Annotated in this window: 53 protein-coding genes and 1 riboswitch (1 of these 54 cut by a window edge); of the genes, 30 read left to right on the forward strand and 23 right to left on the reverse strand. The window is 71.1% G+C overall.

Annotation, left to right across the window (positions count from 1 at the left end; translation table 11 throughout):
- The first annotated feature begins 507 nt into the window (after positions 1-507).
- Positions 508-2,154, forward strand: a complete 1,647-nt coding sequence (locus HEB94_RS19430; RefSeq protein WP_192751210.1) for a GAF domain-containing protein — start codon at positions 508-510, stop codon at positions 2,152-2,154.
- A gap of 39 nt (positions 2,155-2,193) precedes the next feature.
- Here the strand turns inward: HEB94_RS19430 and HEB94_RS19435 are convergent, their stop codons facing one another.
- Complete coding sequence (locus HEB94_RS19435; RefSeq protein WP_192751211.1) at positions 2,194-2,550, reverse strand: hypothetical protein; 357 nt, start codon at positions 2,548-2,550, stop codon at positions 2,194-2,196.
- A 161-nt stretch (positions 2,551-2,711) separates the two neighbouring features.
- Here HEB94_RS19435 and HEB94_RS19440 point away from each other — a divergent pair, with 161 nt between their 5' ends.
- The 11 genes from HEB94_RS19440 to cobM all read left to right on the forward strand — a co-directional run bounded on the left by HEB94_RS19440 (position 2,712) and on the right by cobM (position 14,279).
- Positions 2,712-4,376, forward strand: coding sequence for a GAF domain-containing protein (locus HEB94_RS19440; protein WP_192751212.1), 1,665 nt, complete (start codon positions 2,712-2,714; stop codon positions 4,374-4,376).
- A 523-nt stretch (positions 4,377-4,899) separates the two neighbouring features.
- The gene (locus HEB94_RS19445; RefSeq protein WP_192751213.1) at positions 4,900-5,310 is read left to right on the forward strand and encodes a hypothetical protein; all 411 of its coding nucleotides are present in this window, start codon (positions 4,900-4,902) and stop codon (positions 5,308-5,310) included.
- A 229-nt stretch (positions 5,311-5,539) separates the two neighbouring features.
- Positions 5,540-5,986, forward strand: coding sequence for a CBS domain-containing protein (locus HEB94_RS19450; protein ID WP_192751214.1), 447 nt, complete (start codon positions 5,540-5,542; stop codon positions 5,984-5,986).
- Positions 5,983-7,275, forward strand: a complete 1,293-nt coding sequence (locus tag HEB94_RS19455) for an SLC13 family permease (protein WP_192751215.1) — start codon at positions 5,983-5,985, stop codon at positions 7,273-7,275. Before HEB94_RS19450 ends, HEB94_RS19455 begins: the two co-directional genes overlap by 4 nt.
- Before the next feature lie 46 nt (positions 7,276-7,321).
- Positions 7,322-8,194, forward strand: a complete 873-nt coding sequence (locus HEB94_RS19460) for an SAM-dependent methyltransferase (RefSeq protein ID WP_192751216.1) — start codon at positions 7,322-7,324, stop codon at positions 8,192-8,194.
- Between the two features lie 38 nt (positions 8,195-8,232).
- Complete coding sequence (locus HEB94_RS19465; protein WP_192751217.1) at positions 8,233-9,099, forward strand: alpha/beta fold hydrolase; 867 nt, start codon at positions 8,233-8,235, stop codon at positions 9,097-9,099.
- A 166-nt stretch (positions 9,100-9,265) separates the two neighbouring features.
- Positions 9,266-10,357 (forward strand): cobalt transporter CbiM, encoded by a 1,092-nt coding sequence (gene cbiM / locus HEB94_RS19470; protein ID WP_192751218.1) that lies wholly within the window; start codon positions 9,266-9,268, stop codon positions 10,355-10,357.
- Positions 10,354-11,298, forward strand: coding sequence for a cobalt ECF transporter T component CbiQ (cbiQ, locus tag HEB94_RS19475; RefSeq protein ID WP_192751219.1), 945 nt, complete (start codon positions 10,354-10,356; stop codon positions 11,296-11,298). The genes cbiM and cbiQ overlap by 4 nt, the downstream gene beginning before the upstream one ends.
- A 4-nt stretch (positions 11,299-11,302) precedes the next feature.
- Positions 11,303-12,133: an ATP-binding cassette domain-containing protein gene (locus HEB94_RS19480; protein ID WP_192751220.1), complete on the forward strand. Its 831-nt coding sequence runs from the start codon at positions 11,303-11,305 to the stop codon at positions 12,131-12,133.
- 80 nt (positions 12,134-12,213) lie between these two features.
- Positions 12,214-13,533, forward strand: a complete 1,320-nt coding sequence (cbiE, locus tag HEB94_RS53625) for a precorrin-6y C5,15-methyltransferase (decarboxylating) subunit CbiE (RefSeq protein ID WP_337917808.1) — start codon at positions 12,214-12,216, stop codon at positions 13,531-13,533.
- The gene (gene cobM, locus HEB94_RS19490; protein ID WP_192751221.1) at positions 13,530-14,279 is read left to right on the forward strand and encodes a precorrin-4 C(11)-methyltransferase; all 750 of its coding nucleotides are present in this window, start codon (positions 13,530-13,532) and stop codon (positions 14,277-14,279) included. The genes cbiE and cobM overlap by 4 nt, the downstream gene beginning before the upstream one ends.
- Positions 14,280-14,290: 11 nt before the next feature.
- Here cobM and HEB94_RS19495 read toward each other — a convergent pair whose 3' ends face one another.
- On the reverse strand, positions 14,291-15,442 hold the full coding sequence (locus HEB94_RS19495; protein ID WP_337917809.1) for a cobalt-precorrin-5B (C(1))-methyltransferase: 1,152 nt from the start codon (positions 15,440-15,442) through the stop codon (positions 14,291-14,293).
- Between the two features lie 23 nt (positions 15,443-15,465).
- On the opposite strand from HEB94_RS19495, the gene HEB94_RS19500 reads away from it, so the two are divergent.
- The gene (locus HEB94_RS19500) at positions 15,466-16,269 is read left to right on the forward strand and encodes a cobalt-precorrin-6A reductase (protein WP_238361573.1); all 804 of its coding nucleotides are present in this window, start codon (positions 15,466-15,468) and stop codon (positions 16,267-16,269) included.
- On the opposite strand, the gene HEB94_RS53630 is transcribed toward HEB94_RS19500, so the two are convergent.
- Genes HEB94_RS53630 through HEB94_RS19515 form a run of 3 tightly spaced genes read right to left on the reverse strand, consistent with a single transcriptional unit; the run spans position 16,254 to position 19,887 of the window.
- A complete protein-coding gene (locus HEB94_RS53630) occupies positions 16,254-17,804 on the reverse strand; it encodes a precorrin-2 C(20)-methyltransferase (RefSeq protein ID WP_192751222.1) in 1,551 nt (516 codons plus the stop codon). The two genes, HEB94_RS19500 and HEB94_RS53630, sit on opposite strands and share 16 nt — an antisense overlap.
- Positions 17,801-18,451 carry a precorrin-8X methylmutase gene (locus HEB94_RS19510; RefSeq protein ID WP_202897943.1) on the reverse strand — a complete coding sequence of 217 codons (651 nt, stop codon included), beginning with the start codon at positions 18,449-18,451 and terminating at the stop codon, positions 17,801-17,803. The genes HEB94_RS53630 and HEB94_RS19510 overlap by 4 nt, the downstream gene beginning before the upstream one ends.
- Positions 18,448-19,887, reverse strand: coding sequence for a nitrite/sulfite reductase (locus HEB94_RS19515; protein WP_192751223.1), 1,440 nt, complete (start codon positions 19,885-19,887; stop codon positions 18,448-18,450). Before HEB94_RS19515 ends, HEB94_RS19510 begins: the two co-directional genes overlap by 4 nt.
- A gap of 89 nt (positions 19,888-19,976) precedes the next feature.
- Positions 19,977-20,070: riboswitch (cobalamin riboswitch) on the forward strand.
- A 55-nt stretch (positions 20,071-20,125) separates the two neighbouring features.
- On the opposite strand from HEB94_RS19515, the gene cobN reads away from it, so the two are divergent.
- The 7 genes from cobN to alaS all read left to right on the forward strand — a co-directional run bounded on the left by cobN (position 20,126) and on the right by alaS (position 30,651).
- A complete protein-coding gene (cobN, locus tag HEB94_RS19520; protein ID WP_192751224.1) occupies positions 20,126-23,722 on the forward strand; it encodes a cobaltochelatase subunit CobN in 3,597 nt (1,198 codons plus the stop codon).
- 46 nt (positions 23,723-23,768) lie between these two features.
- Positions 23,769-24,863, forward strand: coding sequence for a sensor histidine kinase (locus HEB94_RS19525; protein WP_192751225.1), 1,095 nt, complete (start codon positions 23,769-23,771; stop codon positions 24,861-24,863).
- A 2-nt stretch (positions 24,864-24,865) separates the two neighbouring features.
- A complete protein-coding gene (locus tag HEB94_RS19530) occupies positions 24,866-25,519 on the forward strand; it encodes a response regulator (protein WP_192751226.1) in 654 nt (217 codons plus the stop codon).
- A 59-nt stretch (positions 25,520-25,578) separates the two neighbouring features.
- A complete protein-coding gene (locus HEB94_RS19535) occupies positions 25,579-26,289 on the forward strand; it encodes an ATP-binding cassette domain-containing protein (protein ID WP_192751227.1) in 711 nt (236 codons plus the stop codon).
- A gap of 5 nt (positions 26,290-26,294) precedes the next feature.
- A complete protein-coding gene (locus HEB94_RS19540) occupies positions 26,295-27,086 on the forward strand; it encodes an ABC transporter permease (RefSeq protein ID WP_192751228.1) in 792 nt (263 codons plus the stop codon).
- A complete protein-coding gene (locus HEB94_RS19545; RefSeq protein ID WP_192751229.1) occupies positions 27,083-27,805 on the forward strand; it encodes an ABC transporter in 723 nt (240 codons plus the stop codon). The genes HEB94_RS19540 and HEB94_RS19545 overlap by 4 nt, the downstream gene beginning before the upstream one ends.
- Positions 27,806-27,975: 170 nt before the next feature.
- On the forward strand, positions 27,976-30,651 hold the full coding sequence (gene alaS, locus HEB94_RS19550) for an alanine--tRNA ligase (protein WP_192751230.1): 2,676 nt from the start codon (positions 27,976-27,978) through the stop codon (positions 30,649-30,651).
- Positions 30,652-30,670: 19 nt separating this feature from the next.
- On the opposite strand, the gene HEB94_RS19555 is transcribed toward alaS, so the two are convergent.
- From HEB94_RS19555 to HEB94_RS19615, 13 genes are all read right to left on the reverse strand, one after another.
- Positions 30,671-31,894, reverse strand: coding sequence for a sigma-70 family RNA polymerase sigma factor (locus tag HEB94_RS19555; RefSeq protein WP_192751231.1), 1,224 nt, complete (start codon positions 31,892-31,894; stop codon positions 30,671-30,673).
- A gap of 20 nt (positions 31,895-31,914) precedes the next feature.
- Positions 31,915-32,292 (reverse strand): YciI family protein, encoded by a 378-nt coding sequence (locus tag HEB94_RS19560; RefSeq protein WP_238361574.1) that lies wholly within the window; start codon positions 32,290-32,292, stop codon positions 31,915-31,917.
- 220 nt (positions 32,293-32,512) lie between these two features.
- Complete coding sequence (locus HEB94_RS19565; RefSeq protein WP_192751232.1) at positions 32,513-33,343, reverse strand: inositol monophosphatase family protein; 831 nt, start codon at positions 33,341-33,343, stop codon at positions 32,513-32,515.
- The gene (locus HEB94_RS19570) at positions 33,340-34,503 is read right to left on the reverse strand and encodes an alpha-D-ribose 1-methylphosphonate 5-triphosphate diphosphatase (protein WP_192751233.1); all 1,164 of its coding nucleotides are present in this window, start codon (positions 34,501-34,503) and stop codon (positions 33,340-33,342) included. Before HEB94_RS19570 ends, HEB94_RS19565 begins: the two co-directional genes overlap by 4 nt.
- Positions 34,500-35,339: a phosphonate C-P lyase system protein PhnL gene (locus tag HEB94_RS19575; RefSeq protein ID WP_192751234.1), complete on the reverse strand. Its 840-nt coding sequence runs from the start codon at positions 35,337-35,339 to the stop codon at positions 34,500-34,502. The genes HEB94_RS19570 and HEB94_RS19575 overlap by 4 nt, the downstream gene beginning before the upstream one ends.
- Positions 35,340-35,353: 14 nt before the next feature.
- Positions 35,354-36,241: an ATP-binding cassette domain-containing protein gene (locus tag HEB94_RS19580; protein WP_202896443.1), complete on the reverse strand. Its 888-nt coding sequence runs from the start codon at positions 36,239-36,241 to the stop codon at positions 35,354-35,356.
- Positions 36,238-37,158 (reverse strand): alpha-D-ribose 1-methylphosphonate 5-phosphate C-P-lyase PhnJ, encoded by a 921-nt coding sequence (locus tag HEB94_RS19585; RefSeq protein ID WP_192751235.1) that lies wholly within the window; start codon positions 37,156-37,158, stop codon positions 36,238-36,240. Before HEB94_RS19585 ends, HEB94_RS19580 begins: the two co-directional genes overlap by 4 nt.
- Complete coding sequence (locus tag HEB94_RS19590; protein ID WP_192751236.1) at positions 37,155-38,426, reverse strand: carbon-phosphorus lyase complex subunit PhnI; 1,272 nt, start codon at positions 38,424-38,426, stop codon at positions 37,155-37,157. Before HEB94_RS19590 ends, HEB94_RS19585 begins: the two co-directional genes overlap by 4 nt.
- Positions 38,426-39,094: a phosphonate C-P lyase system protein PhnH gene (gene phnH / locus HEB94_RS19595; RefSeq protein WP_192751237.1), complete on the reverse strand. Its 669-nt coding sequence runs from the start codon at positions 39,092-39,094 to the stop codon at positions 38,426-38,428. The genes HEB94_RS19590 and phnH overlap by 1 nt, the downstream gene beginning before the upstream one ends.
- Positions 39,091-39,546, reverse strand: coding sequence for a phosphonate C-P lyase system protein PhnG (gene phnG / locus HEB94_RS19600; protein WP_192751238.1), 456 nt, complete (start codon positions 39,544-39,546; stop codon positions 39,091-39,093). The genes phnH and phnG overlap by 4 nt, the downstream gene beginning before the upstream one ends.
- Positions 39,543-40,262, reverse strand: coding sequence for a GntR family transcriptional regulator (locus HEB94_RS19605; protein WP_192751239.1), 720 nt, complete (start codon positions 40,260-40,262; stop codon positions 39,543-39,545). The genes phnG and HEB94_RS19605 overlap by 4 nt, the downstream gene beginning before the upstream one ends.
- Before the next feature lie 163 nt (positions 40,263-40,425).
- Positions 40,426-41,307: a phosphonate ABC transporter ATP-binding protein gene (phnC, locus tag HEB94_RS19610; RefSeq protein WP_202896444.1), complete on the reverse strand. Its 882-nt coding sequence runs from the start codon at positions 41,305-41,307 to the stop codon at positions 40,426-40,428.
- On the reverse strand, positions 41,304-41,921 hold the full coding sequence (locus HEB94_RS19615) for a PhnD/SsuA/transferrin family substrate-binding protein (protein WP_192751240.1): 618 nt from the start codon (positions 41,919-41,921) through the stop codon (positions 41,304-41,306). Before HEB94_RS19615 ends, phnC begins: the two co-directional genes overlap by 4 nt.
- A 274-nt stretch (positions 41,922-42,195) precedes the next feature.
- Here HEB94_RS19615 and HEB94_RS19620 point away from each other — a divergent pair, with 274 nt between their 5' ends.
- The 4 genes from HEB94_RS19620 (at position 42,196) to HEB94_RS19635 (ending at position 44,962) form a co-directional block, all read left to right on the forward strand.
- The gene (locus HEB94_RS19620; RefSeq protein WP_192751241.1) at positions 42,196-42,855 is read left to right on the forward strand and encodes a DapH/DapD/GlmU-related protein; all 660 of its coding nucleotides are present in this window, start codon (positions 42,196-42,198) and stop codon (positions 42,853-42,855) included.
- Positions 42,856-42,951: 96 nt separating this feature from the next.
- Positions 42,952-43,326: a hypothetical protein gene (locus HEB94_RS19625; RefSeq protein WP_192751242.1), complete on the forward strand. Its 375-nt coding sequence runs from the start codon at positions 42,952-42,954 to the stop codon at positions 43,324-43,326.
- A gap of 174 nt (positions 43,327-43,500) precedes the next feature.
- Positions 43,501-43,977 (forward strand): hypothetical protein, encoded by a 477-nt coding sequence (locus HEB94_RS19630; RefSeq protein ID WP_192751243.1) that lies wholly within the window; start codon positions 43,501-43,503, stop codon positions 43,975-43,977.
- A gap of 43 nt (positions 43,978-44,020) precedes the next feature.
- Positions 44,021-44,962, forward strand: a complete 942-nt coding sequence (locus HEB94_RS19635; protein ID WP_192751244.1) for a cyclase family protein — start codon at positions 44,021-44,023, stop codon at positions 44,960-44,962.
- 32 nt (positions 44,963-44,994) lie between these two features.
- On the opposite strand, the gene HEB94_RS19640 is transcribed toward HEB94_RS19635, so the two are convergent.
- Positions 44,995-45,756 (reverse strand): DeoR family transcriptional regulator, encoded by a 762-nt coding sequence (locus tag HEB94_RS19640; protein ID WP_192751245.1) that lies wholly within the window; start codon positions 45,754-45,756, stop codon positions 44,995-44,997.
- A 142-nt stretch (positions 45,757-45,898) separates the two neighbouring features.
- Here HEB94_RS19640 and HEB94_RS19645 point away from each other — a divergent pair, with 142 nt between their 5' ends.
- The 5 genes from HEB94_RS19645 to HEB94_RS19665 all read left to right on the forward strand — a co-directional run bounded on the left by HEB94_RS19645 (position 45,899) and on the right by HEB94_RS19665 (position 51,441).
- Positions 45,899-46,777 (forward strand): SIS domain-containing protein, encoded by an 879-nt coding sequence (locus tag HEB94_RS19645; protein ID WP_192751246.1) that lies wholly within the window; start codon positions 45,899-45,901, stop codon positions 46,775-46,777.
- 88 nt (positions 46,778-46,865) lie between these two features.
- Positions 46,866-48,197 (forward strand): extracellular solute-binding protein, encoded by a 1,332-nt coding sequence (locus tag HEB94_RS19650; protein ID WP_192751247.1) that lies wholly within the window; start codon positions 46,866-46,868, stop codon positions 48,195-48,197.
- 34 nt (positions 48,198-48,231) lie between these two features.
- Positions 48,232-49,194 carry an ABC transporter permease subunit gene (locus HEB94_RS52570; protein WP_192751248.1) on the forward strand — a complete coding sequence of 321 codons (963 nt, stop codon included), beginning with the start codon at positions 48,232-48,234 and terminating at the stop codon, positions 49,192-49,194.
- Entirely contained in the window at positions 49,194-50,030 is an 837-nt protein-coding gene (locus HEB94_RS19660; protein WP_192751249.1) for a carbohydrate ABC transporter permease, read from the forward strand. The genes HEB94_RS52570 and HEB94_RS19660 overlap by 1 nt, the downstream gene beginning before the upstream one ends.
- 55 nt (positions 50,031-50,085) lie before the next feature.
- A complete protein-coding gene (locus HEB94_RS19665; RefSeq protein WP_192751250.1) occupies positions 50,086-51,441 on the forward strand; it encodes a family 4 glycosyl hydrolase in 1,356 nt (451 codons plus the stop codon).
- A gap of 241 nt (positions 51,442-51,682) precedes the next feature.
- Here HEB94_RS19665 and HEB94_RS19670 read toward each other — a convergent pair whose 3' ends face one another.
- The 3 genes from HEB94_RS19670 to HEB94_RS19680 are packed head-to-tail and all read right to left on the reverse strand — an operon-like array spanning position 51,683 to position 55,625.
- A complete protein-coding gene (locus HEB94_RS19670) occupies positions 51,683-54,250 on the reverse strand; it encodes an FtsX-like permease family protein (protein ID WP_192751251.1) in 2,568 nt (855 codons plus the stop codon).
- Complete coding sequence (locus HEB94_RS19675; RefSeq protein WP_192751252.1) at positions 54,247-55,011, reverse strand: ABC transporter ATP-binding protein; 765 nt, start codon at positions 55,009-55,011, stop codon at positions 54,247-54,249. The genes HEB94_RS19670 and HEB94_RS19675 overlap by 4 nt, the downstream gene beginning before the upstream one ends.
- On the reverse strand, positions 55,008-55,625 hold the full coding sequence (locus HEB94_RS19680) for a PadR family transcriptional regulator (protein ID WP_192751253.1): 618 nt from the start codon (positions 55,623-55,625) through the stop codon (positions 55,008-55,010). The genes HEB94_RS19675 and HEB94_RS19680 overlap by 4 nt, the downstream gene beginning before the upstream one ends.
- 176 nt (positions 55,626-55,801) lie before the next feature.
- On the opposite strand from HEB94_RS19680, the gene HEB94_RS19685 reads away from it, so the two are divergent.
- Entirely contained in the window at positions 55,802-57,007 is a 1,206-nt protein-coding gene (locus HEB94_RS19685) for an acetamidase/formamidase family protein (protein WP_192751254.1), read from the forward strand.
- Between the two features lie 115 nt (positions 57,008-57,122).
- Here HEB94_RS19685 and HEB94_RS19690 read toward each other — a convergent pair whose 3' ends face one another.
- On the reverse strand, positions 57,123-57,671 hold the 3' portion of the coding sequence (locus HEB94_RS19690) for a TetR/AcrR family transcriptional regulator (protein ID WP_192751255.1). 72 nt of this gene lie beyond the right edge of the window; only the last 549 of its 621 coding nucleotides appear in the window; its start codon lies off the right edge, out of view — the gene reads right to left on this strand; the stop codon is at positions 57,123-57,125.

Consider the following 57,671-nt stretch of genomic DNA (forward strand, 5'->3'; position numbering starts at 1 on the left):
CGGCGACCGGCATGAACCACCCCCGCGAGGAGATGGCTTGCGGCGCACGTCATGCCCTAAGCCGCTTCGGCGGGGCTTCGGCAAGGACGCGTTGCGGATGCGGCCAACTCTGGCCGCCCTTTCGCATAGGTGAATCCCATCCACCCATGCGAATCGTTTGGAGCTTAACCAGACCCGTCGGAGGGCAGCAAGTTTCGGATGCGAGGGTGGCCGAACCCGGGCACGCCGTGCGAGCGAGGCAGGAGCTGGTCCAGGAGTCAGGCGGGAGCGGGTGTCCTCGATCGGCCGCGGGGCAGACGGACCGACACGACCTGCGGCCCAGGTGGCCGATGTCGGTCGGGTTCGCGGTCTCGGGCAGGAGAAACCCGCATCGCGCAAGCGCTGCTCCCCCATCGGTCGTCCACGCCTCGACCACCTTCGGATTGGCAACGTCGCGCGCGTCTCGACGAGCGATGAGCCGCCGTCGGCGCTGCGACCACCATGAAGCGCTGCGACTACGATGAAGCGGTGCCCGGCGCCGGAGAATCCGGCGGGAGCCGCTCCACGGTCGCCCCACTCACCGATGGGCTCGCTCCCGACCTGGCCCTGACCCTGCGTTCGATCGTCGAGTCGGCGGCCGAGCAGGTGTCTGCCCAGTTCGCCATCCTGATCGCGAGCATTCCCGGCGAACACGTCTCGACGTTCGTCACCTTCGGCTTTCCGGAGGAGCCTGACAGAACACGCGAACTCCGCGCGCTCGACAGCATCGACGATCTCCCTGAGTTGACCGGCCTGTCGTGCATCGAGGACATCGACCGGTATCGCGCCGCCCACGCTCTTCCACCGCGTTCGTCGGTACTCACCAACCTGATCGGTGCGCCGATCTATCTGGACGAACAGCCCCTTGGCTGTCTCTATCTTGCGAACAAACGCGGACCGCGTGCCTTCACGGGTGAGGACGAGGAGCCGGTGCTCGCGATGGCGACCGCCGCGGCCGCCGCGATCGAGAACGCCCGGCTGTTCCGCGTCGAGCAGCGCCGCCAGCAGTGGTTGGAGGCGGCGCTGGAGATGACGCGGGTCCTGCTCAGCGACGTGGGACGCATCCAGGCCGCGCGGGTCGCGGTCCGGCTGCTACGAGGGGTCGCCGCCGCCGACTACGCCGCCTTCGTGCTCCTCGACGACGCCTACCAGGGGGGCGCGATCGCGTTCGAGGCGGTGGACGGTCTCGACATGGGTCACCTCGCCGGAACGCCCGGACGGCTCCAGGGCATAACCGCCCGGGTCGCGGCGACCGGCGAGGGTGTGGTCAGTCCCCGGATCACCGAGGAGCCGGACTTCGACCCGCCGGCGCCGGTGGCCAAGGCGCTGTCGGTGCTGGGGCCGGGCATGTATCTCCCGCTCGCCGCGGCGGGGAGGGTGTTCGGTGTCCTCATCATCGGATGGCGGCGTGGCGCGTCCGACGACCACGTCGCTCCCACCGAGGTTCGGATGGTGGAGATGATCGCCGGCCAGGTGGCCCTGGCCCTGCAGGAGGTTCAGGCGCGAAGCCTGGTGATGGAGGACCGGGACCGGATCGCCCATGACCTCCGCGAGGTCACGGTCGGTCGGCTCTTCGCCGTCGACGCCCATCTTCTCGGCACCGTCGCGATGATCTCCGAGCGTGACGCCCGGGATCGGGTCAACGACGCGATCGACGAACTGCGCGACACCAACCAGCAACTGCGTTCGGCGATCTCCACCCTGGACCAGGCAGAGACGTCGGAGCCGCGTCCGGCCAGCGATCTGATGATCGACGAGATCGACGCGGCCCGCACCACCTTCGGTTTCACTCCACGCCTGATCATCCACGGATCGCTGGACCGCGACCTTCCGCCCTACCTGGGACGTGAGCTCGCGGGAGGTCTCCGCGAGGCGCTGGTCAACGCTGCGAGCCACGAGGCGCCGAGCAGCGTCGAGGTCGACGTGACGGTGACCGCCAGCCAGGTCAGCGTCCTGGTGAGCGACGACGGTCGGCAGCGGGAACAGCAGCCAACCCCCGGGGCGCTGGGCCAGCTCCGGGCGAGATCGGAACGACTCGGCGGGTCCTGTGGCGTACGGCAGGGCGCGACTCCCGGCACCACGGTCGTGGAGTGGAAGGTACCGCTGACCATCCCGCGGGCGTCCGGCCCCCGGTAGTGGTGGGGGAGCTGCTCCGGAGCTGGAGCGCGTCAGGGGTCAGGGCGGGTCCGGATGTGCGTCCAGGCCCGAGACCTCGGCGTAACCCACCCGCGGCGGACTGGCGGATTGGGCGAGGCGGGCTACGAAGGTGGGCTCGTCCACGACCTCGACGCCAACGGGATGGAAAGGACGTCCGGCGTCAAGAACCGCGCCGCGGACGATTCGCAGGGCGTCAACCGCGGCTTGCCTGAGGGTGCTCGCCTCGAGGGAGAGTGACGCCGAGACCCTTCCGATCTCATGCTCTCGACCTACGGAGGTGTTGTAGGAGGACAGTGCCGCGGCGATGGAGAGCAGATCGATGTCCGACATGGCGCTTCCGTCGCGCCACTCGACCCGAGCTACCCAACTGGTCATCAGTCTCTTCCCCTCCTCCCACGCTACGGCGCGGTGGTGACCGGCACCTACGACGGGCACCCCTACGCCGCAGGTGAAACCGGACATCGCTCGCCGATGCCGCGGCTGGTGCGATAACGGCCGAACGTCGATGACCGCATGGACCTATTACGCTGAAACACGTGGCCGGAGCTGAAGAGTCCGGAAGGGGGCCGAACGCGGGTGCGGCGGAATCGACCGTCGCGCAGGACCGCGTCGGCGTCGATTTCCCCTCGGCCGCCACCCGCTATCTCGAACAGCTGCTGGAATCCGCCGCGCATCTGGTCCGGGCCCGCTTCGGGCTGTTGGCGCTCACGGCGGAGGACGGAGCGGTGAACGGTCTGTTCACCTGCGGACTCCTCTGTTCCGACGGTGGCTTCTCCGAACGGTTTCCGGAGCTTCGTGAGATCCATGACGTACTGGCCAAGTCGCCTCGGCCGCAACGCATCGCCGATCTCGCGGAGCACAGGGAGAGCCGCCAGCTGCCGACGTATGAGTCGTCGATCACCAGCGTGCTCGCGGTTCCTGTCAATCTGCGCGAGCGGGCGTACGGCCAGCTCTATCTGATGAACAAACAGGGCGTCCGCGAGTTCACCGAGAGCGATGTGGCGGCCGTGTCGGCGCTGGCCACGGCCGCCGCGGCGGCGGTGGAGAACGCCCAGCTGCTCAGCAGCCACACCCGCCGTCAACAGTGGCTGTCGGCGAGCCTGGAGAGCACCCGCCTGTTGCTGGGTGAGATGGACCGGCACGAGGCCCTTCGCATGATGGCGAGGAAGGTACGCCAGGTCTCCGGAGCCGACTACGTCGCGATCACGGCGGCCCATCCCGCCTATCCGGAGGACCTGCTCGTGTTCGAGGCGGTCGAGGGCCTCGGCCTGGACTACCTCGTCGGACATCCGGTACCACGGGTGGGCTACGCCGCCGCCGTCATCGAGACCGGCGTCAGTGTGGTGAGCCCGAACATCACCCTCGAGGACGGCTTCGGCCCGCCACCCGTCGTCTCCGAGGCGATGTCCGTTCTGGGGCCCGGGATGTATCTGCCGCTCACGGCCGGTGGCGAGGTCCTCGGCACGCTGATCGTCGCGTGGCGCCACGGCTCCCCCTACGAGCGGACGGCGATCGCCGAGGCGCAGGCCGTGGAGGTCTTCGCCAACCACGCGGCACTCGCGCTCCGCCAACTCCAGGAGCGGGAGCAGGTACTCGACGACAGAGAGCGGGTGGCAGGCGACCTGCGCGACGGTGTGCTGGAGCGGCTGTTCGCGATCGGCACACACCTGCACGGTGCCGCGGGCATCCTCGCCCAGCCCGACGTCCAACATCGACTCAACGAGGCGATCGACCATCTCGATGAGACCACCCGCCAGATCCGCTCCTCGATCTTCCCGCATCACCTGGAGGAACCGACAGAACAGCGTCTGGCGAGCGTGCAGGTCCTGGAGGAGATCGATGCCGCGCGGGTCATCCTCGGATTCACGCCACGGCTCGTCGTCCATGGCGCCGTCGACCGTAGCCTGCGTCCCAGCATCGCGCACGAACTCGTCATGGCGGTGCGAGAGGCGCTGCACAACGCGGCCGCCCACCAGGGTTCGCAGCTTGTCGAGGTCGCGGTGGAGGTCGCGGAGAACCAGCTCAACGTGACGGTGACCGACGACGGCACGGTGGACGAACCCGCGATGCCCTCCAACGCGTTGCACCAGCTACGGGACAGGGCGCGACGCCTGGGAGGTTCCTGCTCGTCCAGGCCTCGCCCCGCGGGTGGGACAACCGTCCGGTGGAGCATCCCGTTGCCGGCGCACACCGGACCCTAGGAGCGATCTCGTCGGTTTCCCAGCGACGACGGTCGTGACGACAACGCCGTCGGTCCGTCGAGGCTCGCGCCCCTTTGATGGGAAGATGCTCACGCTCGTGTGGGTGACAGCGACGCGGCGCGGTGAGACTGTGGACGTGGGCTCGCCGGCGGGGCCAGTGCCATCTACCGGCGGCGGGCCCACCATCTGGTAGCGGGTAGTCGTCGTCCCGCCCGGCCGCCGATGGTGTCACTGAGGTGAGTGGCCTCACCCGCGGGTTGCCGCGCCATGGCGGCCAAGCGCCGGACGCGGCAACCCGCGCCCCGCCACCGGGTGACGCCCGGCTCGGTGAGGAAACCGCACTTTGCCGTCAGGGATCCATCAGGGATCCGTCAAGGCCGTCGCTCCTCGGGCGTGGTGTGAGTTGGATGAAGGCCTGCTGCTTGTCCTACCGGCATGCCGCCGGAGTTTCGCGGGAGGTCACGATGATCGCGATCCCGGTCGCGTCGTTCCCAGCCTTTACCCCCGGCCGTCGGAGACGGTGATGCGTGGGGGAGCCGTGGAGCCGCGTCGCGTCTTCCGGACGGGTGGTTGGCAGCCGCCACGTCCGGCGCGCAGATACCAGCCGTGGCCGGTCATTCTCGTCCACGGACTCCTCGCCGGAGCCCTGGTCAGCGTCCTGGTCGCGGTCGCGGCGATGCCCTTCGTCGGTGCGTACCTTCTTCTCGCGGTCGCCTTGATGGTCGTCGGCTCGGCTCTGCCCCGTCTCCCCGCCGCGGTGGTGGCGTTGCTGGACGGGTTGCTCATCGAGTTGGTGGTGCAGTGGGGAGAGGCGTCGCCGGGTTCGGTCGCGCTCGGCGGTCTGCGGATCGCGGCGCTGGTGGGGGCGACGGTCGGCCTCTCCGAACTGGTCAGGTACCGGCTGCGCCGGCGAGCGGACCTGGACGCGGACTGATGGGCAGGTTCGTCCTCGTGGTCGCGGTCCTGGCGGTGTGGGCAGCCATGGTGTGGGGATCGGAGTGGCTCTACTCCCGCCATGGATCCCGCCGCGGGAGATGATCGAACTCACCTGATCGCCCCCTCGGGCAGCGCCTGCCGCGAGAGTTCTGGGATAAACTCCGTCACTGGTGTGCCGGGAAGCCTGGTCGGCGTCGTTCAGCGACGCCGAGTGAGAGGAGCTTCCCGTGAGGGCACGAGATCTGGCTGCCGACTACCCGACCGTAAGAGTGGACAGTGCGGCGATCGAGGCGGCACGGCTGTTGGCGGGGGAGAACCTGCCGGGTCTGGTGGTGGTGGATCACAGGGGCAGGCCGGTCACGGTGCTGCCGGGGACGCAGGTGCTGCGGCTCGGCGTCCCGGCCTACTGCCAGGAGGATCCGGCGCTCGCGCGGGTGGTCGACGAGGCGCACGCCGACGTCTTTCTGCGGGAGTTGGCTGACCGAACGGTGGCGGAGTGTCTGCCTGAACGGCCGCGTGAGCTTCCGGTGGTCGACTCCGACGCGACGGTCCTGGAGATCGCCGCGTTGATGGCACGCACCCGTAGTCCGTTGGTGGCCGTCGTCGACGTCAGCGGTTCCCTGTCCGGGGTGGTCACCCTGGACGCGCTGCTGGACCGGATGCTGGCGACGTGAGCGCCACCGCCTGGATCGCGATCGCGGTCTTCGCCCTGGCCTATGTGCTGATCGCGACTGAGTGGGTGCACCGGCTGGCCGCCGCCATCGGCGGCGCCTGCGTCATGCTCGTGCTCGGCATCACCGACCCCGATCACGCTTTCTTCTCCCCACACTCGGGTATCGACTGGAACGTCATCTTCCTGCTGATCGGGATGATGCTGATCGTCGCGGTTCTCAAACGGACGGGGCTGTTCGAGTTCCTCGCGATCTGGGCGGTCAAACGTGCCCGCGGTCAGCCGTTCCGGGTCATGGTCATCCTCGTCCTGGTCACCGGCCTGGCCTCGGCGGCCCTGGACAACGTCACCACCGTGCTGCTGATCGCGCCGGTGACGTTTCTGGTCTGTGGTCGGCTCGGTGTGCCGGTGGCGCCGTACCTCATCGCGGAGGTGATGGCCTCCAACATCGGGGGTACGGCGACGCTGATCGGTGATCCGCCCAACATCATCATCGCCTCGCGCGCCGGGCTCACCTTCAACGACTTTCTGATTCACCTGGCACCGTTCGTCGTTGTGGTGCTGGTGGTCTTCATCGGCCTGTGCCGCGTGCTGTTCCGTTCGGCGTTCCAGGTGGACGCGGAGCGGGCGGCGTCGGTGATGGAGCTTCGCGAACGCGACGCCATCCGCGACGCACGTCTGCTCATGGTTTCGCTGGCCGTGCTGGGAGTGGTGCTGCTGGCGTTCGTGACCCACACGATCCTGCACCTGGAGCCCTCGGTGGTGGCTCTGGTTGGTGGACTGGCGTTGTTGGCGCTGTCGCGACTCGACGCCGCCGAGGTGGTCCGCGACGTCGAGTGGCCCACGCTGGCGTTCTTCGCCGCACTGTTCGTCATGGTGGGTGGCCTGTCGGCGACCGGTGTGATCGACACGGTCGCCAAGGCGGCCACCGACGCCATGGCCGACCGGCTCGGCGTGGCGACCATGGTGCTGCTCTGGGGGTCGGCGGGCCTGTCGGCCATCGTCGACAACATCCCCTACGTCGCCACCATGTCGCCGATCGTCGCGGACCTCGTCTCGGCCAGTGACGCCGGAGCACGTGGGCAGGTGCTGTGGTGGGCGCTCGCCCTCGGTGCCGACCTGGGCGGCAACGCCACCGCCATCGGTGCCTCGGCCAACGTCGTGATGCTCGGTCTCGCCGAGAAGGCGGGCCGTCCCATCTCCTTCTGGGAGTTCACCCGCTACGGCCTGGTCGTCACGGCGGTCACCATCGCGCTGGCCGTGCCGTACCTCTGGTTCCGCTACCTCCTCTGACACCGGCCGGGAAGTATCGACACACTGCAACGGAAGGAAGGAAGCCGTGCGAAGGCAGGCCGCGCGAACTGCGATCGGGCCGATGGCCCTGGTGGCGGCGGAACAGTACCGACCCGTGCCCGAACGCCTGGTCCAGGACGGGTTGGCCCGCAGGCTGCTCCCCGGCGCGGCCCGGTGGCTCGCGGCATCGACGCGGTGGCGTCCGATCGGCGACTTGCTGATCAGGGTGACCGAAGGGAAGGGGCGCGGACTGACCGCCAGCCTGCTGTGCCGGAAGCGCTATGTCGACGACACCCTCCAGGAGGCGCTGGTGGCCGGGATCGAGGCCGTCGTCGTCCTCGGCGCCGGCCTGGACACGCTGGCGTACCGGCACCCGGAGTTGCAGCGCTGTCGGGTCTTCGAGGTGGACCTGCCCGAGAACATCGCGTACAAGCGGGCCAGGCTCACCGCCGTGTTCGGTCGCGTGCCCCACCACGTCAGTCTGGTGCCGATCGACCTCGACTCCGCGGACCTCATGGAGGTCCTCGCAGCCCACGGTTACGAGCCGGCGTGGAAGGCGTTCTTCTCGTGGGAGGGCGTGACCCAGTACCTCAGCGAGGATGGCGTTCGAAGGACACTGTCGGCACTCGCGAGTGCCGCCGCCGGAAGCCGGCTCGTATTCACCTTCGTCCGCAGGGACTTCCTGGACGGCTTGCACTTCTACGCCGCGGAGCCGGCGTACCAGGAGTTCTGCGTCAGGAGGCGGTTGTGGCGGTTCGGCCTCGCCCCGGAGGGGGTCGGCGCCTTCCTCGCGGAGTACGGCTGGCGGGAGGTCGAACAGCTCTCCGGGATGTGCCTACGCGCCCGCTACGTCGAGCCGACCGGACGCGCGCTGCCGGTCTCGGAGATCGAGCGATCCGTGCACGCCGAGAAGCTGTGACGTCGTCGGGACCCGGATCCTTTGGGAGAGGAAGGCCTATGGAAGGTCTCGACGGCGGGGTGGAACGCGAGACGGCGGTGGCGCGACTCGACGCGGGGGTGGTGGAGTACCGGCTGGAGCGACGTGGCGAGACGTCCGTGCTGGTGTTCCACGGTGGTCACATGCGGGCCGGGCTCCCCTTGGGCGAGGAGGTCTTCGCGGAACTCGGGTGCACGGTGCTGGTGCCGTCCCGCCCCGGATACGGGCGGACGCCCGTCGGCACCGGCAGATCTCCGGCCGGGTTCGCCGATGCCAGCCGGGAGTTGTGCCGCCACCTCGGCATCGAAGGCGTGGACGCCGTGGTGGGCGTCTCGGCGGGAGGACGGACCGCGATGGCGATGGCCGCGCGGCACCCGGAGCTTGTCCGACGGCTGATCCTGCAGAGTTCGGTGGGTTTCCTGCCCTGGCCGGACCCGCGTACTCGGCTGATGGCTTCCGTCGCCTTCAACCCGGTGACCGAACGCGCGACGTGGGCGGCCGTGGCAGCCATGATGCGCCACGTGCCCGCGCTCGGCCTCCGGACGCTGGTGGGTGACCTGTCCAGCGAACCGGTGAACGTCGCTTTCGCGAGTCTCGGCACCGAGCATCGGGACCTGCTGCGTTGGCTGTTCTCCCGGATGCGGTCGGGGCGGGGTTTCCTGAACGACCTTCGCCAGGTCGGTGCTGACGGGCTGGAGATCAGCCAGCCGACGCTGGTCGTCGCGAGTCGCAAGGACGGCTCCGTGCCGTTCGCGCACGCCGAGTCGCTCGTCGGACGGATTCCGAACGCCGTGCTGGTGGCGAGTGAGGCAGCGAGCCACTTCATCTGGCTGGGCAGCGACTATCCCGCCATCGCCGAGCGGATCTCGCGCTTCGTAGCGTCGTGACGGTTGGACGCGGCGAGGAATTTACCTGGTTGGGAGTTTCTTGGGATTCCCTCCGTGCCCGCCCGATCACAAGATGCGGCGGGTTTGTAATTGCAAACATATTGCGACAAGAATGGGCCCTCGACATCTCGCGGTCGCCCGGCCGCGGCGTCGAGGAGGGATCTTCGTGCACATCCCGGACGGCTACCTGAGCCCGCAGACCAGTGCGGTGTTCACCGTGGCGATGGTCCCGATGTGGTGGCAGTCCGCGCGCCGGGTGCGCCGGGTGGTCAAGAGCCGTTACGTCCCGCTCCTCGCCCTGGGCGCGGCGTTCTCGTTCGTGATCATGATGTTCAACGTCCCGATCCCGGACGGCACGACGGCCCACGCCGTCGGGGGCGGGTTGATCGCGATCTTGCTGGGGCCCTGGGCGGGCTGCGTCGCGGTGTCGATCGCCCTGCTGATCCAGGCGCTGTTCTTCGGCGACGGGGGAGTGCTGGTCTTTCCCGCCAACGCGTTCAACATGGCCGTGGTGTTGCCGTTCGTGGCGTACGGCGTCTACCGCCTGCTGTCGCGCAACGCCGCCTTGACGTCGCGGCGGCGGATCGTGGCGGGCGCGGTCGGCGCCTACGTCGGTCTCAACGCCGCCGCGCTGGCGGCCGCGGTGGAGTTCGGGCTCCAGCCCGACCTGTTCCACCGTGCTGACGGGATGCCGTTGTACGCGCCGTTCCACCTGGCGCAGACGATCCCCGCGATGATGCTCGCGCACCTCGTCGTGGCCGGGGTGGTGGAGGCGATCCTCACCGCCGGCGTCGTCGCCTACCTCCAACGCGCCAACGTCCCGTTGCTACGGATCAACGCGCCGGACGTCCCGCTGACCGACGCGGAGGTCCGGCGTCGCCCGGTCAGTCCGGTGAAGGCCGGTCTCGCGACCCTGGTGATCTTCGCGGTCGTGAGCCCGCTGGGGCTGCTCGCGCCGGGCGGTGCCTTCGGTGAGGACGCGCCCGAAGATCTGGACCTCGCGAAGTACCACCTGTCCGCGGTGCCCACCGGCCTCGCGAAGTACACCGACTTCTGGGGCCACACGCTGCTGCCCGGTTACGGGAACGGCGGCGCGTGGCAGTACATCCTGTCCGCCGTCGTGGGCATGGCGGTGATCGCGGCCCTGGTCGCCGCCCTCGCGTGGGGCCTGCGCAGGCTGCGCGGTGGCGAGGTGGAGGCACGTGACCTCGACGAGCCGGAGCGGGTGGCGGACGGCCAGGAGACGTTGTCGAAGTGAGTGCCGTGACCGAGGCCAGGTCGCCTGGGACCACACCACAGTGGTTGCTGCGAGGAGAGCTCGCGCTGTGCCCGTGTGGCTGCATCGGCAAACGTCGCAAGGGCAGCTTCGTGGCCAAGACGCTCACCGGCCTGGCAGGAGTCGTCGGCCAGGCGATCTTCAGCGAGGACGTGGCGGGCCGCAAGGGCCTGTTGCAGCGGATCGACCCGCGCGTCAAGCTCGTCACGACGCTGGTGCTTCTCGTCGCGGTGGCGTTCCTGCGCCAGCTTCCGCTGCTCGCGCTCGCCTACGTGGGCACCGTCGCCCTCGCCGCGGGGTCAGGGCTGTCGGTCGGCTTCTTTCTCAAGCGGGTCTGGCTGTTCGTCCCGATCTTCACCGGCATCGTGGTGGCGCCGGCCACCCTGTCGATCGTCACCCATGGCGAGGTGATTCTCCCGCTGTGGCACTGGCACGGCCACGTCGAGGGCATCACCGCGCAGGGCCTGCACGGAGCCGCTCTGATCATCCTCCGGGTGGCGACGTCGGTGTCGCTGGTCGTCCTGTTGACGTTGACGACGCCGTGGGTGCGGCTGCTGGCCGGGCTCCGCGCGCTCGGTGTACCCCGGATGTTCGTCCTCACCATCGGCATTGCCTACCGCTACCTGTTCCTGCTCCTCGACTCGGTGGACGACATGTACACCGCCCGCAAGGCACGCACGCTCGGTCCGGAGACCGACGTCCGGGAAGGGCGGCGCTTCGTGGCCGCCGGCGCGGGAGCGTTGTTCGGTCGCGCCCACCAACTGTCCGTCGAGGTCCACCAGGCGATGACCGCCCGCGGGTACGTCGGAAACGCCCGCACCCTGGAACGCTTCCAGGTCGCCGGAGTCGACCTGGCCTGGTCGGTCGTCGTGGTGGCGGTCGCGGCCGCCCTGCTGCTCGTCGACCACGGAATGGGAGCCTGACCCGGTGCCGCACGACCGTCACCCCGCCGATCACCCCGCCGACCAGGCCGCCGAGCACGGCGAGCCGCTCTTTCACTGCCGCGATCTGCGGCACGCCTACCTCGGCCGGTTCACCGCGCTGGACGGCGTCGACCTGCGGGTACGCCGCGGTGAGACGGTCGCTCTCCTGGGTGCCAACGGGTGTGGCAAGTCCACCTTGCTCAAGGTCCTGGACGGGCTGCTCTTCCCCGACTCGGGGACGTTCACGGCGTTCGGTGAGACGGTGACCGAGGACAAGCTGGAGGACGAGCAGTTCAACCGGGGCTTCCGGTCGCGGGTGGGTTTCGTCTTCCAACACTCCGACGCGCAGGTGTTCTCGCCCAGCGTCCGGGAGGAGATCGCCTTCGGCTGTCTCCAGCTCGGGCTGAGCACCGAGGAGACGCGGGCGCGCGTCGACGACGTGCTGGCGATGCTCGACATCGAGGATCTGGCCGACCGGGCACCCTTCCAGCTCTCCGGCGGGCAGAAGAAGCGCGTGGCGCTCGGCTCGGTGTTGGTGATGAACCCCGAGGTGCTGCTCTTCGACGAGCCGACGGCGGCGCTCGACCCGAGGACGCAGTTCTGGCTGATCGAGCTGATCGGTGAGTTGCACGCGGTGGGCAAGACGATCGTCCTCGCCACCCACGACCTGGACGCGCTGCGGGAAACGGCCGACCGTTGCGTCGTCTTCTCCGAGGAACACCAAGTGGTCGCCGACGGCCCCACCGACGAGATCCTGCTCGACCGGCAGCTGCTGCTGGATGTCAACCTCGTCCACCCACGCAGCCACCTCGACGTCGGCGCCCAGGGCGGCTGAGGTCGCGTGACCGCCAAGCCTGTCCACGTGACCGGTAGAGTGCGCGTCCGTCCCCTCCCGCGCGCCCGAGGTGTCCCGCAGTGAGCTCCGCACCACCCGCACCCACACCGGTGCCGCCCACGGTGCCGCCCACGGTGACGGTCGTCGGGATCGGGGCTGACGGCTGGGACGGACTCGCGGCGACCTCGCGGGCGGCGCTCCACGACGCGGAGGTGCTGGTCGGTGGCGCTCGGCAGCTCGCCCTGCTTCCCGCGTCGTGTCCCGGCGAGCGGGTGACCTGGCCGACTCCGCTGCGACCCGCCGTACCCAGGATCCTCACCGCGCACGCCGGACGCCGGATCGCCGTCCTGGCCAGCGGCGACCCCATGTTCTACGGCATCGGGCGGGCTCTGTGCGACGTGGCCGGGGCCGACGCGGTGCGCGTCCTGCCCCATCCGTCCTCGGTGTCCTACGCCTGCGCGCGGCTCGGCTGGGCGGTCGAGGACATCGAGGTCGTCACCCTCGTCGGCCGACCGATCGCGGGTCTCGCCGCCGGCCTACACGAGGGGCGGCGGCTCCTGGTGCTCAGTGCCGGCGCGGCCACCCCGGCGCAGGTCGCGGCCCTGTTGTGCGAGCACGGCTTCGGGCCGAGCCGGATGCGGGTCCTCGAACAGCTCGGCGGCGCGCGGGAACGCCACGTCGACGCGACGGCGCAGGACTGGGCAACGCCACCCGATGATCTGCCGCACGTCGTCGATCCGCTGAACGTCGTCGCGGTCGAGTGTCGACGCGCACCCGGTGCCCGCCGACTGGGCGCCGTACCCGGCCTGCCCGACGACGCGTACGAGCACGACGGCCAGCTCACCAAGCGGCACGTCCGCGCGGCGACCCTCGCGGCGCTCGCGCCCGCACCCGGTGAGCTCCTGTGGGACGTCGGCGGGGGCGCCGGATCCATCGCGATCGAGTGGATGCGCACCCACCGGTCCTGTCGCGCCGTCACCGTCGAACGCGATTCGAGCCGCTCCGAACGCATCGTCCGCAACGCCGTACGGCTCGGCGTTCCGACCCTGCAGGTGGTCACCGGGTCGGCGCCGGACGCGCTCGCGGACCTTGCGGCGCCGGACGCCGTGTTCGTCGGCGGAGGACTGACCGTCCCCGGTGTGCTGGAGGCCTGCTGGGACGCCCTGCCCGCCGGCGGACGGCTGGTGGCCAACACCGTGACGCTGGAGTCCGAGGCGCTGCTCGCGCGGTGGTACCACCGCCACGGTGGGGAGCTGGTACGCCTCGCGGTCGCGCATGCCGCACCGGTCGGCGGGTTCACCGGCTGGCGGCAGGCCATGCCGGTCACCCAGTGGGCCGTCCGCAAGGACCCGGACCGCGCGGCCCACCCGGACCACACCCCCGCGGGAGTCGACGGATGACTGTGTACTTCATCGGCGCCGGTCCCGGCGCCGCGGACCTGATCACGGTGCGCGGCGCGCGGACGCTCGCCAGGTGCCAGGTGTGCCTGTACGCCGGCAGCCTTGTCCCCGTGGAGCTGCTCGCGGAGTGTCCACCGGGCGCGCACCTGGTCGACACCGCCCAGCTCGACCTCGACCAGATCACCGCGGAGCTCGTCCGGGCGCACGAGGAGGGCCACGACGTGGCCCGGCTGCACTCCGGCGACCCGTCGGTCTTCAGCGCCGTCGCCGAACAGATGCGCCGGTTGGACGCGGCAGGGGTGCCGTACGAGGTGGTGCCGGGGGTGCCGGCGTTCGCCGCCGCCGCGGCCGCCCTGAAGCGGGAGCTGACCGTCCCGACGGTCGGTCAGACGGTCATCCTCACCCGCGTCGCGGCCCGCGCCACCCCGATGCCGGACGGCGAGGACCTCGCCACCCTCGGCCGGAGCGGGGCACTGCTGGTCCTGCATCTGGCCGCGAGGTACGTCGACCGGGTGGTGGAGGAGTTGGTGCCCCACTACGGAGCCGACTGCCCGGCCGCCGTGGTCGCCTACGCGAGCCGCCCCGAGGAGGTCGTCCTGCGCGGTCCGCTCGGTCACATCGCGGAGCAGACGAAGGCCGCGGGCATCCTCCGCACCGCGGTCATCATGGTCGGCCGGTCACTCGGGGCGGAACAGTTCCGCGACAGCCACCTCTACTCACCGCAGCGGGAGCGGTCAGCTCCTTGAGGGATCGCGTCTCACCGTGCCCGCGGGGGAGGAGTGGCCCGGCTGGGTTCGCTGCGACCGACGATGCCGCCGGCGCGGTCGACGCAGATCACGTCGACGGTGACCGGCGCGCCGCGAAGCACCCGAAGGGCCTCGTCCCGCGCGGCCACGGCCACGACGTCGCCGAGCGGCACGCCACGCGCGACGCAGAGCTGGAGCGCGGCGAGCCCGGTGTTGGCGTCGGCGACCTCCGCCGCCAGCGCCTCCTCGGCGCCGGCCTCCCGCGCGAGCCTCGCCAGGAAGCCCTTGTCGACCTGGGAACGCGCGGAGTGCAGGTCGAGGTGGCCGGCGGCGAGTTTGGACAGCTTCGCGAACCCGCCACAGATGGTCAACCGGTCGACCGGGTGCCGGCGGACGTACTTGAGCACCGCACCGGCGAAATCACCCATGTCGAGAAGGGCGTCCTCGGGCAGGTCGTACTCCGCGACGGCGGTCCGCTCCGAGGTCGAGCCGGTACAGCCCGCCACATGGGTGCGCCCGGCCGCGCGCGCGACGTCGACGCCGCGGCGGATCGAGTCGATCCAGGCCGAGCAGGAGTACGGCACCACGACGCCCGTCGTGCCCAGGATGGACAGCCCGCCGAGGATGCCGAGCCGGGGGTTCCAGGTGGACCGGGCGATCTCCTCGCCGTTGTCGACCGAGATGGTGATCTCGACGTCGCCACCGCCGTCGTGGCGCTTGGCCACCGCCGCCACGTGGTCGCGCATCAGCTGCCGGGGAACGGGGTTGATGGCGGGCTCTCCGACGTCCAGAGGCAGGCCCGGTTTGGTGACGGTGCCGACCCCTGGTCCGGCGCGGAAGACGACACCCGCGCCGGGCGGCAGTAGGCGGACCGTGGCCCGGACCAGCGCGCCGTGGGTGACGTCCGGATCGTCACCGGCGTCCTTGACGACGCCCGCTGTCGCCTGCCCGTCGAGGAGTTCCTCCACCGCCAGCGCGAACGCGGGGGTCTGGCCCTGCGGCAGGGTGATGCTGACCGGGTCGGGGAACTCACCGGTCAGCAGCGCGGTGTAGGCCGCCGTGGTGGCCGCGGTCGCGCAGGCACCGGTGGTCCAGCCCGGTCGCAGCCCGGTGTGCTTGAGTTGGGCGCTGCGCCCACCGGCCTCACTCACGGCCTCACCCACGGCCTCACCCACGGAAGGCTCGCATGTCCATGCCGTCGCCTCGCCATGTGCTGATCCTCGGCGGGACGACCGAGGCGCGCCGGCTCGCGGAGATCCTGCACCCCGCGCGTGCCGGGGATGCGGGGTGCGAGCGCCCGCTGCCCGGCGTACGGGTCACGACGTCGCTCGCGGGACGCGTCTCCCGGCCGACCCTGCCCCCGGGGGACGTCCGGGTCGGAGGGTTCGGCGGCGCGGACGGCCTGGCCCAGTGGCTGCGCGAGCACCACGTGGACGCGCTCATCGACGCCACTCATCCTTTCGCGGGGACGATCAGTTTCAACGCGGTCTCGGCCGCCGACTCCGCCCATGTTCCCCTGTTGGCTCTGCGTCGACCCGGCTGGGTCCCGGTCGCCGGCGACGACTGGCACGGTGTCGCGTCCCTGGAGGAGGCGGCCGGCGTCCTTCCCGATCTCGGCTCCCGCGTGTTCCTCACCACCGGCCGGACGGGGCTCGCCGCCTTCGCCCACCTCACCCGGCAGTGGTTCCTGGTGCGGTCGGTGGAGGCCCCTGGGGGGCCGCGGCCACCGCGCACGGAGGTGCTGCTCACGCGCGGACCGTTCACCCTGGCCGGCGAACGCGAGGTGCTGCGGACGTACGGCATCGACGTCCTGGTCACCAAGGACAGCGGCGGAGCGGCCACCGCACCCAAGCTGGCCGCGGCCCGAGAGGCTGGGATCCCGGTCGTCGTCGTACGCCGGCCGGCCACGCCCGAGGGTGTGGCGGTGGTGGCCGACCCGGACGAGGCGGTGGCCTGGCTGGTCCGGCGCCTTTCTCAGGCCTGCGGATAGCGGCGCGGAGTCCAGACGATCTCCGCGCCGTCGCCCCGGCGTACGGTCCGGGTCTTCGACGAGCCGACGATCAGGATCGTGCGCATGTCGATCTCCGCCGGGTCGAGGTCGGCGAGCCGGACGACGCGGACGCTCTCCTCCGCGCCGCCGACGTCGCGACCCACCACGACCGGTGTGTCCGGCGCCCGGTGTTCGAGCAGCAGTTCGCGGGTCTTGCCGACCTGCCAGGTGCGGCTTCGCGACCCCGGGTTGTAGAGCGCGAGGACCAGGTCGGCCGCCGCGGCGGCGTGCAGCCGCTCCGCGATGACCTCCCAGGGCTTGAGCCGGTCGGAGAGGGAGATCGCGGCGTAGTCGTGGCCGAGCGGCGCGCCCGCGCGGGCGGCCGCGGCATTGGCGGCGGTGACGCCGGGAAGGACCCGCACCGGTACGTCGAGGTACGGCTCCCGGGAGGCGGCCTCGAGCACCGCCGTCGCCATCGCGAACACACCCGGGTCCCCGCCGGACACGACGGCCACCCGGCGCCCGCGTCGAGCCAGGTCGAGCGCGAACTCCGCGCGCTCCGCCTCCACCCGGTTGTCCGAGCCGTGGCGCCCCTGGCCCGGGCGGACGGGCACGCGGTCGAGGTAGGTCTGGTAGCCCACGAGGTCGTCGGCGGCGGCCAGGGCGCCTCGCGTCTCCGGGGTGAGCCAGCGCGGACCCGCCGGGCCGGTACCGACCACGACGACCTCGCCGCGAGTGCCGTTCGCCGTCCCGGCCCGGGTCACCTGAATCTCGTCCGTGGCGCCCGGACGCGAGGAGTCCCGGTCACCGGTCCGACTGGGCAGCACCGCCACCGAGAAGTACGGCACGGTCTCGGCGTCGGTCTCGGCCAACGGACCCGTCCGCTCGCCCGCCATCGTCGCGCGCTCGACGTAGTGGGCCTCGTCGAGCCGACCGGCCCGTTCGACCGCCCGGCGTACGGCGGGGAAGGTGCGGCCGAGCTTCATCACCACGGCGGCGTCGGTCCCGTCCAGCCGGGCGAGGAGTTCCTCCTCGGGCAGCGTCCCCGGGAGGATCGTCAGCACCTCCTCGCCCTCGGCCAGCGGCGTTCCGAGCCGGGCCGCGGCGGCGCTCACGGACGTGACGCCCGGGATCACCTCGGTCGGGTAGCGGTCGGCCAGTCGTTTGTGCATGTGCATGTACGAGCCGTAGAAGAGCGGGTCACCCTCGGCGATCACCGCGACGGTGCGGCCGGCGTCGAGATGGGCCGCGAGTCGCGCCGCGGCCTCGGCGTAGAACTCCTCGATCGCTCCCCGGTAACCGCCGGGATGGTCGGTGGCCTCCGTCGTGACGGGATAGACCAGCGCCTCCTCGAGGTGGTCGGGGCGGATGTGCTTCGCCGCGATCGAGCGCGCGATGGACCGGCCGTGCCGGGCGCTGTGGTAGGCGATCACGTCCGCCGCGGCGATGACCTCGACCGCGCGGAGGGTCATCAGGGCGGGGTCGCCCGGCCCCAGACCGACGCCGTACAGCCGGCCCGGCTGCCGTTCGCTCACTCTTCCTCGCTCGCGATCGCGTTGATCGCCGCCACCGCGATGGCACTGCCACCCCGGCGGCCGCGCACGACCAGGTGGTCCAGCCTCGACGGGTGCGCGACGAGGGCGTCCTTGGACTCGGCGGCTCCGACGAAGCCCACGGGTACGCCGATCACGGCCGCGGGCCGCGGCGCCCCGTCCTCGATGAGTTCGAGGAGCCGGAACAGTGCGGTGGGCGCGTTGCCGACGGCGACGACCGCGCCGTCGAGGTGTTCGCGCCACAGTTCCAGCGCCGCCGCGGTGCGGGTGGTGCCGAGCTTCGCCGCGAGTGCGGGTACGGCGGGATCGGCGAGCGTACACACGACGTCGTTGCCGGCGGGCAGCCGTCGGCGGGTCACCCCGCTGGCCACCATGGAGACGTCGCACAGGATGGGCGCGCCGGACCGCAGCGCCTCGCGGGCGCGCGTCACGACGTTCGGCGTCCAGGCGAGATCCTGGACCAGGTCGACCATGCCACAGGCGTGGATCATCCGGACCGCGACCTGGCTGACGTCGGGTGGCAGCGTCGCGAGGTCGGCCTCGGCACGGATGGTGGCGAAGGACTGGCGGTAGATCGCCGCACCGTCCTTCTCGTACTCGAACACTCTGCTCACACTCTTCCCACTCACCGTGGTGACCTCATCGACACGTCCGGACGCACGGCCGTCCGCGCTGCCGCCACCGTAGCCGCGAGGTCGGCGGGCGCGACGAGGGCCGTGCCCAGGCGTTCGCCGTGAACGGTCACGTCGTAGCCCGCTCCGGTCGCGACCACATCGACCCATTCGCCGCGCGGATGCCCGCAGCGGCGTTCGCAGCCGGACCAGTACACGGGCAGCCCACCCCCGGTGCCGTCTGCGCCTGCGCCGCTGGTGCCCCCGGTGACACCGGTGCCGTCTGCGCCGCCGATGCCACCGAGTGTCGCGGCGACGTCGGAGCGTACGTCCGCCAGCGACCTGGCGCAGCCCGGTCGGCCGATGCACGCGCCGACGCCGGTCCAGGGGGACTCCGGGATCGTGACGAGTCCGTCGTCAGAACGTCCCGACGGTCCGGCGAGTTCGGCCATCCGCTCCCGGGCGGTGGCGGGAGACAGGCCGGGAACGAGGACGCCCCGCCAGGGCGTGAGGCGTACCTCGCCGGCTCCGTCGTCGGCGGCGACAGACGCGAGCCGGAGCCACCGTGACGCGCTGAGCCGGCCGAGGGGCGCCAGGACCGACAGGGTGGCGGTCCCGTCGGGGGCGGGGACGATGCCGGGCGCCGGCCCAGCCGACCCGTTCGACCCAGCCGGTTCGGCCACCTCGGGGAGGTCCGCGGCGACCGCGGTGGCGACGTGCGCGTCGACGCCGTGGGTCCGGAGAGCCCGCCGCACCTCGGCCGCCAGCGGTGCCGGGTCCGGGACCTCGTGCCAACGCCAGACCCTGGTCCCACTCGCACTGGCGGCGGCGAGGAAGGCCTCGGCTGCCAGCAGGGCGGCCAGGGGCGCCGCGTCGCCAGGCACCGCGATCGCCGCCGGGTTCGACCCGAGGCGGAGCAGCGCCACTCCGGCGTCGGACGCGAGGAGAGTCACGTCGGGGTCGAGTGCGGCGACGTCGCCACGCCCGTCGTCCACGGCGAAGAGGAAGCGCCCCGACAGGCGCGTCGCCGGCGCGCTGGCGCACACCAGACGGTCGAGTTCGCGGACCCAGGGCCGGACGTCGCCGCGTCCCCGGCCGTCCAGGCCGGACAGCGGGCTCGCGACGATGTTGCGGGCGCGGTCGTGCTGGGGCGAGGGGAGCAGGTCGGAGGTGCTCAGCAGGTCGGCGAGTTCGGCGCCGCACCCCTCCGCCAGCCCGCGTACCTGCACGTTGCCACGCGAGGTGAGGTGCAGTTCACCGTCACCGAGTCGTCGCGCGAGATCGGCCAGCGTCCGCGCCTGCCGCACGGTGAGGATGCCCCCGGGAACACGGATCCGGGCGAGCGCTCCGTCGTCGGCGGAGTGCAGCCGCAGGGAGCCCGGACACGCGTCACCACGGTCCCGGACGGGAGCGTCCCGGCCGGCGGGAGTGGTGGAGCCGGGATCGGAGGACACGACCGGCGAGCATACCGAGCCACACCGGCGACGGCGTGGCGTCCGGTCTCGCCCCTACTATGTTCCTGCGCGGGCCAGTTGGCCCGCCATCGCCAGCGACGGCGACATGGGAGGAAGCCCGGTGCGAATCCGGCGCGGTCCCGCCACTGTGAGCCCGGCAGCAGCCGGGTGAGTCAGGAACTCCCGCCGTCCTCCACCGCCCGGGGCGTGGACACCCCGAGGAAGGCCAGAAGTTCGCATGATCCTGCTCCTGTCGACGTCCGACACCGACCTCCTCAGCGCCCGCGCCGCCCAGGGCCCGGTGACCTACCGCTTCGCCAATCCCGCCCGCCTCGCACTCGCGGACCTGCCGGCCCTCCTGGACGGCGCGCACCTGGTCGTCGTACGACTGCTCGGCGGGATCCGCGCCTGGCAGGAAGGGCTCGACGTCCTGCTCGCGGACGGCCGCCCGGTCGTCGTCCTCACCGGTGAACAGGCGCCCGACGCCCAGTTGATGGAGGCGTCGACGGTTCCGATCGGCATCGCCGCCGAGGCGCACGCCTACCTCGCCCACGGCGGGCCGGCCAACCTGGAGCAGCTCGCGAGGTTCCTCTCCGACACCGTCCTGCTCACCGGCCACGGCTTCGAGCCGCCGACACCCGCCCCGACCTGGGGCCGGCTGGAGCGTCCGGAGCCCGACGTCGACGGGCCGACCGTCGCGGTCCTGTACTACCGCGCGCATCACATGAGCGGGAACACCGCGTTCGTCGACGCGTTGTGCGCCGCGATCGAGGACGCCGGTGGGCGTGCGCTGCCGCTGTACGTCGCGTCGCTGCGGACGCCGGAGCCCGCGCTCGTCGAGGCGCTCGGTGCCGCCGACGCCATCGTCACGACGGTGCTCGCGGCGGGTGGTACCCGGCCGGCCGAGGCGTCCGCGGGTGGTGACGACGAGTCGTGGGACGCCGGCGCGCTCACCGGCCTGGACGTACCGATCCTGCAGGCCCTGTGTCTCACCGGCTCGCGCGCCGCGTGGGAGGCCAGTGACGAGGGCGTCTCACCGCTCGACGCCGCGAGCCAGATCGCGGTGCCGGAGTTCGACGGCCGGCTGATCACCGTGCCGTTCTCGTTCAAGGAGATCGACGAGGACGGGCTCCCGTCCTACGTCGCCGACCCGGAGCGCACGGCCCGCGTCGCCGGGATCGCCGTCCGCCACGCGCGCCTGCGGCACGTCCCGGCTGCGCGGAAGCGGCTGGCGCTGGTCCTCTCGGCGTACCCGACCAAGCACTCCCGGATCGGCAACGCGGTCGGCCTGGACACCCCGGCGAGCGCCGTCGCGCTGCTGCGCAGGCTCGTGAAGGAGGGCTACGACTTCGGTACGGAGGAGGTCCCGGGCCTCGACTCCGGCGACGGCGACGAACTCGTTCGCGCGCTGATCGAGGCGGGCGGCCACGACCAGGCCTGGCTCACCGAGGAGCAACTGGCTCGCAACCCCGTCCGGATCGCGGCGGCCGACTACCGGCGGTGGTACGCCACCCTGCCCGCGCAGCTACGCGCGGCGGTGGAGGAGCACTGGGGTCCGGCACCGGGGGAGATGTTCGTCGACCGCAGTGCCAATCCCGACGGCGACATCGTGCTCGCCGCCCTGCGCCGCGGAAACCTGCTCGTTGTCATCCAGCCACCGCGGGGCTTCGGCGAGAACCCGATCGCGATCTACCACGATCCCGACCTCCCGCCCTCGCACCACTACCTCGCCGCCTACCGCTGGATCGCCGCGCCCGAGTCGGACGGCGGCTTCGGCGCGGACGCCATGGTGCACCTGGGCAAGCACGGCAACCTCGAGTGGCTGCCCGGCAAGAACGCCGGCCTGTCCGCCGCCTGCGGGCCGGACGCCGCCCTCGGTGACCTGCCCCTCGTCTATCCCTTCCTCGTCAACGACCCGGGTGAGGGAACCCAGGCCAAGCGACGCGCGCACGCCACCCTCGTCGACCACCTCGTCCCACCGATGGCCCGCGCGGAGTCCTACGGCGACATCGCCCGGCTGGAACAACTCCTGGACGAGCACGCCCAGATCGCCGCCATGGACCCGGGGAAGCTCCCCGCGATCCGGGCCCAGATCTGGACCCTGATCCAGGCGGCCCGCCTCGACCACGACCTGGGACTCGCGGAGCGCCCGGGCGACGACGGGTTCGACGACTTCCTCCTGCACGTCGACGGCTGGCTCTGCGAGGTCAAGGACGCGCAGATCCGCGACGGCCTGCACGTGCTCGGCAACCCGCCGACCGGTGCCGATCGCGTCAACCTCGTGTTGGCGATCCTGCGCGCCCGCCAGATCTGGGGCGGCACGACCGCGCTGCCCGGCCTGCGGGAGGCACTCGGCCTGGACGAGTCCGAGGCCAGCCGCGTCTGCGTCGACGAGGCGGAGGAGCGTGCCCGAGCGCTGGTCCAGGCGATGGAGGACGCCGACTGGGACCCGGCCGCGGTCGCCTCCGTCAGCGCGGACCAACCCGCGGGGGTGGCCGACATCCTCGACTTCGCCGCCCGCGAGGTCGTCCCGCGGCTCGCCGCCACGGTCGACGAACTCGACCACACCGTGCACGCCTTGGACGGCGGTTTCGTCCCGGCCGGCCCGTCCGGTTCGCCCCTGCGCGGCCTGGTCAACGTGCTGCCGACCGGCCGCAACTTCTACTCCGTCGACCCCAAGGCCGTCCCGTCCCGGCTCGCCTGGGAGACCGGCCAGGCGCTCGCCGACTCCCTCCTCGAGCGGTACCGCGCCGACCACGGCGACTGGCCCACCTCCGTCGGGCTGTCGTTGTGGGGGACGAGTGCGATGCGGACCTCCGGGGACGACGTGGCGGAGGCCCTCGCGCTGCTCGGGATCCGCCCGGTCTGGGACGACGCCTCCCGGCGCGTCACCGGCCTCGAACCCGTCCCGTTCGAGGAGTTGGGCCGGCCCCGGATCGACGTCACGCTGCGCGTCTCCGGCTTCTTCCGCGACGCGTTCCCGCACACCATCGGCCTGCTCGACGACGCCGTACGCCTCGCCGCGGCGCTGGACGAACCCGCCGACCACAACCACGTACGCGCCCACACCCAGGCCGACCTCGCCCAGCACGGTGACGAACGCTGGGCCACCACCCGCATCTTCGGCTCCCGCCCCGGCACCTACGGCGCGGGCCTGCTGCAGCTCATCGACTCCCGCGACTGGCGTACCGACGCCGACCTCGCCGAGGTCTACACGGTGTGGGGCGGCTACGCCTACGGCCGCGACCTCGACGGCAGGCCGGCCCGGGAGGAGATGGAGACGGCGTACCGCCGGATCGCCGTCGCGGCCAAGAACACCGACACCCGCGAGCACGACATCGCCGACTCCGACGACTACTTCCAGTACCACGGCGGCATGGTGGCCACCGTCCGCGCGCTGCGTGGCAGCGCTCCCGAGGCCTACATCGGCGACTCGACCCGGCCGGAGACGGTCCGCACCCGCACGCTCGTCGAGGAGACCTCCCGGGTCTTCCGGGCCCGAGTCGTGAACCCGCGCTGGATCGAGGCGATGCGCCGGCACGGGTACAAGGGCGCGTTCGAACTCGCCGCGACCGTCGACTACCTGTTCGGCTACGACGCCACCACGGGCGTGATCGCGGACTGGATGTACGACAAGCTCACCCAGACCTACGTCCTCGACCCGCAGAACCGCGCGTTCCTCGAGCAGGCGAACCCCTGGGCCCTGCACGGCATCGCCGAACGCCTGCTCGAGGCCGAGTCGCGCGGCATGTGGGCCGAGCCCGACCCGAAGGTGATCGACGCGCTCCGGCAGGTGTTCCTGGAGACCGAGGGCGACCTGGAGGGCGGTGACTGACCGGCGGGTCGACGGGCGACCGAGGCCGGCGACCGGGTGGCGGCGTATGGGGGCTGGAGACCGCTGGGAACACCTGGCCGCCCAGATGAGCAGGGTGACGGTGCCGCGCAGGGACCTCCTCATCGCGGCACTGGTGCTCGCCGTGCTGTGGGTGCCGCCCATCATCGCGGCCGGTGGCTGGGTCCGGGCCTGCACCGGGATCGTGCTGGCCGCCCTGACCGGCGCCGCGCTCGTGCTCACCAGGCGAGCACCCGTCGTGACGACCGCGGTGGTCGCGGCCACGACCCTGGTGGGTACGGCCGCCGGTGTCTGCCAGGACCCGATGCTCGCCACCGCCTGGTGTCTCTACCTGGTGGCCGTGGAACGCGGCCCGCACGCGCGGGCCCTGGTCATCACGCTGGTCGGCGTACTCGCGGGACTCGCCGCGGCGACCGCGGTCTCGCCCGGCCTCGGCACGCGGGTGGTCATGGCCACGGCCGCGTTGTGTCTGGCGTGGCTGGTCGGTACCGCCGTCGGTCGCCAGGTAGCTTCCGCGCGGGAGGCGGAGCGGATGCGGGTGCAGTTGAACATGGCTCGTGACATGCACGACGTCGTGGGGCACGCGCTCGGGGTGATCGCCGCCGAGGCCGGCGTGACCCGGGGACTGCCGGACGCGCCCGAGGCCGAGCTGCGCGGGGCCCTCGCCGACATCGAGTCGCACGCCCGGGACGCCCTCGAGGAGGTGCAGGGTCTGGTGCGTACTCTGCGAGATCCCGGACCCGGGCTGAGCGGGCTGCCCGCGATCATCGCGACCACCCGCGCCGCCGGGGTCGCCGTGCACGCCCGGCTGGAACCGCACGGCCCGGTCGACGCCGAGGTCGGCGCGGCGGTGGTGCGGATCGCGCAGGAGGCGCTGAGCAACGTGGTGCGGCACGCCCCGGAGGCGCGCTGCACGGTCGAGTTGTGGGAGAGCGAGGACACCATCGCTCTGCGGGTACGCGACAGCGGCGCGCCGGGGACGGCGCCGGTCGCCCCCGGTACGGGGTACGGCCTGCGCGGCATGCGGGAACGCGCCGCGGCCCTGGGCGGCACGGTGGCGTGGGGCGGCACCGCGGCGGGCGGCTTCGAGGTCGAGGCGCGGCTACCGATGCGAAGGAGCTGACGATGGCGATCTCGGTCCTGCTCGCGGACGACGACGCGCGCTTCCGCGGGATCTACCGCAAGCTCTTCGACCGCACCGAGGGCTTCCGCACCGCCGGGGAGGCGGCCGACGGCGCGGAGGCCGCCCGGCTGTGCGTCGCGCTGAAGCCGGACATCGCGCTGCTGGACGTCCAGATGCCCGGCGCCGACGGCTTGGAGGCGGTGCGGCGGATCCTGCCAGCCACCGACACCCGCGTGGTCATGCTGACCACGTTCGACCTGGACGAGTACGTGCACGAAGCGCTGACGCTGGGCGCCTCGGGGTTCCTGCTCAAGAACGCCGCCCCGCAGGAGGTGCTGCAGGCGGTCCGGACCGTGTACGACGGGCACGCGATGCTCGCGCCAGAGGTCACCACCCGGCTGCTGCACGCCTTCGCACCACGCCGGCCGCAGCGCAGGCACCAGTTCGCCGCGCAGGTGCTCTCCGAGCGGGAGGTGCAGGTCATCCGGTACGTCGCGCGCGGCTACTCGAACCAGCAGATCGCCGACGAGCTGTTCCTGAGCCTGGAGACCTTTCGGACCTACCTGCGCCGTACCTTCGCCAAGCTCGACGTGCGGGACCGCACCCAGCTGGCCGTGCTGGCCTACGAGGCGGGGCTGCTGCACGAGCAGCGCTGAACCACGTTGTCTACTTCCGGGGGACGCGAGGCTCCGGCCGCGGACGGGACGCTGGGCGGGTGATCGAGGTAGCTCATCTCACCAAGCGCTACGGGGCCAAGGCCGCCGTGGACGACATCAGCTTCACCGTCCCGCCGGGACGGGTGACCGGCTTCCTGGGGCCGAACGGTGCGGGCAAGTCGACCACCCTGCGCATCCTGCTGGGCCTGGACCGGGCCGATGCCGGGACCGCGCTGATCGACGGCAAGGCGTACCGCGATCTGCGCAACCCGCTGCACAGGGTGGGTGCCCTGCTGGACGGCGCCGGTCCGGTGCCCGAACGGCGGGCTGTCGACCACCTGACCTGGATCGCCCAGTCCAACCGCATCCCGCGCCGGCGCGTGCACGAGGTGCTCGACGTCGTCGGACTCGGCGGTGTCGCCAGGCAGCAGGTCAGGAAGTACTCGCTGGGTATGGGCCAGCGGCTCGGGCTGGCCGCGGCGCTGCTCGGTGATCCGGAGATCCTCGTGCTCGACGAGCCGGTCAACGGCCTGGACCCCGACGGGATCCGCTGGGTGCGGACCTTCCTGCGCGACCACGCCGCCCGCGGCCGTACGGTGCTGCTGTCCAGCCACCTGATGACCGAGATGGCCGACACCGCCGACGAGGTGGTCGTGATCGCCCGGGGACGCATCGCCGCGCACGGTCCGCTCGACGAGATCACCGCGGGACACGCGTCGCTGGAGAGCGCCTTCTTCGCTCTCACCGGCGATCGGGGCCCGGGGTGGTGACCGCCGTGCTCGCCGCCACCCGCGCCGAACTCACCAAGATCCTCACCCTGCGCGGCACGTGGATCGGCACCGGCGTCATCCTCGCCCTGCACGTGCTGATCGCGGCGGCGAACCTGCGACTGAACACCGAGGCGGTCGCCGCCATCACCCCGGACGGCCGCATCGAACGGTTCACCGGCCAGCCGCGCCCGGCGCACCAGGCGATCGTCGACCTGCTGGTCGCCTCGTCGTTCCAGATGAGCCTGTTCCTGCCCAGCCTGGCGGCGGTGCTGGCGGGACAGGAGTTCCGGGCACACCAGCTCGGGCAGTCGGTGCTGGCGGTGCCGCGCCGGGTGGTGCTGGTCACCGCGAAGACCGTCGCCGTCGCCGCGTACCTGCTGGTCGTGTCGATGGTGATCGCCGGCATCAGCACCGTCTTCATGTACGCCGCTGTCAGGGGCTGGGATGCGGGAGTCGTCACCAGTGGCGACGCCCTGCGCGGCCAGGGCCGGTTCCTGGTCTTCGCCGTGCTGTCGGCCCTGGTCGGGTCCGCCGTCACGGTCATCGCGCGCAGCGCGCTGATCGGCATCGTCGTCGCCGTGGCGCTCATCGTGGTCACCATGACCCAGGTGCTCGCGGTGTCCGTGCCCGCGCTGGACGCGCTGTTCCCGTTCAGCGCCGGGCGCAACCTGCTGCTCGACCCCGAGGACACCAAGCTCACCGCCGGCCCGGCGCACGCCCTGGTTGTGCTGGTGTTGTGGCCGGCCCTCACCACCGCGGTCGCCGGGCTGGCGCTGAGCCGCAGGGACGCCCGGTGAGCGCGCTGCTGACCGCGGAGCTGACCAAGGTCCGTACGCTGCCGTCCACCTGGATCGCGCTGGCGCTCACAGTGGTCGCGAACACGGTGCTCGGCGTCCTCGCCGCCACCGATACCGTCCGGATCGCCTCCGCGGCCGGCGACGTCGCCGTCGGCCAGCTCGGCACCCTGATGCTCGCCCCGGTGTACGTGTTCGTCGCGATCGCGGTCTTCGCGGCCGGCACGGAGTACCGCGGCGGCCAGCTTCGCGTCAGCCTGGCCGCCGCGCCGGACCGGACCCGATGGTTCGGGGCGAAGCTGGCCGTGAGCGCCGCGGTCGCGCTGGTCGCCGCGATCCCCGCCGTACTGCCCGGCCTGCTCGTCGAGAACGGCGCCGCGGGTGATCTCACCTCCGAACGCACCGCCAGGGACCTGCTCGCGCTGCTGACCGGCTATCTGCTGCTGAGCCTGGTCGGCTTCGGCTTCGCGTTCCTCGCTCGCGGCTTCGTCACGCCCCTGGCCGTCCTGGTCGTCCTGCCGGTGCTGGTCTCGACGACGATCGGCGGCCTGTTCCCCCAGGTCGTCAGGTTTCTGCCGCACGAGGCGACGCTCAGCTTCCTCGGCCGGGCCGCCGACCCGGCGACGACACTGGGCCGGGGCGCCGGCCTGCTCGTGCTCACCGGCTGGGCGCTGCTGTTCGTGGGCGCCGCCTGGGCCCTGGTCGTGCGCCGCGACACCTGACCCGCTGTCGTCGTCGCTGTCGTCCTCGCGGGAATCTTCACCCGGTATGCGTGTCTTGTCGCAGGTCTGGTCCGTCCGGGCTCGGCACTGGCGCGGTAAGGAATACTTGGCCGGTACGGTAATTACCCTGCCTGAGCCGGCGCGCTGGTCGCCGGTGGAGATCGAAGAGAATGCAGACCGCCGAGATCACCCGTAGGTTCCTCGCGCACTTCGCCGCGTCCGGGCACACCGTGGTGCCGAGCGCACCCCTGCCGGCGGTGAACGACCCGAACCTGCTCTTCGTCAACGCCGGCATGGTGCAGTTCGTGCCGTACTTCCTCGGTCAGGTCACGCCGCCCTACGCCCGGGCGACGAGTGTGCAGAAGTGCCTGCGTACGCCCGACATCGACGAGGTGGGACGGACGAGCCGGCACGGGACGTTCTTCCAGATGACCGGCAACTTCTCCTTCGGCGACTACTTCAAGGCGCAGGCGATCCCGATGGCGTGGGACCTCCTCACCCAGCCGGTCGCGGCCGGCGGATTCGGGCTGGACCCGGACCGGTTGTGGGTCACCGTCTACCTCGAGGACGACGAGGCCGCCGACATCTGGAACCGCACGGTGGGCGTGCCGGTCGAGCGGATCGTCCGCCGGGGCATGGCCGACAACTTCTGGTCGATGGGGATCCCGGGGCCCTGCGGACCCTCCTCGGAGATCTACGTCGACCGCGGACCCGACTACGGCCGCGAAGGAGGTCCGGCCGTCGACGAGGACCGCTACCTCGAACTCTGGAACCTCGTCTTCATGCAGTACGAACGTGGTCCGGGCGAGGGCAAGGAGGGCTACCCGATCCTCGGCGACCTGCCGGCCCGCAACATCGACACCGGCATGGGACTGGAACGCGTCGCCGCTTACCTGCAGGGCGTGGACAACCTGTACGAGATCGACGAGGTGCGGCCGATCCTCACCCGGGCAGCGGAGCTGACCGGCAAGCGGTACGGCGCCCACTCCGGGCACGCGGCGACCAGTTCCCATCCCGACGACGTCCGGCTCCGCGTGATCGCCGACCACGTGCGGACGGCGCTGATGCTCGTCTCCGACGGCGTCACCCCTTCCAACGAGGGACGCGGCTACGTCCTGCGCCGGATCCTGCGGCGGGCGATCCGGGCGGTCCGGCTCAGCGGCTTCGAGGACCCGGCGCTGCCCGAACTCCTCCCCGTCGCCCGGGACGCGATGGCGGGCTCCTATCCCGAGGTGGCACAGCGCTTCGAGCGGATCGCGGACGTCACCTATGCCGAGGAGGAGACGTTCCGCTCCACCCTGAAGCAGGGCGCGACGATCCTCGACACCGCGTTGAGCGACACCCGACGCGAAGGCGGCGTCCAGTTGGCCGCCCGCGAGGCGTTCCTGCTGCACGACACCTACGGCTTCCCGATCGACCTCACCCTCGAGATCGCCGCCGAGCAGGGCCTCACCGTCGACGAGCCCGGCTTCCGGGCGCTGATGGCCGAGCAGCGGCGGCGTACCCGGGCCGACGCGCAGGCCCGCAAGACCGGGCACGCCGACCGGGCGGTGTTCCGTGGCGTTCTCGACCAGCACGGCCCGACCGACTGGCTCGCCTACACCACGCTCGAGACCGACAGCAGCGTCCTGGCGCTGGTTCGGGAGGGGCAGCCGACGGCGTACGCGGGTGTCGGCGACCTCATCACGGTGGTGCTGGACCGGACGCCGTTCTATGCCGAGTCCGGCGGCCAGGAGGCGGACGCCGGCGTCCTCACCGCCAGCGACGTCGCGGCCGAGGTCGTCGACGTCCAGCGGCTGTTCGGCCGGCTCGTCGTCCATCAGGTCCGGGTGCTGGACGGTGACCTGCACGTCGGCCAGGCCGTCCACGCCGCCGTCGACGCGGAGTGGCGGCTCGGTGCCCGGCAGGCGCATTCGGGCACGCACGTCCTGCACGCGGCGCTGCGGCAGGTGCTCGGCCCGACCGCGCTGCAGAGTGGGTCGTACAACCGGCCCGGCTACCTCCGGCTCGACTTCGGCTGGCGTGGTGCCCTCGCGCCGGAGACGCGCGGTGAGGTAGAGGACGTCGCCAACCTCGCCGTCCGCGCCGATCTGCACGTCACCGCCGAGGTGATGCCGCTCGTGCGGGCCAAGGAGATCGGCGCGCTCGCGCTCTTCGGCGAGGCCTACGGCGAGGACGTACGGGTCGTCGAGATCGGTGGCGAGTGGTCGCGGGAGCTGTGCGGCGGCACCCACGTCGAGGGGTCCGCCCAGATCGGTCCGCTCGCGGTCGTCGGCGAGTCGTCGGTGGGTGCGGGCCTACGCCGGATCGAGGCGCACGTCGGCGTCGAGGCCTTCCGTTACCTCGCCCGTGAACGGGACCTGGTCCACCGGCTGGCGGGCCTCTTCCACGCCCGGCCGGACGAGGTCGGCGACCGCGTCGAAGCGACCGTCGCCCAACTCCGGCAGGCCGAGAAGGAGGTGGCGGCCCTTCGCGCCAACCTGCTCGCCACGCGGGCCGGCGCCGCCACTCCCACAGACGTCGACGGGACGGCCTACCTCGGCCTGCGAGCGCCTGAGGGCACGTCGACCGCGGAGGTCCGCGCGTTGGCCCAGCGGCTCCGGGACCAGCTCGCGCCGGAGCGGCCGGGCGTGGTCGCGGTCACCGCGTCGAGTCAGGGCAGGGGATCCCTCGTGGTCGCCGTCAACGCGGCGGCCCGCGCGGGCGGCGTCGCCGCGGACGACCTCGTCCGTCGCGTGCTCGCCGGCAAGGGTGGTGGCGGCCCCGACCTCGCCCAGGGCGGCGGTGTGCCGGGCGACCGGGTGGCCGACCTGTTGACCGCAGTGGAGCACCAGTTGGCGTCCTGACGCGAGGCCGCGGTACGCCTCAGGTCAGGGACTGGCTCGCCCGGCGGAGGAGGGCACGCTCGGCGGTGTTGTCCGTCCGGTCGATCGCGGCGTCGTACGCCCGCGCGGCCTCGCCGTCCCGGCCGAGCCGCCGGAGCAGGTCGGCGCGGATGGCGTGGAAGAGGTGGTAGGCGTCGAGGTCGAGGTCGTCGACCAGGGCGAGCGCCGCCTCCGGCCCGTCGACCTCGGCGACCGCGACCGCTCGGTTGAGCGCCACGACCGGGCTCGGCCCGAGCGCCAGCAACTGGTCGTACAACCGCACCACCTGGCGCCAGTCGGTGTCCCGCGCGGTGGCCGCGTCGGCGTGCACGGCGTTGATCGCCGCCTGGATCTGGTACGGCCCGGGCTGGTCGCGGCGTAGGCACGCCCGGACGAGGGCATGCCCCTCGGCGATGAGGTCGCGGTCCCAGCGGCCGCGGTCCTGGTCGGCCAGCCGGACGAAGGTGCCGTCCGGGCCGGTGCGCGCGGCCCGCCGCGACTCGAGGAGGAGCATCAGCGCGAGCAGCCCGACGGCCTCGGGTTCGTCGGGCATCAGTTCGACGAGGAGCCGGCCGAGCCGGATCGCCTCCAGGCACAGGTCGGCGCGGACGAGCTGGTCACCGGAGCTCGCCGTGTGTCCCTCGTTGAAGATGAGGTAGACGACGGCGAGGACGGCGCGGAGACGATCCGGCAGGTCGGCCTCGCGCGGGACGCGGTAGGGGATGCGCGCGTCGCGGATCTTGCCCTTGGCCCGGACCAGCCGCTGGGCCATCGTCGACTCGGGTACCAGGAAGGCGCGGGCGATCTCCGCTGTCGTGAGCCCGCCGAGCAGCCGCAGTGTCAAGGCGACCTGGACACCCGGAGCGAGCGCGGGATGGGCGCAGGTGAAGAGCAGCCGGAGCCGGTCGTCGCGCACAGCACCCTCCTCGGGCGGTTCGTCGCGAGCCTGGAGCAGGGCGGCCTGGGCATGCCGGTCGTCGCGGGAGGCCTCCCGGCGGAGCCGGTCGATCGCGCGGTTGCGAGCGGTGGTGATGATCCACCCCGCCGGGCTCGGGGGCACGCCGTCGTCCGGCCACCGTTGGACCGCGGCGGCGAACGCGTCCTGGACCGCTTCCTCGGCGAGGTCGATGTCGCCGAAGACGCGGACCAGGACCGCGACCGCCCGGCCGTACTCCGCGCGGAAGACGCGTTCGACTCCCGTCCCCTCGGGCTGGTTCTCGGACACGACCTAGAGTTCCCGGCGGCTCATCCGCAGTGCCCGAACTCCATCGGCCGGACCTCGATCGGCAGGGTGGTCGCCCGTGCGAGCTTGCGACCCCATTCGAGTGCCGCGTCGAGGTCGGGGGCCTGGATCACGGTGAAACCACCGATGTGCTCCTTGCCCTCGACGAACGGGCCATCGGTCGTCAGGACGTCCTTGCCCCTGTCGTTTCGGTCGACCCGCACCACCGTCGCCGTGCTCGGTGCACACAGGCCGCCGGAGAACACCCAGGCACCTGCCTCCCGCAGCTCCGCGTTCAGCTTCTCCAGGTCGCGCATGATCGGCTCGAGGACCTCCGGCGGCGGCGGGTCGCCGTCGGGCTGGTAGATGCTGAGCAGGTACTGCCTCATGTCGGTTGTCATGGTCGTTCCTCCGGACGTCGGCGCCGGCATCGTTCCGGCTCTCACCCCCTACACGAACGGACGTCGGCCGGATCGACAGGGGGGGAGGGCCGCACCTCCAGAATTCCCTACCACGCGCCGCGGTTCGACCACCCCCGCCGGACATGTCGGACAAACCACCGGCCCGTCCGGCTGTGCCTGGCCGGGCCAGGACGCGCCGGCCGTACCGACATCTGGTGGGTCAGGCCGCCGCCCGCCACGCCTGGGCGAGGCAGTCGGCGAGCTCGTCCGCCAGCTCGGGTGTCGCCGCGACGACGCCACTCCAGCGGCGGGTGAGGTCGGTGTCGAGCTCGATCGGCCGGCCGTGGACGTCTCTGACGGCGCCGCCCGCCGCGCGCACCAGGACGACGGCGGAGGCGAGATCGACCAGCCGGTGGGTGTCGGTGCAGGCGTCGGCGAAGGCGTCCGTCGCGCCCGTGGCCACCAGTGCCGCCTCCAGGCAGGAGGAGGACAGGATGCGAACCCGCGCGGCGCGTTCGACCGCACGCCACCAGGCGGCGGAGGCCTGGGGGTTCGCCGGATGGGGGCGCAGCAGGGACAGCGCGGCGCCGTCCAGGCTGGTGCGGCCGCTGGTGCGCAGGCCGGAGGAGGTGTCGCCGGCCGCCGACCAGCGCCAGCCCGTCTCCGTCCAGACGGTCAGGGCCTGGGTGAACTCCCCGTCGGTCGCGAGCGCGGCGCTGAAGGCCGACAGCGGTACGCCGGCCGCCGCGTTCGCCGAGCCGTCGAGCGGGTCCATGACCAGGGTGTACGCCGAGCCCCGGTCGATCCAGCCGCTCTCCTCGGTCAGGATGTTGACGCCGGTGCCCTCGACGGCGGACAGGATCGCGTCCTCGACGATTCGGTCCACCCGCATCGTCGGTGTCGCGTCGGCGCCCATCGCCACGGGTTCGGCCAGGTCGCCGGGACCCAGCCGGAGCCGGGCGTCGTTGACCGCGGTGACGCTCGCCTCGGCGGCGATGGCGAGGGCCGGGTGCAGGCCGGGGACGTCGCGCCAACCGGTGCCGGGCATCATGCCGCCACCAGTTCTCGGGTGTCGTTCGCGGTCCAGGTACCACGCACGGTGGGCCAGCCGGCGTCGACCGTCGCGAGTGCGAGGTCGGCGCGCAGGCCGACCTCGAGTCGACCCCGGTCGGTGAACCCGGCGACCCGCGCCGCTCCGTCGGTGACGAGGCGGACGGCGGCCGGGAGGTCGGCGAGTCCCTCGCTCGCCAGCCGGAACGCCGCACCCACCATGGTGAACGGCATGTAGTCGCTGGAAAGGCCGTCGACCAGGCCGTGGGCGACGAGCTCGGCCGCGGAGACGTTGCCGCTGTGTGAGCCGCCGCGCAGCACGTTGGGCGCGCCGGCGACGATGAGCAGGCCGTGCTCCCGGGCCGCGAGCGCCGCCTCCAGCGTGGTCGGGAACTCCGCCACCCCGAGGCCGCAGGCCGCGAGCTCGTCGACCTCCGCACGGGTGACCAGGTCGTGGGCGAGCATCCGGACGGCGTCGCGGCGTTCGAGCAGCCACGCCAGGGCCACGGCGCGGTGACCGATCTGCTCGTCCCGGCGGGCGATCAGCTCCTGCACCTCGGCGCGGGCGGCCTCGTGGTCCTCCCGCCCGCTCAGGTAGAGCCGGATGTAGGCGTCGAGGTCGCGGAACTGACCCTGGCCGGGCGTGTGGTCCTCGTAACTCACCAGCGGCGGGATGTCGGCGCCGGCGTACAGCTCGAGGGTCTGACCGAGCGCGGTGAGCCCGTCGGGGTCGCGGGCGTCCAGGCGGAACAGCATCCGGTGGTCGATCTGGGCCTGCCCGGAGCTCATCCGCTCGCGGATCGCACGTTCGCGGGCGCGAGCCCCGTCGATGCTTCGGCCCTTGCGGTTGTCGGAGTAGAAGCCGGTGGCGTGGAAGACGGTCGTGATGCCGGAGGCACGCACCCGGCCCTCGAAGCTGGCCAGGCCGAACCCGACCTCGAACAGCACGCTCGGTCGCGGCTGCAGCTCCTTCTCCAGGCCGTCGCTGTGGGTGTCGACCAGACCGGGCAGCAGGAACGCGCCCCGCCCGTCGACCGCGTCGGCGGGTCCGGGTCCGGTGGAGATCTCGGCGAGGACACCGTCCTCGGCGACCACCACCGCGTCGTCGAGGATGCGGTCGGGGAGGACCGCGCGGACGTGACGAATCGTGAGTCGGCTCATCGAGCCACCTCCAGGTCGTACGACGGATCGTGCAGGATCTGGCTCGGCGCGCCAATCGCGACGACGCGGCCACCACCAAGGACGACCACCCGGTCGGCCAGCCGCTCGATGGCGTCCAGGTCGTGGAAGACCGAGAGCACCGCGACGCCGCTGCCGGCGAGGCGTTCGATGAGGGCGAGGACCGCTTCGCGGTTGACCGGGTCGAGGGCCGACACCGGCTCGTCCAGGAGCAGCAACCTCGGCGGAGAGATCAACCCGGACGCGAGATTGACCCGTTGCTTCTGCCCGCCGGACAGCAGCGTCGGGTACATCGCCCACAGCTTGGGTTCGATGTTCAGGCGGGCGAGCGCGTCCTCCGCGGCCTCCCGCGCGGCGGGCACCGACAGGCCGCGGGCGACGCCGGCGCGTGCCACGACATCGACGGTCGCCCGGCGCGGCTCGGCGCGCAGGAACTGCGACACGTAACCGATCTCGCGACCGCGCAGCGCGGCGACCGAGGCGTCGGGCAGCCCGGCGAGGTCGACCTCGCGACCATCGCCCCGACGGAACACGATCGCGCCGCCGCCGGGCAGGTACGTCCGGTAGACACAGCGCAGCAAGGTGGACTTGCCGGCGCCACTCGCGCCGGCCAGCACGACGTGTTCGCCCGCGTGGACATCCAGGTCGACACCCGAGAGAGCCTCGACCCGCCGCCCGTCGATGGTGTGGAGGACGAACTCCTTGGTCAGGCCACGGATGGACAGGACGACATCGGGGCCGTGCGGGCCGACCGGGTCGGTCGAAGCGTCCGGGCCGGGTGAGCTGTCCGGGCCGGGTGAGCTGTCCGGACTGGGCATGGCGGTTACCTCCTTCATCCGCGGGCCGCCGCGACGAGGCGCTGGCTGTAGGGGTGCTGCGGGTCCTCGAACACCTGGTCGGTGAGCCCGGTCTCGACGATGCGGCCGTGCTGCATCACCGCGACGCGGTTGGTGAGCATCTCGATGACGGAGAAGTCGTGGGAGATCACCAACGCGGCGAGACCGTACTCCTCCAGCAGGCTGCGGACGAGATCGAGGACGCCGGCCGCGACCGAGGCGTCGAGCCCGGTGGTGGGCTCGTCGAGCAGGACGACGGGCGGCCGGTTGGCGAGCGCCTTCGCGAGCTGGACCCGTTGCCGCATGCCGCCGGAGAACGTCCGGACCAGGTGGTCCATCCGGACCAGCGGCACCTCCGTGCGGGTCAGGAGTTCGCCGGCCCGTTCCCGGATCCGGCCGAAGTGCCGCCAGCCGGCGGCGGTCAGCCGTTCGGCCACGTTCCCGCCCGCGGTCACACCGAGGTCGAGCCCGGCCGCGGGGTCCTGGTAGACGACCGACACCTGGTCGACGCGCAGCTTGCGGCGGGCCGCGGGGGAGAGGGACAGGATGTTGGTGAGGCCGCCGTCGACGGTGCGCAGGTACGCCGCACCGGCGCTCGCCTGCTCGTCGCCGGAGATGCACCGGACGACGGTGGACTTTCCGGAGCCGGACTCGCCCACGATGCCGAGCGCCTCGCCGGGCGCCACCTCGAAGGAGACGTCCCAGGCGGCGACCACCGCGCCGGTGAGCGGGCTGATCACCGTGTCGTGCTCCGGCCCGGTCCCGGGCACGGCCTCGGCGCCGCCGGACCCGAAGATCCGGCCCAGGCCCTCGACCTTCAGGGCCCACGCGGGCGCGGCTTCCTCGCTGCCGACGGGGCGGGTCTCTTCCGCGACGAGGGTCACGATGCCTCCCTGTTCTCGGTGGTCCCGTCGGTGGTCCCGTTGGTGGTCCGCGCCGCCCGAGCGGCGCGGATCCGGCGGTCGCACCAGTCGGTGTCGCTGCACAGCCAGGTCTCGGTCCCGTTGGTCGCGGGAACGGAGACGAGGAAGGCCTCCTCCGCGCCGCAGCGTCGGCAGCTGGCCCCGGGGGTTCGCTCGACCTCGAACGGCACGTCCTCGAAGGTCAGCGGCTCGACGTCGGTGTGCGGCGGAACGGCGTAGATCCGCTTCTCCCGGCCGGCGCCGAACAACGTGAGGTGCTCGGCCTGGTTCAGCTTCGGTACGTCCCAGCGGGGGATCGGCGTGGTGGCGAGGACGTACCGCCCGTCGACCAGGCACGGATAACCCGTCGTCTTGGTGACGACGCCGTTGCGCACGATGTCCTCGTACAGCGCGACCCACATCCGGGAGTACTCCGCCTCCGCGTGCATCCGCTGCTGTTCGCGCATGTCGCGTTCGACGCCGCGCAGGGGTTCGGGCACCGGCACCTGCAGCACCAGCGTCTGGTCGGCCCGCAGCGGATCCTCGGGAACGCGGTGCCGGCTCTGGATGATGGTCGCCACCCGCGAGTCGGACTCCTCCTCACAGCCGGTGTGCCCGACGATGAGGCGGCGCAGGTTCACCGCGTTCACGCCCGCGTCGTCGCCCTGGTCGATGACCTTCACCGCGTCGTCCGGGCCGACGATGGCGAGGGTGATCTGCAGGCCGCCCGACCCCCAGCCGCGGGACACGGGCATCTCCCGGGAGCCGAACGGCACCTGGTAACCGGGTACGGCGACCGCGGTCAGGATCGCCCGGCGGATCTCCCGCTTGCTCACCTCGTCCAGCAGTCCGAACGTCGCTTCCTGCCCGACACTGTCGAGCACCGTGCTGAGCGTCATGGTGTCCCTCCTGTCGACGCGGACACCGGGTCGTCGGCGCCCGGGCCGGCGCTCACCGAGGAGATGCAGTCCTCCTCCGGCGGCGCTTCGGCGAGCAGGCCGTCAACGTCGGCTTGCGCTGCCTCCCGGCGGTCCATCTCGGCCAGCGCGGCCGCGACCGCTCGCTTGCGCTCCACCATCGAGCGGAAGGTCACGTAGTGCGGCAGCTTCAGGTGTTCGAGGAAGCCGGAGGAGTCGAGTCCGTCGGTGGTGAGCAGGATCGACTGGTGCAACGCGGAGCGGCCGCGGTCGCGCCAGGCGGAGATGTCGAGGTTGGCCATCGCGATCGCCTTGCGTTCGTTGTGGCCGAAGCACAGGCCGTACCCGACGTCAAACTTCGTGCGGTCCTCGTCCAGGCCGTCGAGGTCCTCGATCGCCTCGGTCTCGGTGGCCCGGACCGTCCCGATGTCGACCGACCCGCCGGTGTGCGGGTGGGCGATACGGACCGGCAGGTAGCCGTGCCGGACCTCCCCGAGGGTGACCTCGTGGATGTAGCCGTCCGGCCCGAGGACGTTGCGGTACCACAGGTTCATCAGGGCACCGGTCTCCGCGCGGGACATCGCCGCGAGCCACGCCGAGCGTGGCGCGCCCGGTCGCGCGGGTTTGCGGGTGATGTCGAAGGGTTCCGGATCCTCGCCGGTACGCCGTTCGACGGCAAGGTCCAGCGAGCGCAGCAGCTCCAGCAACCTCGGCGGCCGGCGGTGGTCCACCTGTTCGTCCGCGGCGGAGTCCGGTGCGGCGGTGTCAACCGAGGCTTGCGATCCGGTGTCAGCGGAGTCCTCGGCACGACGAGCCTGGTCGCGGTGGGCTTCGGCCCGCGCGTCGGCCTCGGGGGTGAGGTCGATCAGGCGTCCGGTGTAGTCCAGGGTCCGGCCGAGGAGCTGCGGCCCCGGCGGTGTGCGGTAGGCCGGGACGATGCGGCGCAACAGCACCATCTCGTCCGCGTCCACGGGCACGGTGTAGGCGAGCCGGGGCAGGGTCGAACGGTAGGCGCGCAGCAGTTGCGCGGCCTCGAGCACGTCGCCCTCGGCCTGGCGGAAGGCGCGGGCGGCGAGCTCCGGCGCCCAGAGCCCGCCCTCGCCCTGCACCCGGTCGACCGCCAGCCGGAGCCGTTCGGTGATCTGGTCCAGGCCGAGCCAGTCACTCTCACCCGTCAGCCGGCGGCGGCGGACCAGCGCCTCCGCGGCCCGGATCGCGTCGAGCCCGCCACGGGCTCCCGAGTAGCCCATCAGAGCACCTTCCTCTCCTGCGCCGTCTCGTGTGCCATCTCCTGTGCCGTGTCATGGGCGCTCTCGGTCGGCTCGGCGATCCGGATCCGCACACTTCGCGGCACCGAGACCAGCACGCCGTCCGCCGCGACCAGGTGGACGTCGACCCCGGCCGGGAAGTCGCTGTTGACCCGCGCCAGCGCGGTCACCACCGTGTTGTCGAGCCCGGTCACGGCCACGGTGCGTTCACCCGGTACGCCCGGACCGGACAGCGCGAGCCGCAGCGGTCCCGTCTCGGCGTCCAGCCGCTCGACGGCGATCACCAGCCGGGCGCCGTCTTCGGGCGCGTACGCCGTACCTCGACGCAGCGTGGTGACCTCCTTCGCCGTCACCGGGCGAAGGGCGACCACCATGTCGGCCTCGGCCGCCGTCGCGGGAGGCGCACCGGTGACGGCGTACACCGGGTCGGCCCAGCCCGCGCCGTCCTCCAGGACGGCGACCCGGACCTCGACGTCGGCGAGCGCGACGGCGGGCAGCGACGCGGGTGGCACGCCGGGTGGAAACTCCAGCTGGGCCAGTGTTCCTGGCCGCGCGAGGCTGTCCAGGAGCTGGTCGAAGACGCGCTGGGCGGCCGATGGGTTCAGCCGTATGGCGCGCGCCCGTTCGCCGAGTGTCTGCGTGCCGGTCACGAGTCCAGCTCCTCGAAACGCACCTCGGTCGGCGCGATCTCGGCCCACTCCGCGCGCGCCGCCCGCGCCTCCCGCTCGGCGACCCGGCGGCACAACGCCTCGACGGAGGCACGGTCCGCGCCGTCCGGTGCCTCCGCGGCGGCGTCCAGGATCGCGGCCGCAAGGGCCGCTTGACGGTCGTCGCCCAGTCGCATGCACCAGCCGCGGTGGCCACCGAGCTCGACCTCGGTCCGAGTCACCAGAACCTCACCGAGATAGAAACGCTCGGCGGCGACGGGCTCGCGTACCTGCATCATCACCATGCCGACCTCCGGGCCGGACAGCACCACCGGGTCGCCCTTTCTGGCAAGGGTTTCCTCGGCCAGCGGCTCGAGTTCCTCCGGCAGCGCCCGGGCGAGCAGCGACGCCCGCTCCTCGCGGCTCAATGTGTCTTCGGTGGCTGTTCCCGTCACCCTTCCTCCTCGATCTGGAAGACCATGCGGATCACGTGTGGGTTGGACCAGGTGTAGGAGTACTCACCGAGTTGGGTGGTGCCCTTGACCCGGTTCAGGCTCTCGGCGTACCAGCAGGGGCGGGGCGCCTCGTCCCCCAGCAGGTCCGCGACGTCCCGGTCGGGCACGTCGAGCAGGACCTGGTGGCGGTACCTCTGCAGCTGGACGCCGTAGACCTGGGACACCAGCGTGTGCAGGGAGAAGTCGTCGCCGAGGTGCTCCTCCAGACCGGGCAGCCGGTCGCCCGGCAGCACGCTGGTGAGGACACCGGCGACCTCGCCGTCGACGAGGTTCAGTCGGCGTACCTCGACGATCGACCCACCGTCGGCGATCTCGGGCTCGTAGGAGTGGACGGGCTCGGGATCGCGGCGCCGCACCGAGAGCAACCGGGTACCGGGCCTGGCACCCGCCGCGGCAACCGTCGCGGTGAAGCTCGGCACGATGTGCTTGCTGATGGTGTAGTCGATGCGGCGGCGGACGAACGTGCCCGAGCCGCGCACCCGCTGGACGAGATACCGGTGCTCCAACTCCTGCAGCGCCGCCCGTGCGGTGAGCCGGCTGACGCCGTGGCTCGCGACCAGCTCGTACTCCGAGGCCACGCGGGTGCCGGGAGGCGTGTCCCGGAGCTGGTCGGCGAGCCGGTCCGCGAGCTCGAGATAGGTCGACCGAGTTGTCATGACAAGTACGCTGCCGCCCCCAGGTTGCCCGCACCGGTGATCGTCGTGTCGGAACGGTGAACGACCGGCGAGCGGCTGGTGGTCGACCATGGCGGCGGGCGTGTCGTCGCTCAGCTGAGCGCGTGCTGGAGCCGGCTTGGTACCGCTGGAGCCGCGCCCGCCATCAGCTCGCCCGGATCCGGATGCGGTTCCTGCTCCGGTCGGGTTCGCGGGTGTCACTGTCCGCGTCCCGGTACACCGCCTCGACCTGTGCGCGCTGCAGGCCGGCGGTCGACCGGTCCAGCACGACGCGACCGGCCCGCAGGCCGATGATCCGGTCCGACCAGCCGATGGCGAGCTCCACCTGGTGCAGGCTGCACACCACCGTGAGCCGGTCCTCCGCGCAGACCCGCACCAGGACGTCGAGCACCTGGGCGGCCGACTCCGGGTCCAGCGAGGCCACCGGCTCGTCGGCGAGCACCAACTCCGGGCCCTGCATCAGCGTCCGCGCGATCGCGACCCGCTGCTGCTGCCCACCGGAGAGCGTGTCGGCCCGCTGGAAGGCGCGGTCGGCCAGGCCCACCCGGTCGAGTTGCTCCAGCGCCGATCGCCGCAGGGTCCTGGACCAACTGAGCACGCCGTATCTCGGGCCCGTGACCCGACCGAGGGCGCCGGTGAGGACGTTCGCCATGGCCGTCAGCCGTCCGACCAGATGGAACTGCTGGAAGACCATGCCGACGCGGCGGCGCAACCGGCGCAGGCTCGCGCCACGCGCCTGGGTGACGTCGACGCCGAGGACCTCGACGCGCCCGGAGGTCGCCGGGCTCAGGCCGTTCAGCGTTCGGAGCAAGGTGGACTTGCCGCCGCCGGATCGACCCACCAGCGCGATGAGCTCGCCGGGACCGATGCGCAGGCTGATCCGGTCGCACGCGACGACCGAGTCGAAGGTCTTCACCAGGTCCTCGACGACCACGACGTCCTGGTTGCCGCTCTCCCCACGCGTGGGCGGCACGGAGCGAGGGCCCGGCTGCGCGGGCTGGCCCGGCACCAACTCGGCGGAGTTCACGAGGTCGCCTCGCACTGCTCGTCCTGGGTGGTCGCGCAGACCTTCCGGACGGGATCGAAGGTCTTGTCCTGCGCCGCCACGTAGCCCCCCATGCCGGCCTTCCCGGCGACGACGCACGACTTCGCGTCCGCACACTTGCCATTCTCGACCAGCCAGTCCTTGTTCAACTTGGTGAGGAACGTCTCGGAGATCTTCTTCCGCACGTCCTCGGGAAGCGCGTTCCGCATCGCCACAGGTGAGCTCGGGATGGCCGGGCTGCGCCACACCACCTTGATCTCGCCGGCCCTGAGGTTTCCGGTGGAGGGCATCGTCGTGTCGACCATCGTGTCGGAGGCGAAGCCCACGTCACACTTACCGGACCTGACCGACTGCACCGAAAGGTCGTGCGCACCGGCCATCACCGGTGTCAGCTTGGCACCGACCGTGCGCGCAAGGACATAGGAGAACGGGCCGAGCATGCCGACGTCCACCGTCCCGGACTTCAGGCCTTCGATGACGCCGTTGTAGTTCGTCGTCTGCTTGAACTCGACCTGCCGTCCGGTCTCCTCCTCGAGCATCTCGATCACCGTTTTCCACGACTGGCGGGGATCGGTCTGCTGTCGGCCAGATTTCATCAGCTACTCCGGTATGGGTGCTGTCGGGGGGTGTCTGGGCGGCACCGACGCTAGGACCGAGTTGATAAGACAAGGCGATGCCAGCATGATGAGTGCTGCACGCTTGGATGAACGCGGGGCGACCTGGCGCAGGGATCCCGGCCCTGACCCGCCGCGGAAGTCCTGTGCAGCAAGGAACCTGAGCCTCCCGGCCGGGTCGAATTCACGTGCGCGTGGGTGAGTGGTAACCGGCTCTTTCTGGCATTCCGGCACTCGCGCACTAGCGTGGGGCCCCATGCCAGAGGCGATGAGGCTCGGTCCGGAGCCGCTGGTCCATCCGACCGCACACGTTCGAAACTGCCAACTCGGCGAGTACGTCGAGATCGGTCCACACGCTTCGCTGGCCGAAACCGTGATGGGTGACTATTCCTATGTCATGCAGGGCGGCGTCATGTGGCACGCGGAGATCGGGAAGTTCGCCTCGATCGCGGCGTACACACGGATCAACGCCCCGAACCATCCGACCTGGCGAGCATCCCAACATCACTTCACCTACCGTTCGATCGACTACGGCCTCGCCGACACCAACGACGCGGAGTTCTTCGATTGGCGGCGAGCGCATTCCGTCCGTCTCGGACACGACGTCTGGATCGGCCACGGCGCGGTCGTGCTGCCCGGCGTCACGGTCGGCACGGGTGCGGTCGTGGGCGCCGGGGCGGTGGTGACCCGCGACGTGCCGGCCTACACCACGGTGGCCGGCTCGCCGGCGCGGGTGATCCGGAAACGGTTCGACGCCCCGATCGCCGACCGGCTGCTGGCCCTGGCCTGGTGGGACTGGCCGCGCGATCGGCTCCGCGAGGCGCTCACCGCCTTCCGGGAACTCGACGCCGCGGAGTTCTGCGAACGGTTCGAGGGCGCCGGGAGTCCGCTGTCGCACGCGAGCACCTCGCCCTGAGGGTGGCTCCTGGTAGCTTGCGGCCCCATGGAGAGGTGGGGTGCGGAGCGCTACGGAAACCCGTGCCGCGAATGCGGTTTCGACTGATCGATCACCATGATGAACGTGCTGGGCGCGGTGCTCAAGGCCAAGTACGACTACCCCAACCTGCTGGCCCTGCGGGCGGGGACCGAGCGACACCCCGACCTGTCCTGGACGGCGGCCGGCTACGCCGCGCACCTCGCTGACACTCTTCGACTCTGGTCCGAGCGGCTCGTCGGCGCCTACGTGTCGGGCGTCGTGGACGTCGTCCCTTGTGACCCGGACCTGCTCGCGCAGGTCCGGGGCTACAACCAGATGTCCGTGGGCGCCGTGCTGTGGTCGGTCGAGGAGGCCGCCAACTCCTGGATCGAGGCGGCCCCGGAGGCGATCAAGAACAACGTCGTCCTACGGGTGGTGACCGGCCCGGGCGACTCCCCGCGCCGGTGGTGATGTCAACAGAGCCTTGTCAGGGGAGAAGCTCGAGGAGCACCGGACGCAGCGCGGCGGGGATTCATGAGCACGCCGTGGTCCTCGAGGACCGGGCGAGCCCCGATGAGAACAGGCTCACACGCCTGCGGTGGCCCGGTCCCGCGAACCACACTGGCGGCGAGGAGGGAGCTTCGGATGTCTGAGACCGCCGCCACCGTCGCCGACCTGTTCCGTCGCGAGCCGGGGACGGAGCGCCCTCGAATCGAGCAGATCCGCGCCGTGTGGGCGTGGCTGTCGTTCCTTCGGGTGCAGTCCCTGATCCGGCCCGAGGTCGAGGGCGCCTACCGCGCCGCCGAGTGGGCGATCGGCCTGACCGACGTTCCGCCGGTGACCGGCGCGAGGTACCACACGCCGTCGTTCATCGTGGAGGCCGCGTGGACGCGGCCGGGGGAGCACGACATCATCAAACCCGCGACCGACCAGCTCATCGCCGGTGAGATCAACACCGCCGGCGCCATCGCGGAGGCCGGTGCGGACCCCGTGAAGCGGGAGTACGCCGGCGGCACCTACGCCCTGCTCGCCTGGTGGGCGGGCATCGTCGAGCTCGCGGAGTTCCTGACGCCGAACTCCGTCCAACTCGCCGCACGTCCGATGGGTGTCCCGGAGTCCTGACCCTCCGGCTCGCACCGTGGCCCGGCAAGGGGAGGCGGGGATCTTGACGGCCAAGCTCGCGGACAACGATGTCATCGACTTCCTGCGGGACCTGTCGAACTGGGGCCGATGGGGCGAGGACGACCGGCTCGGCACCCTCAACCTGATCACCGAGGACGTCCGCGTCCAGGCGGCCGGTCTGGTCCGGGACGGGACCGCAGTGTCGTTGGCGTTCGACATCGATCCGGAGAATCCGGACGTGCTCGGTCGTGGCAGCGTCGTGCAGCGCTTCATGCAGCTGAACGAGGTGGAGGCGATCTACGGGCAGCCGGCGCGCTTCGACGCGGTCCGGGAGTACGTCGGGCTCATCGGCCACGGCTCGCTCACCCACCTGGACGCGCTGGCCCACTTCTCCTGGGACGGCAAGAACTACAACGGCTTTCCCGCCTCCGCCGTACGCTCCGCCGCGGGTTCCACCCAACTGTCGATCCACCAGGTCGACAAGGGGTTCTTCACCCGCGGTGTCCTGCTCGACGTCGCCGGGACGCTCGGCGTGCCCTGGCTCGACCCAGGACGCGCCATCACGCCGGAGGAGATCGCGGCCACGCAGAAGCGCGAGGGCGTCACCGTGCGACCAGGGGACGCGCTGTTCGTCCGTACCGGCAACTTCGCCCGGATCGCCGCCGAGGGGGCGCACCCGGAAGGCCATCTCGCGGGGCTCAGCGCCGCGAACCTTCCGTTCCTGCGGGAACGTGACGTCGCGCTGCTCTCCTCCGACGGCGCGCAGGACGTCTTCCCCGGTGAGTCGAGCAACCTCGATCTCGCGATGCCCATCCACACCGTCGGTATCGTCGCGCTCGGGCTCTGGCTGATCGACAACGCCGCGCTGGACGAACTCGCGCGGACGTGCGAGCAGAAGAACCGCTGGGAGTTCCTGGTGTGCGTCCAGCCCTGGCGGTTCGTCGGTGTGACGTCCAGCGTCGTCAACCCGGTCGCGATCTTCTGACGCCGTTCCCTCCCGGCGTCGCGCGCGCTGGCTCAGGCCAGGATGACGCGGGTGCCGCGTTGCTCGATCTGGCGGACGAGGTCGGGAGCCGCGGTGTCGTCGGTGACGAGGACGTCGACGTCGTTCATGTCGCACACGGTCGCGAGCGCCACCCGACCGATCTTCTTCCCGTCGGCCAGCACCACCCGCCTGCGGGCCCGCCGGCACATGAGGGCGTTGACGCGGGCGCCACCGGGGTCGTAGTTGGTGCATCCCGCGCCCGCGTCCACCCCGTCGACGCCGACGAACGCCACGTCGAGGTTGCAGCTCTCCAGGAAGGACTCGGCACTGGCGCCGACGGTCTCGTAACTGCTGCTGCGCGCTTCGCCACCGGCCGCCAGCACCCGGATACGAGGGTTGCCCACCAGATCCAGGGCGATGTTGAGCGCGTTGGTGACGACGGTGATGCCGTCATCGCTGTCGGTGAGAAGGCGCGTGAACTCGGTGACGGTGGTTCCGCCTGTGACTCCTATCACGCGGGCGCCGTTCAGGAACTGCCGCGCGGCCGCGGCGATTCGTCGCTTTTGGGGGAGTTCCTGCATGGCCTTGTAGCGGACGGGAAGGTCGTGGAAGGCGGCGTGCGTGGTCGCGCCGCCGCGGGTGCGAGCGAGCAGTCGCTGCTCCTCCAGCAGGGCCAGATCGCGCCGTGCCGTAGCAGTGGACACGCCGAACCGCTCGGCCAGGGTCCGGACATCCAAGTTCCCGTCCGCAACCAAAGCGGACAGGATCTCGTTCAGTCTCTGAGCGCGACGCACAGCGGCATCGTAGCCATGTGCAGCATGAATGCCTATATGGCGTAAGTTTGAGCGATCATGTTGCAAGTTTGCTCAAACTTGCGCCTCCGGTCCGTCTAAGGACCTTGACTGCGCAGTACTCGGCCTTTTAACGTCCCGCTCCATGAGCAGTTACGCGCAAGAAGTGCGCAGTCAACCTGAACTTTGGCGACAAGCCAGCGCACTCGCGACAACTGCGACCCACCACCTGCCGCCCCACGGAGCCCGGCTCGCCGTCGCCGGCTGCGGGACCTCGCTGTTCATCGCCGACGCCTTCGCCCAGCTTCGGGAGGGCCGCGGCCACGGTGAGACGGACGCCCTCGTCCCGACCGCCGACCGGGTGACCCGCGCCTATGAGGCCGTCCTGGCCCTGTCCCGGTCCGGGACGACGACCGAGGTGACGAACTGGCTGGAGGCCCAGGCGCCCGCGCTCGACCGGTACGCGCTCGTCGGGGTCGCCGGTACCCCTGTCGCCCGCGCGGCCCCCAACCCGCTCGTGCTCGACTTCGCCGACGAGCGCTCGATCGTCCAGACGAGGTTCGCGACGTCGACGCTGGCCCTACTCCGCGCCTCCCTCGGTGAGGACGTACTGCCCCTGGCCGACGGCGCCGAGGCGGTTCTCGCCAAGGGCGCACCGTTCGACGCCGGGCGCTTCGACCACTTCGTGTTCCTCGGCGAGGGCTTCGCGAGCGCCCTGTCGCAGGAGGCCGCGCTGAAGATGCGCGAGACCACCGGCGCGTGGACGGAGGCCTACCTCGCCTCGGAGTACCGCCACGGCCCGGTCAGCGCGGCCACCTCGCGCACGCTCGTGTGGGTGCTCGGACAGGTTCCCGCGCACGTGCTCGACCACGTACGCGAGTCCGACGCCACCGTCTGGACCACGGGGGAGGACCCCATGGTCGAACTTGTCCGCGTCCACCTCCAGGCCGAGGTCGAGGCCGCCCATCGCGGCCGCGACGTCGACAATCCACCGCTCCTGTCCCGGTCGGTGATTCTTTCCTGAGCGCGGTCTCCGCCCTCAGCCAAGACTCGCCGTCGCCGGCTGTTCGCACGTTCGTGGACATCCACACCCACCACAGAAGGCGCCACAGATGACCTCGATCCGAGCAAAGCGCGTACCGCGCGCGTTCACCGCCATCGCCGCAGTCGCCAGCCTCGCCCTCGTGGCCGCGGGCTGCGGGAACGGCTCCAACACCGCGTCGGACGCCACCAAGGACGTCACGATCACGGTGGCCCTCGCCGTCGACCCGCCGCCCAAGGCGGCGCTCGCGGAGTTCACCAAGGAGACCGGCATCAAGGTCACCTGGTCGACCGTGGACTGGGACAGCCTGCAGACCAAGATCGCCGCCGCGGCGACCGCGAAGACCTACTTCGCCGACGCGACCGACGTCGACTGGTCGCGGGTTGGCCAGCTGGGCAAGCTCGGCTGGTTCTACCCGATGGGCCAGTACGTCGACACCAAGGCGCTCGCGAAGGACATGCCGCAGCTGACGTCGTTCACGTCGGACGGCAACGTGGTGGGTATCCCCTTCGACGCATCGTTCCTCGTCACCACCGTGAACAAGAAGATGTTCCAGGCGGCTGGTGTGGACCCGGCGCCGAAGACCATGACGGAGTACACCAACGACCTTCGCAAGATCAAGCAGAAGGGCATCGCGCAGTACCCGCTTGACATCCCGTTCGCCGCGGCCGAGGGCCTGTCGACGTACTGGTACCAGACCACCGCCGCCTTCGGTGGGACGGTCCTGGACGGCAAGGGCAAGCCGCAGTTCGAAAAGCCCGGCTCGCCTGGGTACAAGGCTGCGCAGTGGATGGTGGACGCCATCAAGGGCGGACTCGTTCCTCCGGGCAACATCAACGTGTCCGACAGCCAGGGCCAGCAGACCCTGATGGCGAAGGGCCGGACCGCGAGCGTCTTCGGCGACTACTCCGGCAACGTGGGCACGCTCTACGACGTTCCGGCCTCCTCCTCCGTGGTCGGTCAGGTCGAGTACCTCGCGACGCCGGGTGTCTCCGGTCCCGGTGCGAACCTCAGCAACCCGGACGGCATCGGCATCCCGAAGACCGCGAAGTACCCCGCGGCCGCCGCGAAGTTCATCCAGTGGTTCACCTCCGCGAAGAACCAGGCGGACTTCGCCGGTGCGCGTGGGGCGGCGCACGCTCTCCCGTCGTACAACATGCCGTCCCGCCTCACCGCGGTGAACCAGCTGACCAAGGCGGGACAGCTCAAGGGCGGAGCGCAGCTCGCCGACATGCTCAAGAACAGCTCGCGTCCGGTGTTCCCGGAGGGTGCGCCGTCCTGGTACCCGAACTTCTCCAACGCCGTCTACACGAACCTGCACAGCGCGGCGACCGGCACCATCTCCGTCCCGGCGGCGATCAAGGCCATTGCGGACACGGCGAACAAGCTGGCGCAGGGCTGATGTCCGACCGCTTCACGCAGAGGGGAGGGCGCTGGTGACTGCCGTGCCCATGGAGGGGCAACCCTCCGAAACCACCAGCGCCGCCTCCGGGGGCGGGCGGGGCCCGAAGCCCCGCACGAGCCGGGTGGGCAAGGATCCACGGGTCCTGCCCTACCTGCTGGTGACGCCGCTCGCGGTCTTCATCGTGGGGCTGGCGTTGGTCCCGGCGGGCTTCACCCTGGTCGAGTCGTTCTTCACCGTGAACGCGCTCGACCCACCGACCCGGTTCAGCGGGTTGGCGAACTTCCAGCACCTGTTCGCCAACCCGGCGATCCGCCACAGCATCGGCAACACGCTGCTGTACGTCCTCATCGGCGTCGCGTTGTCCACGGCGCTCGGTATCGCGATGGCGGTCGTTCTGCAGCGGAAGTTCTGGGGACGGTCGGCGGTGATCGCGCTGATCGTGTTGCCGTGGGCGCTGCCCGGCGTGGTCGAGGGCCTGGTCTGGAGCGGGATCTACGACCCGAACTCCGGTCTGCTCAACAGCTTCCTCACCTCGGTACACCTGATCGACAACTACCAGGTCTTCCTCGGCCAGCACGGGCTGCTCACCATCGCGCTGATCGAGATCGTGCAGGTCTGGCAGATGACCCCGCTGTCGACGCTGCTGATCCTCGCGGTGCTGCAGGTGATTCCGGACGACATCTATGAGGCGGCGCGCCTGGACGGCTGCAACGCCTGGTCGGCGTTCCGCTACATCACCCTGCCGCTCGCCCGGGCCGGGATCGCGATCGCCATGGTGCAGGCGGTGGTCGCGACGCTCAACGTGTTCGACCAGCCCTACGTGCTGAACGGCGCCGCGACGACAGGTGTCTCGCTGACCATGCAGACGTACTTCATCAGCTTCCAGAACCTCGACTTCGGTCAGGGCTATGCGCTGTCACTGCTGATCACCGTGGTCACCGTGCTCGTCTCCCTCGTCGTGGTCCGAGCGGTGTACAGGAAGGTCGAGTTCTGATGCGGACGCGAATCTCGCCGGCGCGGCTCATCGGCGTCGTCCTGATCCTGCTGTGGTCGTTGGTGCCCATCTACTGGGTCATCAACATCAGCCTGCAGAGTGAGTCGGAGGCTCGTTCCAAGCCGTCGCACTACCTGCCTCCCCACCCGTCCCTGCACAACTTCGCCACCCTGCTCGGCTCGGGTTCGGAGATCGGGAACCAGATCCGGTCCTCGTCGGTGAACATCGTGATCGAGTGCGCCATCGCCACGATCGTGACCGTGGTGATCGCCACCATGGCGGCGTACGCCTTCGCGCGGTTGAAGTTCCGCGGCAGCAACATCCTCTTCTACGCCCTGCTCGCGACGATGGCGTTCCCGGTCTACACCACCTTGATCCCGCTCTACCGGATCATGAGTGACCTCGGCCTGGTCAACACCTACACGGGCATCGTGCTGGTCTACGTCTCGGGCTTCCTGCCGCTTTCGACGTGGATCCTCTACAACTACTTCCAGAGCCTGCCCGAGAGTCTGGAGGAAGCCGGACTCGTGGACGGCGCGACGCGACTGCAGGTGCTCTGGCACGTCCTGCTGCCGCTCGCCCGGCCCGGAATCGTCTCCACGACGATCATCACGTTCCTGTTCGCGTGGGCGCAGTTCCTCTTCCCGCTCGTACTGTCCAGTGACCTGTCCACCCAGCCGTTGACGGTGACGATCTCCGCGTTGCAGGGCCGGCACACCGTGCCGTTCTCCCTGTTGAGTGCCGCGGGCGTCCTCGCCATCGCGGTGCCGGCGGTCATCGCCCTGGTGCTGAACCGCTACATCGTGAGCGGTCTGCTGGCCGGCAGCGTGAAGTAGCGGTCGACCGGGCGAGTCGAACCCGGTCGACCCGTGTGATCCGAGAGGGATCCTGATGGCTGACAACAGCTTTGTTCTCATCGGCGCGGGAAGCACCGTCTTCACGCCCGGACTGCTCACCGACCTGGCGTCGTCCAGGGTCTTCGACGGATGGACGGTTCACCTCGTCGACCTCGACGCCCAGGCGGCGCAGACGATGGCCCGGCTCGGCGCGCGGATCGCGGCCGAGCACGGGTCGACTCTCAAGACCGTCGCGCACACCGACCGTCGCGAGGCCCTGCCCGGTGCGAGCTTTGTGACGACGACCATCGCGGTCGGCGGAGCCGCGGGATGGCGACACGACATGAACGTGCCGCTGAAGTACGGCATCCGCCAGACCGTGGGCGACAGCGTGGGACCGGGTGGCGTGCTGCGCGCCCTCCGCCACGTGCCCGAGCTCGTCGCCATCGCGCGCGACATCGAGGAGCTCGCTCCGCAAGCCTGGCTTGTCAACTACTCCAACCCGCTGACGGCGAACGTCCGGGGCATCACCCGGGAGACCGGCGTCAACGCCATCGGGCTGTGCCACGGCACCATGCACACGAAAGCGGCGCTCGCGAAGGACCTGGGCCTGGAGTCCGGCGACGTGCACGCCGTCTTCGCGGGGCTGAACCACCTGTGCTGGCTGCTCGACCTGCGCCACGGAGCCGAGGACCTCTATCCGCGGCTGCGCGCTCTGGTCGAGGAGCGGGCCGGTGACATCTCCTCGGAGGCGACCCGCCACGAGGGCGTGCACCTCCCGGTGTCGGCGGACCTGATGCGGACCTTCGGGTTGTACCCGGCGCCGGGTGACCGCCACGTCGCGGAGTTCTTCGCGTGGTACCTCGGTGGTGCCGGCGAGGGGACGCTGCCGTGGGGCATGCAGGGCGGCCACGACATGACCATCGAGTACATCGGCGAGAAGTCGGACCTGTGGGACCGGCTGCACGCCCAGGCCGACGGGAGCGTCCCGCTGGCCGGCAAGGACGACCAGGAGGCCGAGCGGCTCGTCTCCATCGCCGAGGCTCTCGTCACCGGTCAGGACATGGTTGAACTCGCGGTCAACATGCCCAACCAGGGCAAGATCGCCAACCTGCCCTCGACCGCCGTGGTGGAGGTCCCGGCTGTGGTCGGCGCCGCGGGCATCAACGGCCTCAGCATCGGCGACCTGCCCCCGGCGATCGCCGCGACGCTCACGACGCGGGCGCAGCAGCAGGAGATCACGGTGGACGCGGCCCTGCGGGGAGACCGCCAACTCGCCATCCAGGCGCTGGCGCTGGACCCGCTGGTGCCGGACACCCAGACGGCGCGGGCGATCCTGGACGACGCGATCGAGGCGCACGGCGCGACCATGGAGCGGTTCCGGGCCAAGCCCGAGGACGCCTCGCTGTAGGGCTTCGCCTGTGTAGCAAGCCTGACGTGCGAACGCGGGCCGGGAGTGAGGATCAGTCCCCGTCCTCCCGGCCCGCGCTGCTTTGTTTACTCGTTTCGGCTGCTCGCCTACTCGCTTACCCGACCCGGCGCACCATCGGCAGGTTGGACCGGGTGAAAAGCCCGGCGCCGAGGATCGCCAGGACCGGTACGCCGACCACCACGATGCCGAGCAGCGTCCACGGAATGTCGATGATCGGCGTCTACTGCCCTTCGCCGGTGGTCAGCGGCCAGGTCACGGCCAGGCCTGGCACCGCTCCGACGACGACCCCGAGCAGCGCACCCAACCCACCGATGACAGCGGCCTGCGCCATCGCCATGCGTCGACGGGTCCGGGGTGTTGCTCCGACGGCGGCGAGGGTGGCGAAGTCCGGCCTGGCGTCGTTGAGTGCGAGCGCGGTGGCGGTCGCCGCACCGACCAGCACGAGCAGCCCGCCCAGGATCGAGAGGGCGAGGAACTGAATTGCGTAGGTCTGGACGAAGCCCCGCTCGACATAGATGTCGGAGCCGTAACCGAGGCCCTGAACGATTTCCTTGACCTGCGCCTCCTGCGCTTTGCTCACCGCGGGGGAGCCGGGTGGCACCACGATGCTGTGCACGGTCGTAAGGAGTCCCAGCCGCCTGGCGGTCTGTGGTGTAGCGATCAGGTCGGCGAGATAGGTGTAGGTGCCCGAGTGTCGGACGGTCGCCGCCAGGACGGCGGCCGGCAGTTGTGTCCGCTCCACATCTCTGGTGGTGACCGAGCCGTCGCTGCCGTTCCTGATCCGGAAGGTCGCGACCTGCGCGGTGTGGTCCGGGTACAGGGCCGCCTTGGACGGCACCAGGACACCTCCTGCCGAAAGGACCTGTCGCTGCTCCGCGGTCAGTGGGTGTCCCAGGACCTTCGCCACAAGGTCGGGGCCCGCGACCATCATGCCGTCGACGGTGGTCGTGTAGCCGATGATTGACTCGCCGTCTTCTGTGTCCAGTGGAACCCCACAACCGTAGGGGTCCTCCTCCGGACACTTCGGACCGACAAGCGCTGCCGTAAGGGCCTGCGGATCGGACGGATAGATGGTGATGCTGGGAAGGAGAAGCGTCGTCCGCCCCGGCAATTCGGCCCGCACCTGGTCGGCGAGAGTGTCGGCGGCGCGCGGCGTGGCAGTCGGCGTGAGCCCGATGGTCATGGTTTCCATCGCGGTCCGGGGTTCGTACCCGCGGCGGTTCTGTTCGAAGTCGCTCGACGACCCGATCGCCAGTGCGGTCACGCCGGTGACCACCCCCATGATCGCGGCGACGGCCGGAACCGTGCGGGACTGGTGTCTGGCGCCGTCGCGGGTGGCCAGCCGCAACGACAACGGCAGCCGGCCACCCAGTCGATTGAGTAACCCGATCAGGACAGGGGTGATCATGATCGTTCCGGCCACGAGGACGAACGTCCCCACAGCGACGCGCCACTCGCCTCCGGGCTGGCGTCCGAGGGCGAGAACGACGATCGCGCCGACCACCATCAGCACCAGGCCGAGGGCCGGCCCGCCACGGCGGGGCCGGCCGGCGAGAGCGACCACGGTGTCCTGCCGGGACGCGTGACGCGCGGGTATGTACGCCGCGGCCAGCGCCGCGAGGCTTCCGACGACGAGGAGCGCGCCCAGGTCCAGCGGGGAGATCCGCAACGACGAGATGTCGTGGCCGATGAGTTGACTGGAGATCGGCCGGGTCAGAGCGACGAGGGCGATGGCCAGGAGGATGCCGAGAAACGCGGAGCCGAAACCGAGGACGATGCCCTGGGCGAGCACGACCCGCCGGACGTCCCTGGGTGTTCCGCCGGTGGCGACGAACAATGCGAGTTGCCGGCTCTGCCGCCGGGCACCGACGGCGAACGCCGGCCCCGCCAGCAGGACGACCTCGAGCAGAACTCCGGCGGCGACCAGGACCGTGAACGCGACCAGGGTGGCATCTGGCGTGGAGGGGTAGGAGTCCGTGATCAGGCGAGGAACCATCTTGTGCGGTGGCGGGTCCTGGAGAACCGCACGCGACTGTACGACGAGCCCGTGCGTGTTGAGCTGTTGGACGTCCGGCCAGGTGATGGCCCTGCCGTGAGTGTCGATGAGGTACGTCGTGTCGCCGGACCCACCAGCGCCTCGAAGGATCGAGCCGGGGATGCCGACGAGCTGCCTCGAACTGAGATCGGCCGGGTTGCGTACGACACCGACGACCCACACCTCGGGATGGTCGCCCGCCCCGAACCGGATCCGCTGGCCCGGCCCGAAACCGTCGTCGACCAGGTTGGGCGAGACCGCGATCTCGTCGGCGCTCTTCGGTGCTCGCCCATCGACGACTGTGCCGAGCCCCGTCGTACGTTCGTCGCGCAGGTCGAACTCGCGGACGTTGACCGCGATGGCGCCGAGGTCGGTCTTGACCAAGGTCGTTCCGTGACGCACCGGGATCGCGGTCCCGCCGGTGAGCGCGGCCACCCGCTGCGAGGTCATGTCCTGGTCATCCGGATCGGCCAGCTTCGCCTCGGGGACGCTCGCCTGGAGAGCGCCGTCGAATGTCTGCGCGAGCGGAGCTCCCTGGACGGTGACGACGGCATCCGTCGGCCCCATGGTGCGCAGCCCATCTGCGGCGTTCGTGTCCGTGGTGCTTCGCAGGAGTACCGACCCGGCCGCGATGAGCATGATCGGGACGCCGATCATCGCGACCACGAGGGCGCTTCGGCCCTTGGCCCGCCACACGTCGCGGCGCGCCAGCTTCAGTGCCACCCGCCAGCTGCCGCCACTGCGCCAGCTCACCGCGATCCCTCCAGCAGGGACTCCGGGGCGGGCAGATGTCCGGTGTCGTCCACGGTCTGGCCGTCCCGAAGGAAGACCACCCGGTCGGCCCAGCCGGCGTGCCGGGCCTCGTGGGTGACGAGCAGGCCGGCGGCACCGGCGTCGACCCGGGCCCGCAGGACGCGCAGCACCTGTTCGCCGGTCTCGGAGTCGAGGGCACCGGTGGGTTCGTCCGCCAGGACCAGCCGCCGTTGACCGACCAGGGCACGGGCGATCGCGACCCGCTGCTGTTGGCCACCGGACATGTCGTCGGGGAACCGGTCGGCGAGGTCCTCGATCCCCACCTCGGCCAGTGTGCGCAAGGCCTCCTTGCGCGCCCGCCTCGACCGCGTGCCGTCGAGTTCGAGGGGAAGGGCGACGTTCTCGACTGCGGTGAGCGCCGGAATGAGGTTGAAGTCCTGGAAGACGTAGCCCACCGAGCGGCGGCGCAGGGTCGCGACCTGTGCGCGGGAGAGGCTGCCCAGGTCGGTTCCCTCCACCCGCACGGTGCCGCTGGTGGGCGAGTCGAGCCCACCGGCGAGATGGAGCAAGGTCGACTTGCCCGAGCCGGAGGGACCCATCACCGCGACGAGTTCGCCGGGTCGGACGGTGAGGCTCACTCCGCGCAGCGCGTGAGTGGCGGCCTCACCGCTGCCGTGCACCCGGGTGACGGCGGTGATGTCGAGGACCGGCGCGTCGGCTCCGAGGTCGGGTGGCGGCTGGCTGGTCGGGGTCGTGGTCATCGTCGTCCCCCATGGGTCGTGTGCGCGGCGTCGGCCGCGTCGTCGCTGGTGGTGCGGCCGGACCTGGTGGCATGGCGCGTTCGCCCGCGGTCGGGACCGCGGGATGCGGTTCGCACCAGACGCGCCTCGCAGTGGTCGAGCCAGCGCACCTCGGCCTCGGCCTGGAAGATCATCGACTCGACGACGAGGAGCCAGGACAGGTCGCCCTCGTCCGCGTCTCGCTTCAGGCGGGTGTATTCCTGCAGCGCCCGGACGGTCGCCGTCCGCTGCTTCTGGACGATCGATCGGACATCGGCACCCTGGACGGTGAGCGCCAGCGCGAGCTTGATCGCCAGCTCGTCGCGCGGACGGGGTTGCCGGCTGACCGGGGTCGCCAGCCACTGAGCGAGCTCGGTGCAGCCGGCGTCGGTGACCTCGTAGCGGATCCGGCCCTCGTCGTCGGCGCCGTTGCCCGCGACGAAACCGTCGCGCTCGAGCCGGGAGAGTGTGGTGTAGACCTGCCCGATGTTGAGGGGCCAGGTCGCGCCGGTGGCCTGCTCGAACTCGGTCCGCAACTGGTAGCCGTACTTCGGGCCGGAGTCGAGGAGGGCCAGTAGGCCGTGTCGGATGGACATGCCTACTGAGTATGCATATCCGGTAGGCACCACGCAAACCGCCGCTCCGGCTACCCGCGACATGCCGAGGAAACCCAACTCGTACAGCAGGCAACGTGATCGTCACGCGACGGCAACGGAATACGAATGGCGCGCGGCCTACGGTCTGGCGTGTCGTCTCGATGTGAAGGAGCCGCATGCACACTGGTCGTCCCGGCCCTGATGACACCTCTCCGGCCAACGCTGTCCGCGATGAGCACCCCACTACGACACTCCGCCCGAGTCTGCGACGGCGTTCACTCCTTGCCGGCGGTGCCGGCCTCGCGGCCGTCGGTGCCGCCGGTCTGGTCGCGCCGACCGCGGCGGAGGCGCAGGCCCACGATCGGGTCCCGATGCCCAAGGGTGGGCGGCGGGTCCACCTCGCCTCGCGTCCGGACACGGTTCACTGGGGCTACATGGACGCCGCGCTCAAGCCCGTCCTACGCGTTCGTCCCGGCGACGTGGTCACCATCGACACGCTCTCCCACCAGGGCATGATCAACGGCACCGACCCGGTGTCGTTCTTCGGTCAGTACGGCATCCACCGGGGCGAGGTCCTGAAGGACGCCATCGACGTCTACGCCGCGAAGGCTCCCGAGCCCGGCTTCAGCGCGCACGTGCTCACCGGACCGACGTACGTCGAGGGCGCCGAGCCCGGCGACGTGCTCGAGGTGCGGATTCTCGAGTCGCACGCCCGGGTGCCGTACGGCGTCAACCGGACCGGACCCGGCACCGGTGTACTCCCCGACCTCCTGACCGAGCAGTCCACGAAGGTCATCCCGCTCGACCTGCGCAAGCGGCTGGCCAAGGTGGCGAAGGACGTGGACGTCCCCATCGACGCCTTCCAGGGCATCATGTGCACGGCCCCCGCGCCTGAGCTCGGCAAGGTCAGCTCCCGCCCACCAGGTGCGTACGGCGGCAACATGGACCTGCGCGACCTCATCGCCGGATGCACGCTCTACCTGCCGGTCTTCAACGACGGTGCGCTCTTCTCGACCGGCGACGGCCACACCGCGCAGGGCGACGGTGAGGTCGACGGGACGGCGATCGAGACGTCGCTGACCACGACTGTGCAGTTCTTCGTGCACAAGAACGTCGACGCGCCGTGGCCGCGCGCGGAGAACCGTACCCACTTCATCACCATGGGCATCGACGTCGACCTCGACGCGGCGCTGGCGATCTCGCTGCAGGAGGCGGTCGACTTCCTGCGGGCGGAGATGGGGCTGTCCGCCGCCGACGCCTACACCTTGTGCAGTGTGGCGGTCGACTTCGAGATCGCCGAGGCCGTCAACTTCACCAAGGTGGTCCATGGCAAGATCCCGAAGGGCATCTTCAAGCACGTTCCGCGCTACTGGGCGGACTGATCGGCGTTCGGCGCCGAGCTGTCGGGAGTCGACAGCATCGAGGGTGAGCGGAAGGCACGACTTCTCTTCGACCAGCGAAAACCGTGGTCGGCAAGGAGGGGTTGCGGCCGTCCGCTCACCCTCGACGCCGTCCGGCACGTGTCTCGTCGACGCCGAAGAGGCGTAGAACGCTGCGCTTGTGGGCCTTCGCCGCTTCGGCCGGTGTCATCTCGCCCGCGCTGACCCGCTCGCCGGCCAGGTGCGCGAGGCTCACCGTGGCGGCCAGCAGCCAGGAGCGAGGAAGGCTCCGGTCGAACTCTCCGGCTCGTTGCCCCCGACGGATCAGTGGCTCCAGGCGGTCGAGTACGGGCGCGTGACGTTCCCGTTCGGGTCTCGAGACCGCCGACGCGATCGGGAGCCGCAACAGCAGGGGGTACCGCTCCGAGATGTACCAGCTGGCGTCCAGGAAGCGGATCAGCGCGTCGGTCGGTGACCCCTCGTCCAAGTGTACGGCGTCCAGCGCCGCGACGGCCTCCGCGGTGGCGCGGTCGACGACGGCGTTCAGCAACGCCTCGCGCGAGGGGTAGTGCGCGTAGAGAGTCTGCCGGGTCAGCCCCGCGGCCGCCGCGACCTCCTCCATCTTCGCGTCGGGCCGCTCGCCCAGCACGGCCACAGCCGCGTCGAG

This window comes from Actinopolymorpha pittospori (assembly GCF_014873875.1).
Classification (GTDB): Bacteria; Actinomycetota; Actinomycetes; order Propionibacteriales; family Actinopolymorphaceae; genus Actinopolymorpha; species Actinopolymorpha pittospori.

Coding starts and splice junctions, on each gene's coding strand:
- HEB94_RS19565 (WP_192751232.1), bottom strand. CDS start 33,343: ATGATGCCCGGCACCGGTTGGCGCGACGTCCCCGGCCTGCACCCGGCC.
- HEB94_RS19435 (WP_192751211.1), bottom strand. CDS start 2,550: ATGACCAGTTGGGTAGCTCGGGTCGAGTGGCGCGACGGAAGCGCCATG.
- HEB94_RS19645 (WP_192751246.1), top strand. CDS start 45,899: ATGAGCAGTTACGCGCAAGAAGTGCGCAGTCAACCTGAACTTTGGCGA.
- HEB94_RS19560 (WP_238361574.1), bottom strand. CDS start 32,292: ATGACAACCGACATGAGGCAGTACCTGCTCAGCATCTACCAGCCCGAC.
- HEB94_RS19660 (WP_192751249.1), top strand. CDS start 49,194: ATGCGGACGCGAATCTCGCCGGCGCGGCTCATCGGCGTCGTCCTGATC.
- HEB94_RS19680 (WP_192751253.1), bottom strand. CDS start 55,625: ATGTCCATCCGACACGGCCTACTGGCCCTCCTCGACTCCGGCCCGAAG.
- HEB94_RS19525 (WP_192751225.1), top strand. CDS start 23,769: ATGGGGGCTGGAGACCGCTGGGAACACCTGGCCGCCCAGATGAGCAGG.
- cobN (WP_192751224.1), top strand. CDS start 20,126: ATGATCCTGCTCCTGTCGACGTCCGACACCGACCTCCTCAGCGCCCGC.
- alaS (WP_192751230.1), top strand. CDS start 27,976: ATGCAGACCGCCGAGATCACCCGTAGGTTCCTCGCGCACTTCGCCGCG.
- HEB94_RS19445 (WP_192751213.1), top strand. CDS start 4,900: ATGCGTGGGGGAGCCGTGGAGCCGCGTCGCGTCTTCCGGACGGGTGGT.
- HEB94_RS19605 (WP_192751239.1), bottom strand. CDS start 40,262: ATGACAACTCGGTCGACCTATCTCGAGCTCGCGGACCGGCTCGCCGAC.
- HEB94_RS19630 (WP_192751243.1), top strand. CDS start 43,501: ATGTCTGAGACCGCCGCCACCGTCGCCGACCTGTTCCGTCGCGAGCCG.
- HEB94_RS19675 (WP_192751252.1), bottom strand. CDS start 55,011: ATGACCACGACCCCGACCAGCCAGCCGCCACCCGACCTCGGAGCCGAC.
- HEB94_RS19500 (WP_238361573.1), top strand. CDS start 15,466: ATGTCCATGCCGTCGCCTCGCCATGTGCTGATCCTCGGCGGGACGACC.
- HEB94_RS19620 (WP_192751241.1), top strand. CDS start 42,196: ATGCCAGAGGCGATGAGGCTCGGTCCGGAGCCGCTGGTCCATCCGACC.
- HEB94_RS19665 (WP_192751250.1), top strand. CDS start 50,086: ATGGCTGACAACAGCTTTGTTCTCATCGGCGCGGGAAGCACCGTCTTC.
- HEB94_RS19585 (WP_192751235.1), bottom strand. CDS start 37,158: ATGACGCTCAGCACGGTGCTCGACAGTGTCGGGCAGGAAGCGACGTTC.
- HEB94_RS19570 (WP_192751233.1), bottom strand. CDS start 34,503: ATGAGCCGACTCACGATTCGTCACGTCCGCGCGGTCCTCCCCGACCGC.
- HEB94_RS19625 (WP_192751242.1), top strand. CDS start 42,952: ATGATGAACGTGCTGGGCGCGGTGCTCAAGGCCAAGTACGACTACCCC.
- HEB94_RS19615 (WP_192751240.1), bottom strand. CDS start 41,921: ATGAAATCTGGCCGACAGCAGACCGATCCCCGCCAGTCGTGGAAAACG.
- cobM (WP_192751221.1), top strand. CDS start 13,530: ATGACTGTGTACTTCATCGGCGCCGGTCCCGGCGCCGCGGACCTGATC.
- HEB94_RS19590 (WP_192751236.1), bottom strand. CDS start 38,426: ATGGGCTACTCGGGAGCCCGTGGCGGGCTCGACGCGATCCGGGCCGCG.
- HEB94_RS19575 (WP_192751234.1), bottom strand. CDS start 35,339: ATGCCCAGTCCGGACAGCTCACCCGGCCCGGACAGCTCACCCGGCCCG.
- HEB94_RS19685 (WP_192751254.1), top strand. CDS start 55,802: ATGCACACTGGTCGTCCCGGCCCTGATGACACCTCTCCGGCCAACGCT.
- HEB94_RS19530 (WP_192751226.1), top strand. CDS start 24,866: ATGGCGATCTCGGTCCTGCTCGCGGACGACGACGCGCGCTTCCGCGGG.
- HEB94_RS19650 (WP_192751247.1), top strand. CDS start 46,866: ATGACCTCGATCCGAGCAAAGCGCGTACCGCGCGCGTTCACCGCCATC.
- HEB94_RS19465 (WP_192751217.1), top strand. CDS start 8,233: ATGGAAGGTCTCGACGGCGGGGTGGAACGCGAGACGGCGGTGGCGCGA.